The organism is Spirillospora sp. NPDC029432 (genome assembly GCF_040703975.1).
In the GTDB taxonomy this organism is placed as follows: Bacteria; Actinomycetota; Actinomycetes; order Streptosporangiales; family Streptosporangiaceae; genus Spirillospora.
In genome coordinates this window covers 1-48,845 of sequence record NZ_JBEZWH010000059.1, presented here as the reverse complement: position 1 = coordinate 48,845, position 48,845 = coordinate 1, and the positions used below count along the sequence as shown (strand labels likewise).

Sequence of the window (48,845 nt, the reverse complement as noted above, 5' to 3'; positions counted from 1 at the left end):
GGGCCGCCGCGGCGCCTGCCCCGCCGCGGCCCCGAGCCCGGGCGTGCCGGCCGGGGCCGGCGGCCGCACCCCGGCCGCCGGTGCCCCGCGGGGCACCGGCGGCCGTGCCCGTCCACCCGTGTACGGGCCGCATTCCGGGGCAGAACGGACGCGGCGGCGGCTCCCCCGGCCGCAACCGGATGTGGCCGACGCCTCACCGCACCCGCCGGACCCGCGGGTTTGAACAGGTTCAACTCTCCCGTAGAGTGGCACCCGTGAACCTGGCCGTGAGCGCACCCGACCGCCTGGTCGTCCGCACCGTCCACATCCCCGACCCCGGCGACCTCATCGACCGCCTGCCGCATCCGACCGCACTGGCCTGGATCCGGCACGGCGAAGGCATCGTCGGCTGGGGCGAGGCCGCCCGCCTCGACCTGCCCGGCGGAGAGGACCGCTTCGCCGCCGCCGACCGCTGGCTGCGCGAACTGTTCGCCACCGCCTCCATCGACGACCCCCTCCAGGCACCCGGCACCGGCCCCGTCGCCTTCGGCGGCTTCGGCTTCGACCCCAAGTCGCCCGACTCCGTCCTCATCGTCCCCCGCCACATCCTCGGCCGCCGCGACGGCCACGCCTGGCTCACCACCATCGGCGCCGAACCCGACAACCCCCTCGCCCTCGCCCAGCGGCCCGTACCCCCCGGCCGCCTCACCTGGAGCGACGGCGCCCTCACCGCCCCCGCCTGGCAGCAGGCCGTCGCCACCGCCGTCGACCGCATCCGCGCCGGCCACCTCGGCAAGGCCGTCCTGGCCCGCGACCTGTACGCGCACGCCACCGAACCCATCGACGCCCGCGTCCTGCTGCACCGCCTCGCCGCCCGCTTCCCCGCCTGCTACACCTTCTCCTGCGCCGGCCTCGTCGGCGCCACCCCCGAACTCCTCATCCGCCGCACCGGCGGCACCCTGGCCTCCCTCGTCCTGGCCGGCACCACCGCCCGCGGCACCGGCCCCGCCGACGACGCCGCCCGCGCCGCCCGCCTGTTCGCCTCCACCAAGGACCGCCAGGAACACGCCTACGCCGCCGAGATGGTCCGCGACGCCCTCGCACCCCTGTGCGCCGAACTCACCGTCCCCGACCGGCCCGAACTCCTCACCCTCCCCAACGTCATGCACCTGGCCTCCGCCGTCCACGGCCGCCTCGACGGCGACCGCTCCGTCCTGGACGTCCTCGCCGCCCTCCACCCCACCCCCGCCGTCGCCGGCACCCCCACCGACACCGCCCTCCAGCTCATCCGCGAACTCGAGGGCATGGACCGCGGCCGCTACGCCGGCCCCGTCGGCTGGGTCGACTCCCGCGGCGACGGCGAATGGGGCATCGCCCTGCGCTGCGCCCAGCTCGAAGGCACCCGCGCCCGCCTGTTCGCCGGCTGCGGCATCGTCGCCGACTCCGACCCCGCCGCCGAACTCGCCGAGGCCCAGAGCAAGTTCCGCGCCATGCAGTACGCCCTCGAAGGCTGACCAGAAAAGGCTGACCAGAACCCCACACGGCCCAGGGCACACTAGAACGATGCGCGCGTCCCGCCTGCTGAGCCTGCTCCTGCTCCTGCAGACCCGCGGACGCATGACCGCACCCCAGCTCGCCGCCGAACTCGGCGTCTCCGTCCGCACCGTCTACCGCGACGTCGAATCCCTCAGCACCGCCGGCGTCCCCGTCTACGCCGACCGCGGACCCGACGGCGGCTACCGGCTCCTGGACGGCTTCCGCACCCGCCTCAACGGCCTCACCACCACCGAAGCCGAGACCCTCTTCCTCGCCGGCATGCCCGGCCCCGCCACCCAGCTCGGCCTCGGCGACGTCCTCGCCGCCGCCGAACTCAAACTCATGGCCGCCCTCCCGCCACCGCTGCGCACCCGCGCCGGTCACATCCGCGAACGCTTCCACCTCGACGCCCCCGGCTGGTTCCGCGACCCCGACCCCGTCCCCCACCTGGCCGCCGTCGCCGACGCCGTCTGGAACCAGCACCCCGTCGAGATCCACTACCAGCGCTGGAAACACCCCCGCCAGGTCACCCGCACCCTCGACCCCCTCGGCGTCGTCCTCAAGGCCGGACTCTGGTACCTCATCGCCCGCACCCACACCCCCGACGCCACCGACCCCGACGGTGATGGCGGCGGTGAGGACGGTGACGGCGGCGACACCATCCGCACCTACCGCATCGCCCGCATCCACACCCTCCACACCCACCCCCACCACTTCACCCGCCCCACCGGCTTCGACCTCGCCACCTACTGGAACGACTGGGCCCACCGCTTCGAAACTGACAGCTACCCCGAACACGCCACCATCCGCCTGTCCCCCGAAGGCCGCCGCCGCGCCCCCCACCTGCTGTCCACCCCCGCCGCCCGCGCCGTCCACGACGCCGCCCCACCCGCCCCCGACGGCTGGACCACCGCCACCGTCCCCATCGAATCCATCCGCCACGCCCACGCCGACTTCCTCCGCCTCGGCACCGACATCGAAGTCCTCCACCCCGCCGAACTCCGCACCGCCATCGCCGCCACCGCACACGCCCTCGCCCGCCGCTACCCCGCCCCCGATTCCGAGACCACCCCCTGATCTGCGATCATGACTGACCGTTGACCAGGGCACCGCGGACGACGCAACGGCGGACAGCCACAGGGCGGCGCCGCCCCGGAGACCCACGGAACACACCACCGCACACGAAAGAGAGAGAACGCACGTGGACGTCGAACGGACCGCGCTGCCCGGAATCGGCCTGCAGCACGTCCTCACCACCGGACGCGGCCGCCAGATCGGCATCGTCTCCCACCGCACCGGCCGCAAAGACCTCGTCATCTACGACAAGCACGACCCCGACAGCTGCGTCGTCACCGTCAAACTCACCACCGAAGAGGCCAACGCCATCGCCGAACTCCTCGGCACCGGCCGCGTCGTCGAACGCCTCAACGACCTCCACCGCCAGGTCGAAGGCCTCAAAACCGAACAGATCCCCATCACCCCCGGCTCCCCCTACGCCGGCCGCCCCCTGTCCGACACCCAGGCCCGCACCCGCACCGGCGCCTCCATCGTCGCCGTCGTCCGCGACGGCCACGTCCTCGCCAGCCCCCGCCCCGACTTCCTCTTCACCGAGAACGACATCATCGTCGTCGTCGGCACCGACGAGGGCACCGCCGCGGTCGCCGCCATCCTCGCCCAGGGATAAGGGAGCCGATGCACGACACCGCACTCCAACTGATCGAACTCGGCGCGATCATCCTCGCCCTCGGCGTCCTCGGCGCGATCTCCAGCCGCTTCTCGATCTCCCCCATCCCCCTCTACCTCATCGCCGGCCTCGCCTTCGGCTCCGGCGGCATCCTCCCCCTCGGCGCCAGCGAGGACTTCGTCGCCATCGGCGCCGAAGTCGGCGTCATCCTCCTGCTGTTCACCCTCGGCCTCGAATACACCGCGAGCGAACTCGTCGGCAGCCTCCGCACCTCCGCCCCCGTCGGCCTCTTCGACCTCGTCCTCAACGCCGCCCCCGGCGCCATCGCCGCCCTCCTCCTCGGCTGGGGACCCGTCGCCGCCGTCGCCCTCGGCGGCATCACCTACGTCACCTCCTCCGGCATCACCGCCAAAGTCATCGGCGACCTCGGCTGGCTCGGCAACCGCGAAACCCCCGCCGTCCTGTCCATCCTGGTCTTCGAAGACCTCGCCATGGCCGCCTACCTGCCCATCCTCACCGCACTCCTCGCCGGAGCCGGACTCATCGGCGGCGCCACCACCCTCGGCATCGCCATCCTCACCATCGCGATCATCTTCTACATCGCGCTCCGCCACGGAAACCTCGTCGAACGCTTCGTCGCCAGCCCCAGCGAAGAGGTCCTCCTCCTCAAAGTCCTCGGCCTCACCCTCCTGGTCGCCGGAATCGCCCAGCAACTCCAGGTCTCCGCCGCCGTCGGCGCCTTCCTCGTCGGCATCGCCCTGTCCGGCCCCCTCGCCCACACCGCACAGAAGATCCTCACCCCCCTCCGCGACCTGTTCGCCGCCGTCTTCTTCGTCTTCTTCGGCCTCCACACCGACCCCGGCGACCTGCCCCCCGTACTCGGCATCGCCGCCCTCCTCGCCATCACCGGCATCGCCACCAAGATGGCCAGCGGCTGGCTCGCCGCCCGCCGCGCCGGAGTCGCCCTCACCGGACAACTCCGCGCCGGCGCCGCCCTCACCCCCCGCGGCGAATTCAACATCGTCATCGCCGGACTCGCCGTCTCCGCCGGCATCAACACCCAGCTCGGCCCCCTCGCCGCCGCCTACGTCCTCATCCTCGCCGTCGCCGGCCCCCTCCTCGCCCGCACCGCCGAACCCCTCGCCCACCGCCTCCGCGGCCGCGACCACCCACCACGACCCCAAGCCGACGAAGACCCCGACGAGATCCCCACACCCCTCACCACCGCCCGGGACACCCCCGAAACCGCCCACTGACCCCCACACGCACACGCGCCCCGTACGACCACCGGCCGTACGGGGCGCGCGCTTCTCTCACACCCGAATCACCCCACGGGCTCACCCCACCGCAGGCTGGCACCCCGGACACCAGAAAAGATTCCGCCCCGCCACCACCTCGGTACGCACCACACACCCGCACACCAGACACGGCAACCCCGCCCGCCGGTACACGTACACCTCACCACCATGATCATCCACCCGCGGCGGACGCCCCATCGCCTCCGGCATATGCTCCGCACGCACCGTGTCGATCCGCCCCGACCGCACCCCATCGGCCATCAGCACCCGCAGATCCGCCCAGATCGCCGACCACCGCTCCCGCCCCAGAGCACGCCCCGCCACCTCCGGATGCACCCCCTGCCGGAACAGCACCTCCGCCCGGTAGATGTTCCCCGGACCCGCCACCACCGACTGATCCATCAACAGCACCGCCACACTCGCCCGCGACCGCGAGATCCGCCGCCACGCCACATCCGGATCCGAATCCGCCCGCAACGGATCGGCCCCCAGCCGATCCCGCAGCACCTTCACCTCACCCGGATCCAGCACCTCGCACGCATTCGGCCCACGAAGATCCGCCCACGCCCCCGCCGCTCCCGGATCCCCCTCCGCCCCGCTCACCAACCGCAACCGCACCGCACCCACCGGATCCGGCGCCGCCCCCACCCCGAACGAGTACTTCCCATAAATCCCCAGATGCACATGCAGGACCCGGTCCTCACCGAACCCCAGCAGCAGATGCTTCCCATGAGCATCCGCCTCCCGCAGCACCAGCCCGTCCAGCAGACGAGCCCCCTCCGCGAAACGCCCCTGCGGACTCCCCGCACGAACACGCCGGCCGCCGAACATCCGCAGATGCTCAGCGGCCAGCCGATGAATCGTGTGACCTTCAGGCATGAACGCTCAGCATAAGCGCCTCAGCGCGCCGCCGCCCCGACCTCGCCCATATGCCGCAGCGCCTGCCGGTACGACTCCACCGCACCCTCCTCCGCGTACGGCAGCCCCACCGCCGCACAGTGCTCCCGCACCAGCGGCCGCAGCCGCCGCAGGTTCGGCCGCGGCACACTCGGGAACAGATGATGCTCGATCTGGTAGTTCAGCCCACCCAGCATCCAGTCCGTCACCACACCACCGCGCACGTTCCGCGACGTCAGCACCTGCCGCCGCAGATGATCCAGGCGCACGTCCCCCTCCGGCATCTCCATCCCCTTGTGGTTCGGCGCGAACGCACACCCCAGATGCACCCCGAACAGCCCCTGGTGAATCGCGATCAGCACCAGCGCCTTCCCCGGCGACAGCAGCGTGAACACCAGCCCCAGATACCCCACCACGTGCACCGCCAGAAGCACACCCTCCAGCGCCTTCTCCCGCGCCGGCAGCCGCCGCAGATCCAGCGCCGTCCCCAGCTTCAGGTTCAGCCCCTCCAGCAGCAGCAGCGGAAAGAACAACCGCGCCTGATTACGCGTGAACCACCGCGCGAACCGGCCCTCATGCCGCTCCGCCTGCTCCCGCGTCCACGCCAGGACGCCCTCCCCCACATCAGGGTCCTTCCCGACATGGTTCGGGTTCGCGTGATGCCGGTTGTGCTTGTCGTTCCACCACCCGTACCCCATGCCCAGCATCACGTTGCCCAGCAGCAGCCCCAGCCACCGGTTCGCCCGATGCGACGCCGCGATCTGCCGATGCCCCGCGTCATGCCCCAGGAACGCCGTACGCGCCGTCACCAGCGCCAGCGGAACCCCCAGCAGCACCACCCACCACGACGCCCCGAACCACCCGATCGCCGCCCAGATCCCCGCCGTGGCCGCCAGGTTCGCACCCACCGCCCACGCGTAGTACCCCCGCCGCCGCTCCAGCAGCCCGGCCGCCCGCACCTGCCGCGCCAGCGGGCCGAAATCACTGCCGCCGGTACGACTGCGCGGCGCATCGAGGGTCACGGTCATGCGGGGGCCTCCATTCGCAGGGGAAGGCACGGGAATCCCCGTGCCCCTCGCACGCTACGTACGCCAAGATCGACCGGTCACCCCGCACAAGAGCCATCTGCCATCTGGCTCACAGGTCTCATACGCCCGCCCGCCCTGGACCGCTCCACACCGCCCCCAGGCCGGATGAATCTTCCAACAGACCCGGCATATAAGGTCAGAAGTCATGAACGCGCGCTCACGGTGGATCGATCTCGACGGGGCGGTCAACGTCCGCGACCTCGGCGGACTCCCGACGTCAGACGGCCGGACCACACGGCGCGGCCGCGTGCTGCGCTCCGACAACCTGCAGGACCTCACCGTCACCGACATACGGACCCTGCTGGACGACTACGAACTCAAGAACGTCATCGACCTCCGCAGCGACGCCGAGGTCCGCCTCGAAGGCCCCGGACCCCTCACCCGCACCCCCTCGATCACCCTCCACCACCTGTCGCTGTTCTCCGAAGGCGGCCGCCACACCGACGTCGCAGCCGACACCGTCGACGTCGACAAGGTCCTCCCCTGGCAGAACCGGCCCGACGCCGAGACCGAGAACGACCGCTCCATCGGCCACTACCTCGGCTACCTGCGCGACCGCGCCGACTCCATCGTGGCGGCACTGCGCGTGATGACCCGTACCGACGGCTCCGCCCTCGTCCACTGCGCCGCCGGCAAGGACCGCACCGGCGTCGTCTGCGCCCTGGCCCTCGACGTCGCCGGCGTGACCCGCGAGGCGATCGTCGCCGACTACGCCCAGACCGGCGAACGCATCGAGGCCGTCCTGGGCCGGCTGCGCTCCAGCGACACCTACGCCGCCGACCTCGACTCCCGGCCCGCCGACAGCCACCTCCCGCACGCGGCGATCATGGAGAAGTTCCTGACCAGGATCGACGAGGAGCACGGCGGCGCACTCGCGTGGCTCACCGCCAACGGCTGGACCGAAGAGGACGCCGCGGCCCTGCGCGCCCGTCTCCTTGATTGAGGTTTGTTCTGCTGGGCTGGGGCTGGAGCAATCCAGCCCCAGCCCTTTACATTGTAATTTGAGAGTTGAACGATTATCCGGGTGCCCACCATATCCGGGTGCCCACAGCATGAGGGAGCCCGCGTCTCCCTCTCAGGTATTAGATCCCCATCCCCGCTAGCCCCGGCCCGCCTCCCCTGAGGGGGCGCTCCCCTCCCCTGCGGAAGGCAGATCAGGCGAGGAACTCGCGGACGGCGCGGTGGGCGGCGGTGCGCATCTCGGCGTGCAGGGTCGCGTTGGCGTCCCGGTCGGTGCGGGCCTCGATGATGCGCAGCCCCTCCCCCGCGATCGCCTTCGGCAGGTCGGCGGCCGAGTCCAGGGTCCGGTACGGGACGCCGTGCGCGGCGGCGATCGCGCCGATGTCGGCCTGGTGCGGGGTGCCGAAGACGCGCTCGAACGGGCCGCGGAGGGAGGCCTGGGGCAGCAGCGAGAAGATGCCGCCGCCCTGGTTGTTGATCACGATCAGGGCCAGGTCGGGGCGGCGGTCCCAGGGGCCGATGATCAGGCCGTTCTGGTCGTGCAGGAACGCCAGGTCGCCCAGCAGCGCGTACGAGCGGCCGCTGTGCGCCAGGGCGGCGCCGATCGCGGTGGAGACCAGCCCGTCGATGCCGCTGGCGCCCCGGCTGGCCATGATCCGCAGGCCCCGCCGCGGCCGCATCACCTGGTCCAGGTCGCGGATCGGCATGCTGGCGGCGCTGAACAGCAGGGAGCCGCCGGGCAGGCCGGCGACCAGGTCGCGGGCCAGGCGGGGCTCGGTGACCTCGGGGACGGCGTCCAGGACCGCGTCGACGGCCGCGGCGGCGGCCAGGTCCGCCGACCGCCACGACTTCAGCCACGAGTCGTCGCCCGACACCACGGGGATCTCCACGTCCTGCGCGACCTGCGTCGCCGAGCGGACGGGGTCGGGCCAGCGGGCCAGCCCCGGCGACAGCACGATGTGCTCCTCCGCGCGCCTGAGCAGCGACAGGAGCGGCCGGGACAGGCCGGGCTTGCCGAGGGTCACCACGACCTCGGGGCGGTGCCGCTCGACGAACTCCGGGACGCCCAGCAGGAAGTGGTGCGAGGACAGGGCGTGGTCGCCGTAGCGGGCGTTGCCGTTCGGCTCGGCCAGCACGGGCCAGCCGGCCATCGACGCGGCGGCCACGTACCGCTTGACGTTGGTGGCCCCGTCGCCGACGACCAGCACGCCGCGGCGGGTCGGGGGGACGTGCAGCACCGAGCCGGGCGTGGCGGCGCGGATCTTGGTCCAGGCGCCGGTGGCGTCGCCGTCCAGCGGCTCGCACCAGCTCTCGTCGCCGTCGGGGACGAGCGGTTCGCGGAACGCGGCGTTCAGGTGGACCGGGCCGGGCTCGGGGGCCTGCGCCAGCCCCCAGGCGCGGCTGACCAGGGACCGCCAGTACGCGACCATGCCCGGCCGGTTCTCCGGGACGCCGATCTCGCAGCTCCAGCGGGCCGCGGTGCCGTACAGCTTGACCTGGTCGATGGTCTGGTTGGCGCCGGTGTCGCGCAGCTCCGGCGGCCGGTCGGCGGTGAGCAGGATCAGCGGGACGCCCGACTCGTGCGCCTCGATCACCGCGGGGTGGAAGTTGGCCGCGGCGGTGCCGGACGTGCACACCAGCGCGACCGGGCGGCCCGACCGCTTGGCCAGGCCCAGGGCCAGGAACGACGCCGACCGCTCGTCGATCCGCACGTGCATCCGCACCCGGCCGGACTGCTCGGCCGAGTACAGCGCCAGCGCCAGCGGCGCCGACCGGGAGCCGGGTGCCAGCACGACCTCGGTCATGCCGCAGCGCAGCAGCTCGTCGACCAGCACGGTGGCCAGCGCGGTGGCGGGATTCATCGGCCTGCGGCTCCGATCACCGGCGGGGCGTCCATGTGCTCCTGGGCGGCCGCGACGCGGCGGCGCCAGCCGCCGTCGGGGGCCTCGACCCGGCCCAGCGCGGCCTCGTCCACCGCGGGCCGGCGGACCGGGATCGCGCCGTCCTCGGGGACGAGCGGGTCGCCGACGACGTCGTCCTCCAGCAGCGACAGCGTCGCCAGGCCGCAGGCGAACGGCAGGTCGGGCAGCGCGGCCGCCAGCGCGAGCCCGGCGGCCAGCCCGACCGACGTCTCCACCGCGCTGGAGACCACCACCGGCAGCCCGCAGGCCTCGGCGACCCGCAGGGCGGGCCGCACACCGCCCAGCGGCTGCACCTTGATCACCGCGACGTCGGCGGCCTCGGCGGCGCCGACCTTCAGCGGGTCCTCGGCGCGGCGGATCGACTCGTCGGCCGCGACCGGCACGTCCACCCGCCGCCGCACCCGCGCCAGCTCCTCCAGCGTCGCGCAGGGCTGCTCGACGTACTCCAGGTCGAAGCGGTCCAGGGCGCGGATCATCCGGGCGGCGGTGTCGACGTCCCAGCCGCCGTTGACGTCCACCCGGACCTTGCCGCCGGGGCCGAGCGCGTCGCGGACGGCCTCGACCCGGGCCATGTCGTCGCACTCGTCCTGGCCGCGCTCGGCGACCTTGACCTTGGCGGTGCGGCACCCGGACGCGGCCGCCAGCGCGTGCGCCCGCTCGGGGCCCACCGCCGGGACGGTCACGTTCACCGGGATCCGGTCGCGCCGCGGCGCGGGCCACTCCTCGTAGGCCGCCTCGCGCGCGGCGGCCAGCCACCGCGCGCACTCGGCCGGGCCGTACTCGGCGAACGGGGAGAACTCCCCCCAGCCGGCCGGCCCCTGGATGAGGACGCCCTCCCGCCGCGTGATGCCGCGGAACCGCGTCCGCATCGGGATGGAGAAGACCCGCACCCGGCAAACCCCCAGACCTGACGCTTCCAACGATTAAAGATTCATCAGTAGTACCACGGGAAACGCGACCAATCGGGGTCGCGCTTCTCCAGGAAGGAGTCGCGGCCTTCGGCCGCCTCGTCGGTACCGTACGCCAGCCGGGTCGCCTCGCCCGCGAAGACCTGCTGGCCGACGAGGCCGTCGTCGACGAGGTTGAAGGCGAACTTCAGCATCCGCTGCGCGGTCGGGCTCTTGCCGTTGATCTTGCGGCCCCACTCCAGGGCGGTGCGCTCCAGCTCGGCGTGCGGGACGACGGCGTTGACCATGCCCATGCGGTGCGCGTCCTCGGCGTCGTAGGTGTCGCCCAGGAAGAAGATCTCGCGGGCGAACTTCTGCCCGACCTGCCGCGCCAGGTACGCCGAGCCGAACCCGCCGTCGAAGCTGGCCACGTCGGCGTCGGTCTGCTTGAAGCGGGCGTGCTCGCGGCTGGCGAGGGTGAGGTCGCACACCACGTGCAGGCTGTGCCCGCCGCCGGCGGCCCAGCCGGGCACCACGCAGATCACGACCTTGCCCATGGTCCGGATGAGCCGCTGCACCTCCAGGATGTGCAGCCGCCCGGCGCGGGCCGGGTCGATGGTCTCCGAGGTCTCGCCCTCGGCGTACTTGTAGCCGTCCTTGCCGCGGATGCGCTGGTCGCCGCCCGAGCAGAAGGCCCAGCCGCCGTCGCGGGGCGAGGGGCCGTTGCCGGTCAGCAGCACGCACCCGATGTCGCTGGACATGCGCGCGTGGTCCAGCGCCCGGTACAGCTCGTCGACGGTGTGGGGCCGGAACGCGTTGCGCACCTCCGGCCGGTCGAAGGCGATCCGCACCGTTCCCCCCTCGACGGCGCGGTGGTAGGTGATGTCGGTGAACCCGAAACCCTCCACCTCCTTCCACGCGTCCGCGTCGAACAGCTCCGAGACCATGTCGCTCCCTTCCTCGTAGGCCGCCGGGGACATTCAACCGCGTTCCCGATTCGAACGCGTTCAGTGGGGTCGTCTACGCTGGTCGCGTCATGGACCGCCGCCTGCACGCCCTCGTCCTGCCGCCCGGCCCCCGCCTGTTCGCCGCGCTGGCCGCCGCGCTCGACGGCACCGGCCCCGCGATCTGCCCGATCGCGCCCGGCACCCCCGCGCCCGCGCTGGCGGCCCTGCTGGACGCGCTGGCGCCGCACGCGGTCGAGACCGAGGACGGCGTACGGCCCCACGACGGGCCCGCCGAGCCGGTCGCCGCCGGCACGGCCGTGCTGATCGCCACCTCCGGCTCCACCGGCACCCCGAAGATCGTCGAGCTGGGCGCCGCCGCGCTGCGGCACTCGGCCGCCGCCACCCTGGACCGGCTCGGCGCCGGTGCGGGCGAGCGGTGGCTGTGCTGCCTGCCCACCAGCCACATCGCCGGGATCCAGGTCCTCGTACGGGCACTGGAGGGCGGCACCGAGCCGATCATCCAGCCGCGCTTCGACGCCGGCGCGGTCGCCGCGGCCGGCGCCGCGCACGTCTCGCTCGTCCCCACCCAGCTGCGGCGGCTGCTGGAGGCCGGCGCGGACCTGGCGAAGTTCCGCTCCATCCTGCTCGGCGGCGCCGCCGCTCCCCCGGACCTGCTGGACGAGGCCCGCCGGCGCGGCGCCCGCGTCCTGACCACCTACGGCATGAGCGAGACCTGCGGCGGCTGCGTCTACGACGGCGTCCCGCTGGACGGCGTGCGCGCCGAGGTCGGCGGCGACGGCCGGATCCGGCTGTCGGGACCGGTGCTGTTCACCGGCTACCGGCGGCGGCCCGACCTGACCGCCGCCGCGCGCGACGGCGACCGGTTCGTCACCCAGGACCTCGGCGTCCTGGAGGGCGGGCGGCTGCGGGTGCGCGGCCGGGTCGACGACGTGATCAACACCGGTGGCGAGAAGGTCGTCGCCGGCGAGGTCGCCGCCGTGCTGGCGCGCCATCCCGGGGTCGCGGACGCGGTCGTGGTGGGCCGTCCCGATGCGGAGTGGGGCGAGCGCGTCACCGCCGTCGTCGTCCCCGCGGCCGGCGCGCCGGTCCCCGACCTGGACGGCCTGCGCGCCTGGGTCCGCGCGCGGATGCCCGCCGCCGCGGCGCCCCGCGAGCTGGAGCTGGTGGACGCCGTGCCGCTGCTGCCCTCCGGCAAGCCCGACCGCGAGCGCCTGCGCCACGCCCGCCGCTGACCCGTCCTCCCCCGCGGGCGCTCCGCGTGGCACCCTGGATGATCAGGGGGCCCGGATGGCTGAACAGGAGCAGGAGAGCACGCTGACGGTCGCGCTGGCGCTGGCCGCCAACCTCGGCATCGCGATCGCCAAGATCATCGCCGCGCTGGTGACCGGCTCGGCGTCGCTGGCCGCCGAGGCCGCGCACTCGGTCGCCGACACCTTCAACGAGGTGCTGCTCATGGTCGGGCTGCGGCGCAGCGGCCGCCCCGCCGACCGCCGGCACCCCCTCGGGTACGGCAAGGAACGCTACATCTGGACGCTGCTGGTCGCCGTCGCGATCTTCGGGATGGGCGCCCTGTTCGCCTTCTACCAGGGCGTGGAGACGCTCCTGGGGCATCCGCCCGGCGAGAGCGACTACACGGTCGGCTACATCGTGCTGGCCGTCTCGTTCGTCCTGGAGGCGATCTCCTGGCAGCAGGCCGTCCGGCAGGTGCGCGCCGACGCCCGCGACGAGGGCCTGCCGTTCCTGGCCTACATCCGCCGCACCGACGAGCCCACCTCGATCAGCGTGCTGCTGGAGGACTCGGCCGCCCTCACCGGCCTGCTGCTGGCCTTCGCCGGCCTCGGCTTGCACCAGCTGACCGGCGACGCCTTCTGGGACGGGGTCGGCTCGGTCCTGATCGGCGTGCTGCTGACCGCCGTCGCCCTGATCCTCGGCCGGATCAACCTCAACCTGCTGATCGGCAGCCAGGCCGACCCCCGGCTGGTGCGCGACGCCCGGGCCCGGCTCGGCGCGGCGCCCGAGGTCGAGTGGGTCGCCGACATCCTCACCGTCACCTTCGGCGCCGACCGCGTGCTGCTGTGCGCGCGGCTGGACTTCCGCGACTCGCTCACCGCCGGCGACGTCGAGCGCGCCTGCGTCCGGATGGCCCGCGAGCTGCGCGAGGCGCACGAGGAGATCGACGAGGTGTTCCTGGAGCCGGTCCCCCGCGACGATCCCGAGCTGCGCGCCCGCGTGATCGAGCGGTACGGGCGGCCCGCCCCGCCCCCCGGACCATCCTGACCTCACCGGCCTTATCCGGGCATTACAGCACCTTGTGGGACGCTATGGGACGCTTGGAACAGGCCGCTGGGAACAAGAACCCGCCCGCGCGGCGTTCCGAATAGTGCGCGCGAATGTACCGCACACCATCTCCGCGACGCACCACACCACCGAAGGGAGGGGGGTGTCCCCATGCCGCGAACCGCTGTCGAGACCCCGCTCACGGAGACGAGCCCGGCGCTCGGCGATCTCCTTGAGCGTGGCCGTGACCAAGGGCGCCTCTCGCTCGCCGAGGTGCGCCAGGCCTTCGAGGCCGCCGGGATCAGCCCGTCGCAGGGCCGTTCCATCCTGCGCGAGCTCTCCGAGGCGGGCATCAGCCTGGCCAGCGAGGACGAGAGCGGCCGCAAGCGCGCGGCCCGGACCCGCGACGACGCGGAGCGGGACGAGCCCGCCCCGGCCCGCCCCCGCCGCAGGCCCGCCCGCAAGACCACCGCGCGCGGCAAGGCCGCCGAGACCCCCGCCGACGCCCGCGCCCAGGCAGGCGCCCAGGCCGGCAAGGACAAGGCCGGGGAGACCGCCGCCGAGGACGACGCGTTCGAGGTCTCCGAGGTCGAGACCGAGCCCACCGCCGACCTGGACGACCAGTCCACCGCGATGGGCGACTCGGTCCACACCTACCTCAAGGCCATCGGCCGCCGCCAGCTGCTGACCGCCGAGCAGGAGGTCGACCTGGCCAAGCGGATCGAGGCCGGCCTCTACGCCGAGCACAAGCTGGAGACCGAGGACCTGTCCCCCGAGACCCGCCTGGACCTGGAGTGGGTCGCCGCCGACGGCCGCCGCGCCAAGTCCCACATGCTGGAGGCCAACCTCCGGCTGGTGGTGTCGGTCGCCAAGAAGTACTCCGACCGCGGCCTGTCGCTGCTGGACGTCGTCCAGGAGGGCAACCTCGGCCTGATCCGCGCGGTGGAGAAGTTCGACTACTCCAAGGGCTACAAGTTCTCCACCTACGCCATGTGGTGGATCCGGCAGGCCATCCAGCGCGGCTTCGCCGACTCGGCCCGCACGATCCGGCTGCCGGTGCACGTGCTGGAGATGCTGTCCAAGCTGAGCCGCGTGGAACGCGACATGCACCAGCGGCTGGGCCGCGAGCCCACGCCCGAGGAGCTGGCCGTCGAGCTGGACAAGAGCCCCGAGCAGGTTCGCGAGCTGCTGCGCACCAGCCGCCAGCCGATCAGCCTGGACTCCACCATCGGCGAGGACGGCGAGACCCGCATCGGCGACCTCATCGAGGACACCGACAGCCCCGAGGCCTCCGAGCTGGTGGACCGCCAGCTGATGGCCGACCAGCTGCGCCGCACGCTGGACATCCTGTCCCCGCGCGAGGCCAAGATCATGGCGATGCGGTTCGGGCTGTACGACGGCACGCCCCGCACCCTCGACGAGATCGGCAAGGCGCTGGGGCTGACCCGCGAGCGGATCCGCCAGCTGGAGAAGGAGTCGCTGTCCAAGCTGCGCCACCCCAGCAACGCCCGGCCGCTGCTGGACTTCGCGGTCTGAGACCGTCCCGCCCGGCCCGTCCCGAACGGGCCCGGCGCCCCCTTCGCAACGGCGCGGAGATCATGTGCGGAAGAACGGGCCCGTCCCTGCCCAGGGGCGGGCCTTCGCCATGCCCGCACCCGCCGCGCCCCCTGTGACGTTCCTCTCACCCCGCCCGGCGGAACTGCAGCACCGCCGCCCCCATCAGCGCCAGCCCCAGCGCCAGCACCAGCAGCAGTGACAACCAGACCGGCACCTCCCAGCCGCCCCAGCCGATCCCCGGATTGAACGTGCGCTCCACGTCGGCCGGCACGTCCAGCCGCGCGAACACCGCCTGCCGCAGCGGATCGACCGCGTAGGTCAGCGGGTTGAGCCGGGTGAGCACGCTCAGCCACGCCGGCAGGCCGCCCAGCGGGTACAGCGCCCCCGACAGGAAGATCATCGGCATCATCGTCATCTGCATGATCCCGAAGAACGCCTGCATGCTCGTGATCCGCGCCGCCAGCATCACCCCGAACGCCGTCAGCGCGAACGCGCCCAGGAACATCATCCCCAGCAGCGTCAGCAGCAGCACCGGGTCGTAGGGGACGCCCGCCACCCCCGCCAGCGCCAGGATCACCGCGCCCTGCACCGTCGCCACCAGCGCCCCGCTGAAGCACTTGCCCGCCACGATCGCCGCCCGGCTCACCGGCGCGACCAGCATCTCGCGCAGGAACCCGAACTCCCGGTCCCACACGATCGACCCGGCCGAGAACATCGCGGTCGTCATCACCGACATCGCGCACACGCCCGGGAAGATGAACGTCTTCAGGTCCACCCGCCCGCCCGACCCCGAACCGGCCGCCATCAGGTTGGACAGCCCGGTCCCCATCACCACCAGCCACAGCACCGGCTGCACCAGGCCCAGCACCATCCGCAGCCGGTCCCGCCAGAACCGGATCAGCTCCCGGTGCAGCACGATCCGCACCGCGCGCAAATCGTGCCGGACGCTGCGCGGCGGCACCGCCACCCGCACCACCCCCGGCCCGCCGGACCCCGCCGGCCCGCCGGCCGGCTCCGCCGACCGCACCACCTCCCCCACGTCCCCCGCCTCCCGCGCGTCCCCCGCCCCCACCGTCAGCCCCTCCCCCGCGCCGCCAGCCGCATCCAGTCCTTGGCCGACCCCTCCGCGTCCCGGATCGTCTTCCCCGTGAACGACATGAACACGTCGTCCAGCGACGGCCGCGAGACCGACACCGAACGGATCGGCACGCCCAGCTCCGCGAACAGCCGCGGCACGAACTCCTCCCCCGCCGCGACCGCGAACGCCACCGCCCCCTCCGACATCACCGCCTCCAGCCCCAACCGCTCCCCCAGCGCCGCGATCGCCGCCCGGTCGTCGGCGGTCTCGATCCGCACCCGGTCCCTGCCCACCCCCGCCTTCAGCGCCTCCGGCGTGTCCAGCGCCACGATCTCCCCCCGATCCATGATCGCGATCCGGCCGCAGTACTCGGCCTCGTCCATGTAGTGGGTCGTCATGAAGATCGTGATCTCCTCGGCCCGCTTCAGCTCCCGGATGTACTCCCAGATCGACGAGCGCGTCTGCGGATCCAGCCCCACCGTCGGCTCGTCCAGGAACAGCACCCGCGGCGAGTGCAGCAGCCCCCGCGCGATCTCCAGCCGCCGCTTCATCCCGCCCGAGTACTGCTCCACCCGGTCCCGGCGCCGCTCCCACAGCCCCACCATCTCCAGCACCTGCCGGATCCGGTCCCGCGTCACCGACCGCGGCACCCCGTACAGCTCGGCGTGGAAGCGCAGGTTCTGCTCGCCGGTCAGATAGCCGTCCAGCGTCGGGTCCTGGAACACCAGCCCGATGTTGCGGCGCACGTCGTCGCGCTCGCGGACCACGTCGTGCCCCGCCACCCGCGCCGACCCCGCGGTCGGCCGCAGCAGCGTGCACAGCATGTTGATCGTGGTGGACTTCCCGGCGCCGTTCGGGCCCAGGAACCCGAAGACCTCCCCCGGCTCCACCGCCAGCTCGATCCCCCGGACGGCCTCGACCTCACCGAACCGCTTCACCAGGCCGTCCACCAGGACGGCGGGTCCCCCGCTCGGCATGCGGGCCTCCTCCTGCCGGACGCACCGGCCCGTCCAACGGTAAGAAGGCCCAAATGACCGGTCAAGGGGATTCGTACGGCACGCCTGGGACGGTCAACCGGCCGCGGCCTCCGACGGCCGCACCACCGCGAACATCCCGCCCTGCGGATCGCGCAGCACCGCGAAGCGGCCCAGCGCCGCGTCCGCCGGCAGCACCGGCACCGTCCCGCCCAGCTCCAGCGCGTCCGCCGCCGCCCCGTCGCAGTCCTCCACCGCGAAGTACACCATCCAGTGCGGCGCCACCTCGAGCGGCCACCGATCGTCCGCCCGGATCATCCCGCCCACCGGCGGCCCGTCCGGAACGCTCCACTCGGCGTACCCCGAACCCGGCCCGCCGCGGCTCTCCGCCCGCCACCCGAACACCTCGCCGTAGAACGCCTCCGCCGCCGCGGCGTCCCGGCACGCCAGCTCGCTCCAGCAGAACGTGCCCGGCTCGCCCACCAGCCCCGCCCCCGCGAACCCGCCCGGCTCCCACGCCCCCAGCACCGCGCCCAGCGGATCGGCGAAGATCGTCGCCCGGCCGCGGCCCTCGATGTCCATCGGCTCCATCAGCACCCGGCCGCCCGCCCGGCCGACCGCCGCCACCACCGCGTCCACGTCCTCGACGCTCACGTACGTGCCCCACGACACCGGCTGCCGCCCGACCACCTGCGGCATCAGCGCCGCCACCGGGCAGGACGCCCCCGGCGCCAGCATCGGGTACCCGCCGGTCGCCGGATCGGGCGAGCCCGCCCCGCGCCAGCCGAACAGGCGGCCGTAGAACTCCCGCGACGCCGCCACGTCCGGCGTGCCCAAATCGATCCAGCACGGCGTGCCCGGCGGGTACGAGGTTCTCTCCGGCATCGCCGACTCCGTCTCACAGGCGCGCGTACGGGCACGTGAACCGCATGATCAGCGGCCCACCAGCAGCCTAGGACGGCCCCGGCAAAGACCCGGTCCAGAACCGGTCAGGCCACCGGAACGGCCGCCGCCCGGCGGCTCGGCGCCTCGTCGAACCGCCGCAGCACCAGCCGCGCCAGCGCGTCGTGCGCCCCGATCGGCGCGCTCACCGCGTCCGCGCCCGCCGCACGCATCCGCCCATGGAAGAACCCCGGCGCCAGCAGGTACGACGCCACCAGCACCCGCCCGGCCCCGCGCCGCCGCCGCTCCGCCACCACATCGGCCAGGACCGGCCCGCCCGCCGCCACGAACCCGTACGGCACCGGCCGCCGCAGCCGCCGCGCCAGCAGCCGCGCCGCCACCCGCACATCATCGAGCCCCGCCGGATCGGAGGAGCCCGCCGCGCCCAGGACCACGGCGTCCGCACCGCGCGGCGGGCCACCCCCCGGCGGCGCGTCCCCGCCGCCCGGCCACGGCCCACCGGCCGCACCCAAGCGGGCCGCCAGCGCCGCCGCCAGCAGCGCGTGCGGCCCCAGCGGCGCCGCCACCACCGCCCCCGGCCGCACCCGCTCGATCCGCCCCGGAACGTCCACCAGCGCGTGGTACCCCCGGCCCAGCATCAGCGGCACCGCCACCACCGGCCCCTCGACCGCCCGCACCGCCTCCTCCAGCGACGGCGCCGCCAGCTCCGCGTACGCCTCCCGCACCGGCAGCCACGGCCGCAGCACCCGCACCCGCTCCAGCAGCGCCCGCACCACCGCCGGACCCGCCGGATCCCGCGTCCCGTGCGCCACCGCCACCAGCGTCGGAACGCCGTCAACCCCCGCCATTCACCCTCCGGTCTCCACCGCGGCGGCCTCCGCCACCCGCGGATCGCACGCCAGCCGGTAGCCGCGCTTGACGACCGTCTCCACGATCCCCGACCGGCCCAGCCCGCGCCGCAGCCGCGCCACCGCCATCTCCACCGCGTGCTCGTCCGCCTGCGGCCGCCCCTCCCGCGCCCACGGCGCGGCACCCCCGATCAGCCGGCTCGGCAGCACCCCGCACAGCTCCGCCCGCGACACCACGTGCCCGGGCCGCCGCGCCAGCGCCCGCAGGATCGCCATCGGCGCCGGCGCGATCGGCCGCAGCTGCCCGTCCAGCACCACCGCGTGCCCGCGCAGCTCCAGCGACACCCCACGCACCCGCAGCAGCCGCGACCGCCGGCTCGGCAGGTCCGACACCAGCGCCCGCACCAGCGCCCCGATCCGCGCCCGCTCCGGCTGGATCGTCGGCACGCCCCGCTCCACCAGCGGCTGTGCCGTCACCGGACCCACGCACGCCGCCACCACGTTCACGCGCAGCGCCTCCAGCAGCGCCTCCTCCAGCCCGTCCTCGGCCGCCACCGCCAGCGTCGCCGCCACCGCCGGCGACGACGTGAACGCGATCGCGTCCACCGTCCCCGCCACCGCCTGCCCCACCAGCCGCCGCAGCGGCGTGGAGTCCTCGGTCCGCGACCACCGGTACACCGGGATCTCGATCACCTCTGCCCCCGCGGCGCGCAGCGCCCCGGTGAACTCCGGAAGCTCCTCCCCGTACAGCTGCACCGCCACGCGCCTGCCCGACAGGTCCTTCTCCAGCAGGTACTTCAGCACCTCCGCGCAGCTCTCCGACGCCGGCGACCACAACTCCTGCAGGCCCGCCTGCCGGATCGCGCCGCGCGCCTTCGGCCCGCGCGCCAGGATGCCCACCCCGCCCAGCTTGGCGATCAGGGCGTCCCGCAGCCCCCACCCGTCGGCCGTCTCCAGCCACGCCCGGAACCCGATCCCGGTCGTGACCACCGCGTGGTCCAGCGGCCGGTCGATGCACTCCGCCGTCGCCGCCAGCAGCTCGGCGTCGTCGGACAGCGGAACGAGCCGGATCGCGGGAGCGTTCACGACCCGGGCACCGCGGCGCTCCAGCAGCGTCGCCAGCTCCTCGTGCCGGCGCGCGGCCGTCACCCCGATGGCGAAACCGGCGAGGGGCTCACTCTCGGTGTTCATCGGGCAGCGCCACCTCCACGCGGTCTCCCGCCGGGTTCCGCCGCACCGCGAAAGTGGGCAGCGCCACCCCCGGCTCGTCCAGGCAGGACCCGGTACGCAGGTCGAAGACCTGCTTCAACATGGGCGAGGCGACGGTCGGAGCGCCGCCGCGGGTACCGAGGATCCCGCGCGAGATCACCTGCGCCCCGCTGAACGGGTCCAGGTTCGCGGTGGCGTACAGCTCCCCCTCGAACGTCCGGAAGATCGCCACCTGGACGCCCTCGACCATGGCGCACACGCCGTGCTCGGGGGCGAGATCCGCGTAGGCGCAGATGTCGTACCAGCGCGCCGCGCCGGCGGAACCGGCGGGTTCCCGGACGAGGGTCAGGTCGTGGGTCGTGGTCATGGGGCGGCCACCTCCAGCCGTGGGCCGGCCACCAGGACCGGCCTGATCTGATCGCGCTCGGATTCGAAGACGATGCTCGGGTCGGGGACGTCGGGCGCGTTGACGAACGAGACGAAGCGGCTCAGCTTGGCCGGATCCTCCAGCGTGTCGCGCCACTCGTCGGAGTAGGAGCCCACGTGCCGGTCCATCGCGGCGTCCAGCTCGGCGCAGATGCCCAGCGAGTCCTCCACGACCACCTCCCGCAGGTAGTCCAGGCCGCCCTCCAGGCCCTCCAGCCACGACGCCGTGCGCTGCAGCCGGTCGGCGGTGCGGATGTAGAACATCAGGAACCGGTCGATGTAGCGGACCAGCGTCTCGTCGTCCAGGTCCGAGGCGAACAGGTCCGCGTGCCGCGGCCGCATCCCGCCGTTGCCGGCGACGTAGAGGTTCCAGCCCTTCTCGGTCGCGATGATCCCGAAGTCCTTGCTCTGCGCCTCCGCGCACTCCCGGGCGCAGCCCGACACCGCCGACTTCAGCTTGTGCGGGGCGCGCAGCCCCCGGTACCGCAGCTCCAGCTTGATCGCCATGCCGACCGAGTCCTGCACGCCGTACCGGCACCAGGTCGACCCCACGCACGACTTCACCGTCCGCAGCGCCTTGCCGTAGGCGTGCCCCGACTCGAACCCGGCGTCCACCAGCCGCTTCCAGATCATCGGAAGCTGCTCGACCCGGGCCCCGAACAGGTCGATCCGCTGCGCCCCGGTGATCTTGGTGTAGAGGCCGAACTCGCGCGCCACCTCCCCGATCACGATCAGCCGGTCCGGGGTGATCTCCCCGCCGGGGACCCGCGGCACCACCGAGTAGGTGCCGTTCTTCTGCATGTTGGCCAGGTACCGGTCGTTGGTGTCCTGCAGCGCTGCCTGCTCGCCCTCCAGGATGTGGCCGTTGCCCAGGCTCGCCAGAATCGACGCGACCGCCGGCTTGCAGATGTCGCAGCCCCGGCCCCGCCCGTGCCCCTCGATCAGCGCGGTGAACGTCGTGATGCCACGCACCCGCACGATGTCGAACAGCTCCGCCCGGCTGTGGTCGAAGTGCTCGCACAGCGCCTTGCTGACCTCGATCCCCGCCGCCGTCAGCTCGGCGTCCAGGATCTTCTTCGCCAGCGGCACGCAGCTGCCGCACGTCGTCCCCGCACGGGTGCAGCCCTTCACACCCGGCAGGTCGGTCAGCCCGTGGTCGCGGATCGCGCACCGGATCGCGTCGGCGCTGACGTTGTTGCAGCTGCAGATCACCGTCGCGCCCGGCAGGTCGCCGCCCGCGGCCTCCGTCCCGCCGAACAGCGCCTGCTCCGGCGAGCCCGGCAGCTCCCCGCCGACGTAGGCCCGCAGCGTCGGGTACGACTCGGCGTCGCCGACCAGCACGCCGCCCAGGAGCGTGCGGGCGTCGTCGCTGACCACCAGCCTCTTGTAGACCCCGGCCACCGGATCGGTGTAGGTGACGTCCAGCGCGCCCTGCTCCGGCCCCGCGAACGGGTCACCGAAGCTGGCCACGTCCACGCCCATCAGCTTGAGCTTGGTCGACAGGTCGGCGCCCTCGAACCGGGCCGCGCTCTCCTTGCCCGCCGCCATGGCCAGCAGCCGGTCGGCGACCACCTCGGCCATGCTGAAGCAGGGCGCGACCAGGCCGTACACCTGGCCGCCGATCAGCGCGCACTCGCCGATCGCGTACACCGCCGGGTCCTCGGTGCGGCACGCGTCGTCCACGACGACGCCGCCCCGCTCCCCCACCGGCAGCCCGCTCGCGCGGGCCAGCTCGTCGCGGGGCCGGATGCCCGCCGAGAAGACGACCACGCCCGCGTCGATGGACGCGCCGCCGGCCAGCGCGACCCGCGCCACGCCGCCGTCCGCGCCCGCGTGCAGGCCCTCCATGGGCGTCCCGGCGTGCACCTTCATGTCCAGCGCCTCGATGTGGCGCCGCAGCATCGCGCCGCCGCCCTCGTCGAGCTGGCGCGGCATCAGCCAGGGCGCCACCTCGACCACGTGGGTGTCCATGCCGAGGCCCTGAAGGGCGCGGGCGGCTTCGAGGCCGAGGAGGCCGCCGCCGACGACGACACCTGCAGTCGAGGCGGAACCAATCGCCGCCCTTGACGTTGTAAGGTTCGTGCAGTGGGCGCGGAGCGCGTCCAGGTCGTCGATCGTCCGGTAGACGAACACGCCCGGCAGCTCCCGGCCCGGCACCGGCGGCACGAACGGCGCCGAGCCCGTCGCGAGCACCAGCGCGTCGTAGCCGATCTCCCGCCCGGCCGCGGTCCGCACCGTGCGGGCGGCCCGGTCGATCGCGGCCGCCGGGTCGCCGGTCAGCAGTTCGACGGCGCCGTCGTGCGGCGGGCAGGCCAGATCGGCGTCCTCGGTCAGGTACGAGGTCAGCGCGACCCGGTCGTACGCCGGCCGGGTCTCCTCCCCGATCACCGTGACGCGCCACGCGCCGGCCGTGTCGCGCTCGCGCAGCGCCTCGACCAGCCGGTGCCCGGCCGGGCCGTGCCCGATGACGACCAGCCGCAGGGGCGGGATGGACTCGTCTCCTCCGTCGTTCATGAGCCCGATCCTCAGCAGAGGCCGTTTCACGGTTGCGTCCCCTTTGTCACCGGCGTGTTAAAAGACGCTCACGCCGACATCGAATCGTGGTCATCCCGCAATCCCCGCGCGAGAAATTCCGGGCCCCTTTCCGGAAATGCGAAAATCCCGCGGCGATTCCCGGTCCTTTAGGAACGGGTCCGAACGGGTCCGGAACGGAGATCGCCGCGGGTTCCGCGCTGGAGGGGCCGCTACCCCGCCGCCACCGAGTCCTGCTCCCCAAGCCAGGCGACGATGCCCTCGACGGCGTCCCGGCAGCCGCCGCAGCCGGTCCCGGCCCGGGTCCGCGCGCACACCTCGTCGGCCGTGCGGGCGCCGTCCTCCCAGCACGCCCGGATCCTGCCCTTGGACACGTTGTTGCAGTTGCAGACCGTCGCCGCGTCCGGCATCCGCACCGGCGAGTCGGCCGGCTGCGCGCCGCCCATCCCGGGGAAGAACAGGCTCAGCCGGTCGGCCGGCAGCGGCGCGGCCCGGTCGTACAGCTGCGTCAGCGTCCCCGCGGTGCTCGTCTCGCCGAGCAGGATCGCGCCGATCACCCGGTCTGCCCGGATCGCGACCTTCTTGTACGTCCCGCGGCTGGCGTCGGCGAACCGGATGACCTCCACCTCCGGATCGTCGTCGCCGTGGTGGGTCTCCCCCATCGCGACCAGGTCCACGCTGGCCGCCTTCAGCCGGGTGATCTCCCTTGCGCCGGTGAACCGCGCCGCGGCGTCCGCGCCGGTCAGCAGGTCGGCCAGCACGGTCGCCTGCTCCCACGCCGGCGCCACCAGCCCGTACACCGTGCCGCCGTACTGCGAGCACTCCCCGATCGCCCGGACCGCCGGGTCGGTCACCGACCGCAGCGTCTCGTCGACCACCACACCACGGTCGACCTCCAGCCCGGCCGCCCGCGCCAGCCCCACCTCGGGCCGCACGCCGCAGGCGACCACGACCAGGTCCGCGCCGATCGACTCGCGCCCGCCGTCCGCGCCGGCCAGCTCCACGCCGGTCACCCGGCCCGCCTCGATGCCCAGGCCCGTGACGTTGGCGTCCAGCCGCGAGCACACCCCCAGCCGGTGCAGGGTGCGGGCCAGCACCTTCCCGGCGCCCGGGTCGAGCTGGCGCTCCATCAGGTGGCCCGCCAGGTGCACGACCGTCACCTCCAGGCCGCGCCCGGCCAGGCCGCGCGCCGCCTCGATGCCCAGCAGCCCGCCGCCGATCACCACCGCCCGGCGGGCGCCCTCGGCCGCGTCGATGATCTCCCGGCAGTCGTCGAGCGTGCGGAACGCGACCGCGCCCGCCGGCAGGCCGTCCTCGGTCCCCGGGAACGGCGGCACGAACGAGTTGCTCCCGGTCGCCAGCACCAGCGTCCCGTACGGGACCGCGCTGCCGTCCGAGCCGTGCACGACCCGCGCCTCCCGGTCGATCCGCACGACCTCCACGCCCAGCCGGGCGTCGACGCCGTTCGCCTCGTACCAGGAGGGGTCGACCAGCCCGATCTGGTCCGGCCGCGACACCCCCGCCAGGACGTTCGACAGCAGCACGCGGTTGTAGGGCTGCCGCGGCTCGGCGCCGTAGACCGTCAGCGGCACGTGCGGGTCGCGGGCGCGGATCTCGGTCACCAGCCGGGAGCCGGCCATGCCGTTGCCGACGATGACGGTCCCCCTCGGCCGGGACTCCGGATCTATGTCGTTCACGCGATGGCTCCTTCGTCGACGGGGGCGGATCCCGCGGGCACCGGTTCCAGCCGCACGGCGCAGACCTTGAACTCCGGCATCCGCGACATCGGATCGAGCGCCGGGTTGGTGAGGAGGTTGGCCCTCCCCTCCCCGGCCCAGTGGAACGGGATGAAGACGGTGTCGCTGCGGATCGCGTCGGTCAGCCGGGCCCGCACGGTGGCGGTGCCGCGCCGGCTCGCCACCCGGACGCCGTCGCCGTCGGCGATGCCCAGCCGCCCGGCCAGATCGGGGTGCACCTCCACGAACGGCTCGGGCGCCGCGTCCACCAGCGGCCCGACCCGGCGGGTCTGGGCGCCGCTCTGGTACTGCGCCAGAACCCGACCCGTGGTCAGGTAGACGGGGTAGTCGGCGTCGACGTCCTCGGCCGCGCCGGTGTGCTCCACCGCGGTGAAGCGGGCCCGGCCGTCGGGCGTGGCGAAGCGCTCCAGGAACGGGCGGGGCGTGCCGGGGTGCTCCTCGGACGGGCAGGGCCAGAACACGCCGCCCTCCTTCTCGATGCGCGCGTAGGTGATCCCCGCGTAGTCGGCCAGGCCGCCCGCGCTCGCCTCGCGCAGCTCCTCGAACACCTCGGCCGGCTCGTCGCTCCAGGTCCCGGGCGCGTGCAGCCGGTCGGCGAGCACGGCCAGGATCTCCAGATCGGTCCGCACCCCCGGCGGCGGCGGCACCGCCCGGTTGCGGCGCAGCACCCGCCCCTCCAGGTTCGTCATCGTGCCCGACTCCTCGGCCCACTGCGCCGTGGGCAGCACGACGTCGGCGCGGAGCGCGGTCTCGGACGGGACGAAGTCGGCGACGGCCAGGAAGTCCAGCGCGCCGAGCCGCTCCTCCACGACGGACGCGCGCGGCGCCGACACCACGGGGTTGGACCCGAACAGCAGCATCGCCTTCGGCCCCTCGGGCGTGCCGAGCGCCGAGAGCAGCTCGTACGCCGACCGCCCCGGCCCAGGCAGGTCCTCGGGGCGCACGCCCCAGACGGCCGCGACGTGCGCGCGCGCCACCGGGTCGTCGATCCTCCGGTAGCCGGGCAGCTGGTCGGCCTTCTGGCCGTGCTCGCGGCCGCCCTGGCCGTTGCCCTGGCCGGTCAGGCAGCCGTACCCGGAACCGGGCCGGCCCGGCAGCCCGAGCGCCAGCGCCAGGTTGATGAACGCGGTCACCATGTCGGTGCCGCGCGCGTGCTGCTCGGCACCGCGCGCGGTGAGCACGTACGCCCGCTCGCCCGCGGCCAGCAGCCGGACGGCCTCGCGCATGTACGGCACCGGCACCCCGGTGAGGCGCTCGACGCGGTCGGGCCAGTAGCCGTTCACGACCGTGCGGACCGCCTCGAACCCGCCGGTGCGGGCCGCCAGGTACTCCTCGTCCAGCAGCCCCTCCTGGATCGCCACGTGCAGCAGGCCGTTGGCGAGGGCCAGGTCGGTGCCGGGCGTCGGCTGGAGGTGCAGGTTGGCCTGGCGGGCGGTGGCCGTCCGGCGCGGGTCCACGACGATCAGCGCCCCGCCGGCCTTCTGCGCGTCGGTGAGGTGCCGCATGAACGGCGGCATCGTCTCGGCGACGTTCCCGCCCACCAGCAGGATCGCGTCCGCGCGGCCCAGGTCGGTGACCGGGCCCGGCAGCCCGCGGTCCATCCCGAACGCCCGCCCCGACGCCGCCGCGGCCGACGACATGCAGAACCGGCCGTTGTAGTCGATCTGCGAGGTGCGCAGCGCGATCCGGGCGAACTTGCCGAGCTGGTACGCCTTCTCGTTGGTCAGCCCGCCGCCGCCGAACACCGCGACCGCGTCCGGGCCGTGCGCGCCCCGCAGCCGGGTGATCTCCGACGCGACGCGGTCCAGGGCCGCGTCCCACGTGCAGGGCTCCAGCGGCGCGTCCCGGGAGGCGCGCATCAGCGGGGCGGTCAGCCGGTCCGGGACGGTGAGCACCTCGGCGGCCGTCCAGCCCTTCTGGCACAGCCCCCCGCGGTTGGCCGGGACGTCCTCGCGGGGCGTGACCCGCAGCGGGCCGCCGTCGCCGTCGCCGCCCAGGGACATGCCGCACTGCAGCGCGCAGTACGGGCAGTGCGTCTGGACATCGGGCGCCGCGGTATCGGTCATGCCATCGAGCGTGTGCGGGGGCCGTTTCGCGGTTGGGTCCCGCGTGTGACCCGGGTGTTAAAAGCGGCTCACGCGGGACCGTTCACGGAGGTCAAGAGCGGTGGGAAGAGAGCCGAGAAGAGAGCCCGGAAGAAAAGGGAGGGCGCGGCCCCGGACGGCGCCGGCCGTTCTGACGATCACATGTCAAGCGTTGTCGACTCCAGTCAATGCCCTTTCGTCACCGCCGCCCCGGTTCCCGAACGGATCGGCGGCCCGCCGCCGCACCGGCGCGCGAACCGGCCCCGGCCCTTCCCGAACGCCCGTGGGAACGTGCCCGCGCGGCCTAATCTCGGAGCATGCCGGACCTTGCCTACTACGCCTCGCTGCCGCGCACCCGCGGCGCCGCCGCGGCCCTGCTCCTGGACGACCTCGGCCGCGTCCTGCTGGTGAAGCCCACCTACAAGGAGGGCTGGTTCCTGCCCGGCGGCGTCATCGAGGAGGGCGAGTCCCCGCTGGCCGCCTGCCGCCGCGAGTGCGAGGAGGAGCTCGGCCTGGTCCCCCGGCTGGACGGCCTGGTGTGCGTCGACTGGGGGCCGCCCCGCGACGGCATCGACGCCGTCAACGTCTTCGTCTTCGCCGGCCCGATCACCGCCGCGCAGATCGAGGCGATCCGGCTGCCGCCCGACGAGCTGTCCGACCACATCCTGGTCGCCCCCGAGAAGGTGCCCGAACTGGCCCCGCCGCACGTCGCCCGGCGGATGCCGCCCAGCCTGCGCGGCATCGACGAGGGCCGCGCCGTCTACCTGGAGGACGGCCGCGAGCCGTCCTTCGGCCACCCCTCCGCCCGCCGGTAGCTTCGCGTCACAGCGGGTAAGGCGCCCCCGTAAGCACGACAGGAAACGATCGAGCGCGGCACGGGCCGGCGGCGGCCCCCGCGCGAAGGGGGAACGTCCGATGGCGACCTGCGAGGTCTGCGGCAACGACTACGACATGAGCTTCGAGGTGCACGCGCAGGGGGCGGTGCACACCTTCGACTCGTTCGAATGCGCGATCACCCGGATGGCGCCCGTCTGCGAGCACTGCCAGTGCCGGATCGTCGGGCACGGCGTCGAGGTCGACGGCCACTTCTACTGCTGCGCCCACTGCGCCCGCGCCGTGGACCCGCGCGCCGCCGAACTGGTCACCGACCGCGCCTGACCGGCCCCGGCGCGTCCTCACACCGGGACCGCGGCGCGGTGCAGGGGAATTATCACCGCCGCATCACCTGAAACACACCGGCGAAATCCGGGACTCCTAGCTTCCGTGGCGTACCGACCACGAGGAGTCCCCGATGACCGTCACCACCGACGTCGAACGGAAAGGCCGCGGGTATCCGCTCGGCCGTCTCAGCCGTCTCCGCCCTCTCCGAGGCCGCTGGATCGACGACTGGCGCCCCGAGGACCCGGAGTTCTGGCGGGCCGGCGGCGCGCGGACCGCCCGCCGCAACCTGATCTTCTCGATCTTCTCCGAGCACATCGGCTTCTCGGTGTGGACGCTGTGGTCCGTGCTGGTGCTGTTCCTCGGGCCCGCCTACGGCATCGACCCGGCGGGCAAGTTCACGCTGACCGCGGTCCCGGCCCTCATCGGGTCGGTACTGCGGGTGCCCTACACCTTCGCCGTCGCCCGGTTCGGCGGCCGCAACTGGACCGTCTTCAGCGCCGCGCTGCTGCTGGTCCCCTCGGTCCTGGCCGCGTTCCTCGTCCAGCCGGGCGTGTCGTACACCACGCTGCTGCTCCTGGCCGCCGTGGCCGGCGTCGGCGGCGGCAACTTCGCGTCCTCGATGGCCAACATCAACGCGTTCTACCCCCAGCACCTCAAGGGCTGGGCGCTCGGCCTCAACGCCGGCGGCGGCAACCTCGGCGTCGCGGTCCTCCAGCTGGTCGGCCTCGCGGTGCTGGCCACCGCCGGCAACGGCAGCCCCGGGCTGGTCGCCGGGATCTACATCCCGCTGATCGTGCTGGCCGCGCTCGGCTCGGCGCTGTACATGGACAACCTGTCGCAGGCCCGCAACGACAAGCGGGCGATGCGCGACGTCTGCCGCGACCCGCACACCTGGATCGTCTCGGTGCTGTACATCGGCACGTTCGGGTCGTTCATCGGCTTCGGGTTCGCGTTCGGGCAGGTGCTCCAGGTCCAGTTCAAGGCCGACTTCGACACCCCGATCAAGGCCGCGTACCTGACCTTCCTCGGCCCGCTGCTCGGCTCCCTGATCAGGCCCGTCGGCGGCTGGATGGCCGACCGGCTGGGCGGCGCGAAGGTCACGTTCTGCAACTTCGTGGCGATGGCCGCCGCGGCGGGCCTGGTGCTCGCCGCCTCCGGGCTGGAGTCGCTGCCGCTGTTCCTGACCGGGTTCATCCTGCTGTTCGTCTTCAGCGGGCTCGGCAACGGATCCACGTACAAGATGATCCCCGCGATCTTCCGCGCCAAGGCCGAGCTGGGCGTGGCCAACGGCGGCGACCCGGTCGCGGCCGAGCACCAGGCGCGTCGGCTGGCCGGGGCGCTGATCGGGATCGCGGGCGCGGTCGGCGCGTTCGGCGGCGTGCTGGTGAACGTCGCCTTCCGCCAGTCGTTCCTGACCTCCGGGACCGGCGAGGCCGCCTACATGGCCTTCATCGCCTTCTACGGGCTCTGCTTCGCGCTGACCTGGCTGGTCTACCTGCGCACCCACCCGAGGAAGCTGGCCGGCGTCTGAGCCCCTCCGGACGCGGCCGGACGGCCGGGGCGCCCCTCCGAGCGAGGACGGGTGCCCCGGCCGCGCCGTCCGTCCCCGGGGACTCCGGTCCGTCAGAGGTCCGTCAGAGGCCCCGGCCGCGGCCCGCCCGCACCGGCCGGCGCGAGCCGGCCCGCCCGGTGTCGCGCGGCCAGGACGGCGAGCGGCCCGACGAGCGCAGCACGGCCTCCCACGCGTCGCCCGGCGCCAGCGGCAGATGCGGCACGCCCCAGTGCCACGCCGACACCAGCAGCTCCGGATCGTCCGGCCGGTAGTCGGCGCCGATGGCGCGCGCCAGGTCCCAGGCGTGCAGGTGCCACTCCACGCACGCGGCGCCCGCATGGTCGCCGACGGTGTACTTGGTGCCCCGGTAGATCAGGTGCGTGCGGTCCCACATGTCCGGCATCAGATCGGCGTACGCGCCCGCCGACACGGTGAACGCCAGGATCCGCTCGGCCCCCGGCTCCGGCGGCAGCACGGCCAGCTCGGCGGCGTTCTGCCGGGCCTGCTGGCGGATCAGCACCGCGCTCGCGGCCTCCCGGGCGAACAGCTTGGCCAGCCGGCTGTCGGGCGCGTCCTGCAGGTACTCCAGGTAGTTCTCGGCCACGCAGCGCAGATGGCCGGCCAGGTCGATCGCCAGCCACTCGGCGCACGGGGTCGGCACGGTCCAGTCCCGCACGCGGGCCGCCAGCCCACGGATCGCCCGCACCCCGTCCTGGTAGGACTCGAGGACGCGATGCCGTTCAGGCGGCGTGCGCTCCACTTGTCTCCCCCCGCGATCGAACCACCGTGCGCCCCGGCCCCGGCGCCACCCCCGGGCAGGTAGATTCTCAGAGATCGGCGGCCGGTGCCACCCGGTGACGGGGTGTCACCCCCTCCAGGTGGACCGGCCGGCCGTCCCCGCGTTCCCTCCGGCTCCCGCCGTCCGCCGGCTCAGCGCGCCACGGCGGGAGCGGTCCGGAAGCTCAGCCGGTGCGCCTCGCGGGCGGTGCGCAGCCGGTCGACCTCGGCGGTCCACGGCCGCACGGCGGGGCGCGCCTTGGCCTTGCGCAGCGCGATCTCGGCGGCGCGCCGGGTGCCGGCGTCGGCACCGGGCGCGGCGTAGGCCTTGCGGCCCGCGGCGACCCGCTCGGCCGCCTCGGCGGCCAGCAGCGCGGCGGTCAGCGCCTCGTCGAAGGCGACCGCCTCGGCGCGCGGCCCCGCGTCGGAGGGGTCGGCCTCCTGCGCGGCGCGCAGCGCCCCCTCGGCCTCGGTGGCCTCCGCCAGCCGGTCGCGGTAGGTGCCGGCGAGCACCTGGTCGGCCTCGATCAGTTCCGCGACGTCCTTGCTCATCCGGCGGCCCAGCGGCATATCGGTGCTCCTCGTGATCCCGGGCGTTCCACAATCGATCGGTGCCAGCGTACGCTCGGGTCCGGCGCCTTGTGACGGGGGACACCCGGCCCACGGTCTTTACGTAGTAAGGTTTCGTCTCATGGTCCGGCAACCGGCGATCAACGCGAAAGACCGCACGCCCCTGTCCACCGAGCGCATCATCGAGGCCGCGCTCCAGATCGTCGACGGCCAGGGACTGAGCCGGCTGACGATGCGCCGCCTCGGCGACGCGCTCGAGGTCGAGGCGATGGCGATCTACCACCACCTCCCCCGCGGCAAGGAGCAGCTCCTGGACGGCCTGGTCGCGCACGTGGCCGCCGCCCCGGCCGACGCGGCCGGCACCGCCGGCTGGCGGGACGCCCTGCGGAGCTGGGCCCGGTCGTACCGGGAGCGCCTGCTCGGCCACGCCGGCGTCCTGCCGCTGCTGGTCACCCGGCGCAACCCGGCCGCGCTGGCCACCACCACCGCCTCGCTGCGCGAGATCCTGCGGACTGGCCGCATCCCCGAGGCCACCGCCGCCGTCGCCGCGCACACGCTGCTGTCGTACGTCATCGGCCACGCCGCCATGGAGGTGCGCGGCCGGGCGGGCGAGGGCACCGGCGCGCAGGCCGTGGCCGAGCCCGACGGGCCGGTGGACTGGGACGCCCGGTTCCTGGCCGGGCTCGACCTCGTCCTGGCCGGCCTCAACCCCTGAACCGGGCACCGCCGCCGGCCGGCCGCTACCCGTCTACTCGTCTACTCGTCGACCACGAACACGTCCAAGGCGCGCGGCCCGTGCGGGCCCGGCACCCGCTCCAGCCCGACGTCCTCGGTCATGGACGGCCCGCTGATCCAGGTCAGCGGGCGCGCCGGATCGAGCCGGGCGACGGCCTCCGGCACGGTGCCCACGATCTGGTCGGCGTGCACCACGCACAGGTGGTAGTCCGGGACGAGGGTGAGCGCGCGGCGGCCCTGCGCGCGGCCGCCGTCCAGCACGATCGTGCCGGTCCGCGCGACCGCCACCGCGCAGCCGGTCACGACGCCGTCCAGGCCGTCCAGCGCGGCCGGGTCCAGCAGCGGCGAGTCGGCCTGCGCGTGCACCTCCTCCAGCCCCGCCAGCCAGCCGAACGGCAGGTCCGCCGGCGCGATGATCCGCTTGGCCTCGCGCGCCCACAGCGCCGCGGCGATCGCCGTCGCGAGCCCGTCGGCGCCGACGTGCCGGACGGTGGCGCCGTTCTCGGCGACCCGCTCGGTGAACAGCGCGACCACGTCCGCGCGCGTCGGGGCCTCCTCCCCCGTCAGCCGCACCCGGTAGTCGCGCGGGACCGGGACCCGCGTGCCGCGCGCCGCGCCGAGCGCCTCCCGCACCCGCGCCAGGACGGTGTCGCGGGCGCTCACCGGCGGCCGCCCGCGCCGGTCCGGCCGCGCCACCAGGCGCGGAAGCTCTCGGCGGGCGGGGCGGGGACGTCCCGCGCCTCCGTCCACTTGCCCAGCAGGCCCGGCAGCCGCCGGATCCGGCCGCCGCGCGCCAGCAGCCGCGCCCACCGGGTGCCGCGCCGCAGCGCCGCCTCGTACCGCCGCCGGTCCCCCAGCGTCCACGCCAGCGCGCGCATCATCGCCAGCTCCGGCGTCGGCACCGGCCGCCGGCGGCGCGACTCGATCACCTTGCCGCGCAGGTGGACGAGCAGGTCCGGCAGGTCGATCCGGACCGGGCACACGTCCGCGCAGGCCCCGCACAGCGTGGACGCGTACGGCAGGGACGCGTCGGCGGCGCCCTCCACGCCCCGCATCAGCGGCGTCAGGACGGCCCCGATCGGCCCCGGGTGGACGGGACCGTACGGGTCGCCGCCGGTGCGCTCGTACACCGGGCACACGTCCAGGCAGGCCGTGCAGCGGACGCAGCGCAGCGCCGCCCGGCCCGCCTCGTCCGCCAGCACCGAGGTCCGGCCGTTGTCGAGCAGCACGAGATGGAACGCGGCGGGCCCGTCGTCCGGGGTCACGCCGGTCCAGGTGGAGACGGCGGCGCCCATCCGCCGCCCGGCGGCCGAGCGCGGCAGCAGCTGCAGGAAGACCTCCAGGTCCTCCCAGGTCGGCACGATCTCCTCGATGCCCGCGACGGTGATCAGCGTCTCCGGGAGCACGGGGCACACCCGCCCGTCCCCGCCGGAATCGAACAGGACGGCCGTGCCGGTCTCGGCGACCAGCAGGCCGGCGCCGCACACCGCGGCGCGGGCGGCGAGCGCGCCGCCGCGCAGGTGGATCCGGGCGGCCTCCGCCAGCGCCCCGGCATCGTCCGGCAGGTCGGCGGGCGCGCCGGGCAGACGGCGCGCGAACAGCTCCCTGATCTGCGCGGGATCGCGGTGCATGGCCGGGAACAGCGGGTGCGCGGGCCGGTCGTCCGCGTCCAGGCCCACGACCAGGTCGGCGACGCCGGCCGGGCGGGCGGCGATCCCGGCCCGCGCCAGCGCCTCGTCCAGCCGGATCTCCCGCAGGACCGGCGACCGCATCGTGAGCACCTCGGTCTCCCCGGTGCCGCGGAGCAGCCGGGTGACGACGCGGCGGGCCGCGGCCGCGTCGACGGCCCAGTGGACGGTGCCGCCCGCCGCGGTGACGGCCCGTTCCAGCTCCAGCAGGTGGGCGTCCAGGTTCAGCAGCGTGCCGTCCTTGATCGCTTGGCCTGCGGCGCGCAGCTCCTCCCAGTCGCCGGCCTCGGCCGCGGCGGCGGCGCGGCGCTCGCGCAGCGCGGCGGTGGCGGCCGCGAGGTTGCGGCGCAGCCGGGTGTCGGCCAGCGCGGTACGGGCGGCGGCCGCGAACTTCCGGGGCGGGACCCGCGGCATGGGCAGCGGCACCGGCCCCGAGCCGGGACCTGAGACGGGACCGGGACCGGAGGAGGACGAGGGGCTCGTCCCGGCGGAGGAGTCTCCGGAGGGCAGGGTCACATGTCCTCCGATCCCGCGAGTATCTCCGCCAGATGCATGACCCGCACGCCCGCGCGCAGCCGCGACAGGGCGCCGCCGATCTGGGCCAGGCAGGAGGTGTCCGCGGCGCAGACCACGTCGGCGGAGGTGGCGCGGATGTGCGCGACCTTGTCGGCCACCATCGCCACCGAGACGTCGGCGTTCTTCATCGCGAACGCCCCGCCGAACCCGCAGCACTCCGCCGCCGCGGGCAGTTCCACCAGGTCCAGCCCCTTGACCGCGCGCAGCAGCCGCAGCGGCCGGTCGCCCAGCCCCAGCGCGCGCAGCGAGTGGCAGGTCGGGTGGTAGGTCACCCGGTGCGGGAAGACCGCGCCCACGTCGGTGACGCCGAGCACGTCGGTCAGGAACTCCGACAGCTCGTACACCGCCAGCTCACCGGCGGCGCGGGCCAGTCCCGGGTCGCCGGCGGCCCGCGCGATCCGCGGGTAGGCGTGCCGGACGGTCGCCGCGCACGACGCGGACGGGGTCACCACCACGTCCCCTCCCCCGAACGCCGCGGCGAACCCGCGGGCCAGGTCGGCGGCCTCCCGGTGGTAGCCGGTGCTCCAGTGCATCTGGCCGCAGCACGTCTGCCCCTCCGGGAACACCACCTCGTGCCCCAGCCGTTCGAGTAACAGCGCCGCGGCGCGCGCGGTGCCGGGGAACATCGCGTCGTTGAAGCAGGCGGCGAACAGCGCAACACGCATAAACGGTCCTCTTCCCCTGGGTCCCCCTGGCCCGTTCCCCCTGGGCCATCGTAGAGGCGGAACGGCCGCGGCCCAGGCGGAACGATCGCTTGCCCCGGACCGGGCGGCGGCGGCGCGGAACGGCCCGCCACCCCGAATCGGGGGAAACTTTCTTGATCGTTCGGCGTGTCGTCCTTCGCCGGTTATCGCGCGCGGGGCACGCTATGCCTGGCACCCCAGGGTGAGACGGGTCACACCCGGACGGTACTCCGGTACCACCGGACAACCGTCCCATCGGGCTATGGCAGCCCGGAGACGAACCGTTCCACACTGAGGTGCGTCAGAAATTACGACCGTGACCAATGAATTGATCGAGACCGGAGGCACGCCGATGTGCCCGCACCAGCCGCCCTGTCCGTCGGCCGACGGCCCCAACCGCGAAGCCGCCCGCACGCTGGCCACGCACCCCGAGCAGGGGTGGAGCCTGCTGTGCAACGGCGTCGTGCTCTTCGAGGACACCGGCGAGCTGCTGCCCGACGGGGGAGTCATCGCACCGCACCGGCCGACGGATCTTCCCGAGCCGTCCGCCGCCTGACCGCACGGGACTAGCCGGGCTAGTCCCACTGGGTGATCTTTCCTCGGGGGCCTGCCAGCCCGCCCGTCCCACTCCCTCCGGGCTGTGATCCCGCAGCCCGGGCCCGGGCACCCGCCCGGCGCTTCGCACCATGACCGACTCGGGGACCGACTCGGGCGCGAGCGCGGCACCGCTTCGCGCCCGCCCGGTGGACCCGGTGAGACCCGCCTCCCGCACCGCCTCACCGGCCGCGCGACGCGCTCGCGCGATCGGCCGCCCAGCGGCGCAGCCACGGCTCCGCCGCCGCGCCCGCCGCCACCGGGTCCCGCGACAGATCGTGCCGCTCCCCCGGCAGCACCGCGACCTCCGCCGCGTCCGCCGCGTCCGGGATCCCGAACGGGTCCCGCTCCCCGCTCACCACCAGCACCTCGACGCCCGCGCCGCGCAGCTCGTCCACCCGCGACTTCTCCGGCTTTCCCGGCGGATGCAGCGGGAACGCCAGCGCCACCACGCCCGCCGCCCCGGCCGCGGCCGCCGTCCGGCAGGCCACCCGGGCGCCGTTGCTCCGCCCGCCCTGCACCAGCGGCACCGGGCCGAAGCGCTCCCGCAGCGCCGCGACCACCTCCAGCCACGCCGCGTCCTGCTTGGCGGGCGCGCCCGGCGCCCGCCGGCCCGCCGCCCGGAACGGCTGCAGCACCCGCGCGACCGCGCCGCCCAGCCCGAGCGCCACCGCCCGCACGGCCAGCAGGTCGGGCGCGTCCACGCCGCCGTTCGAGCCGTGCGTCAGGACCAGCAGGAACTCCGGGTCCACCGGCTCGTCCAGCGTCACCTCGGCCGGGCCCAGCGCCGTCACGATCTCCACCCGGCCACGCTATCCGGCGGCTCCCCCGGCCCGGCGACCGGCCCACGGCGATCATGTACGGCAGACTGTGGCCATGACAGCGATGACCGACGGCGAGTGGCGCGCGTTCGTCTCCGAGGGCACCCGGACCGGCAAGATCGGCGTGACCCGCGGGGACGGCGCCCCGCACGTGACCCCGATCTGGTTCGTGCTGGACGGCGACGACCTGCTGTTCAACACCGCCGCGTCGGGCCTCAAGGGCCGGGCGCTGCGCCGCGAGCCGCGGGTGTCGATCTGCGTGGACGACCAGGCCCCGCCGTTCTCGTTCGTGATGATCCAGGGCGAGGCGAGCGTCTCCGAGGACCTCGACGAGGTGCGCCGGTGGGCCACCGTCATCGGCACCCGCTACATGGGCGCCGAGCGCGGCGAGGAGTTCGGCGCCCGCAACGGCGTCCCCGGCGAGTACCTGGTCCGGGTGCGGATCACCAAGGTGGTCGCCGAGCGGAACGTGGCCGGCTGACCGGCCGCGGCCGCCGTCAGTCCCCGGCCGGCTCGCCGTCCGGCCAGCCCGGCGGCAGCGCCGAGGCGGGCGCGCCCATCGCCACCCGCAGCCGCTCGGCGAAGCTCTCGTGCAGCAGCGGCCCCCAGGCGTAGTCGCTGGGAACCCGGACCGCCTGGCCCATCACCTCGCGGGACTCGCCGTCCGGGCCGCCGTCGTAGCCCGCGTACCGCACCGCGAGCAGCGCGTACATGTGGTCGAGCGCGCCGAACGCCTCGCCCGCCAGCGCGGGCAGGCTGCCGTCGGACACCGCCTGCTCGACCACCGGCTCCCACCACAGGTCCGCGGGGTCGCCGCCGGGCGCGTCGTCCTCGTCGGCGGCGAAGTCGCGCCGCAGCCGGGCCCGGACCTGGGCGGCGACGCCCGGGTCGGCCAGCCCGCGCCGCCACACCTCGCGCGCCTCGGCGCCCCGGCCGCGCAGCGGCAGCGTGCGCGCCAGCAGCTCGGTCGCCAGCGGACCGACCTCGCCGTCGGCCGCCGCGCCGGCGTCGTTCAGCGCCGCCCCGAACGCGCCGATCGCCTGGTCGAGGTAGGCGATGCCCAGCGCCACGGCCAGCCGGGCGTGGGCGTACGGCGCCTTCTCCCGGTCGATGAGCTTCAGGCCCGCGTTCAGGATCCGCAGCGCTCGGGCCGCCTCGCCGCGCTCCAGCAGCCGCTGGGCGAGGTCGTGCGCGGCGACCGGGCCGTACTCGGCGTCGCCGGTCGCGACCGCCTCCTCCCAGTGGCCGCGGGCGGCCTCGAAGTCGCCGCCGTCGTCGGCCAGCCGGGCCAGCGCCAGCAGCGCCGGCGGCAGGTACGCCGGGGTGCCGAAGTCGACGACGACCCGCCACGCGGGCTCGGCCTCCGCGGGCTCGCCGGCCCGCTCGTGGGTGAGGGCGAGGTGGTACGCGGCGCGCGCGCCGTACTCGGGGTCGCCGGTCGCGATGGCGAGCCGGTCGGCCTCCCGGGCCGCCTCGACGTCGCCGCCGTCGTCGAGGACGACGGCCAGCCCGAGGGCGGCCTGGGCCCGGCAGGGGGTGTCGCCGAGGGCGAGCACCTCCCGGAAGAGCCCGGCGGCCCGGCCGGGGTCGCCCTCCTCGGCCAGCAGCCTGGCCTCCTCGCACAGCCGGGACGGATCGGCCGCCGCGCCGCCCGCCGCACCGGCCTTGTCCGGGGTCTCGCTCATGCTCCGCCTCTGGGGGTCGGGTCGGTGCCCCGAGCCTAAGCCTGTTCGAAGTGACGTCGGCCACCGCACGAGCGCGTCACCCGCCCGGTGAGGCGACGCCGGAGGCGGTCCTCACCGGGCGGGATCGCGAAGCGATGCGGCACTCGCACAGGCACGGTCACGGCGGCGAGCCGCCGTGGGCCGGGACTGCGGGGAACACAGCCTATCGGCGGCCGGCGCGCGCGTCCCGCGCCGACACCCGGAAAGGGGCGGCATGATCATTTCTGTTCGGTCACGCCGCCCCCGCGCGGGCGGATCAGTCCTCGAACGCCTCCGGCGGCGGGCAGGAGCAGACGAGGTTGCGGTCGCCGTGCGCCTGGTCGATCCGGCGCACCGGCGGCCAGTACTTGCCCTCCCGCAGGGCGGGCAGCGGGTAGGCCGCCTCCTCGCGGGTGTACGGGTGCTTCCAGTCCTCGGCGACCAGGCACGCGGCGGTGTGCGGGGCGTGCTTGAGCGGGTTGTCGTCGCGGTCGTACCCGCCGTCGGCGACCCGCTGGATCTCCCGGCGGATCTCGATCATCGCGTCGCAGAACCGGTCCAGCTCGGCCAGGTCCTCGCTCTCGGTCGGCTCGATCATCAGCGTGCCGGCCACCGGGAACGACAGCGTCGGCGCGTGGAAGCCGTAGTCGATCAGCCGCTTGGCGACGTCCTCGGCGGTGATCCCGGTCTCCTTGGTGATCTTCCGCAGGTCGGCGATGCACTCGTGCGCGACCAGGCCGTTGCGGCCGGTGTAGAGGATCGGGTAGTGCGGGCCGAGCCGGGCCGCCAGGTAGTTGGCGCCGATGATCGCGCCCTCGGTGGCGGCGCGCAGCCCGTCCGGGCCCATCATCGCGATGTACGCCCAGGAGATCGGCAGGATCCCGGCCGAGCCCCACGGCGCCGCCGAGATCGGCCCGACGCCGGTCTCCCCCGGACCGGCCTCCTCGCGCAGCGGGTGGCTGGGCAGGAACGGCGCCAGGTGCTCGCGCACGCCGATCGGGCCCACGCCGGGGCCGCCGCCGCCGTGCGGGATGCAGAACGTCTTGTGCAGGTTGAGGTGCGAGACGTCGGAGCCGAACTCGCCGGGCCGGGCCAGGCCGACCAGCGCGTTGAGGTTGGCGCCGTCCACGTACACCTGGCCGCCCGCCGCGTGCACGGACGCGCACACGTCCACGATCGTCTCCTCGAAGACGCCGTGCGTGGACGGGTACGTCACCATGATCGCCGACAGTGCGCCGCCGTGCTTCTCGATCTTGGCGTGCAGGTCGTCCAGGTCGATGTTGCCGCCGTCGTCGCACTTGACCACGACGACCTTCATCCCGGCCATCACGGCGCTGGCGGCGTTGGTCCCGTGCGCCGACGACGGGATCAGGCAGATGTTCCGGTGCCCCTCGCCGCGCGACTCGTGGTAGCCGCGGATGGCCAGCAGCCCGGCCAGCTCGCCCTGCGAGCCGGCGTTGGGCTGCACCGACACCTTCGCGTACCCGGTGATCTCGGCCAGCCGGTCCTCCAGCTCGCCGATCAGCTCCAGGTAGCCGGCGGCCTGCTCGACCGGCGCGAACGGGTGCACGTTCGCGAACTCCGGCCAGGTGATCGGCTCCATCTCGGCGGTGGCGTTCAGCTTCATCGTGCAGGACCCGAGCGGGATCATCGACCGGTCCAGCGCGATGTCCTTGTCCTGCAGCCGGCGCAGGTAGCGCAGCATCGCGGTCTCGCTGCGGTGCGCGTGGAAGACCGGGTGGGTCAGGTACGGGCTCTCGCGCCGCAGCGCGTCCGGGAAGCCCTGGGGGAGCTCGCCGGCCTCGGCGGGGGCGGCGCCGAACGACTCCAGGACGGCCGCGACGTGCTCGGGCAGCGTGGTCTCGTCGCAGGCGATCGCGACATGGTCGGCGTCGACCGGGCGCAGGTTGATCCCGCGCTCCCGGGCGGCCCGCACGATCCCGTCCGCGCGGCCGGGCACCCGGGCCAGCACGGTGTCGAAGAACGACCCGTGCACGACCTCGATCCCGGCGCCGCGCAGCCCGGCGGCGATCTCGGCGGCCCGGCGGTGCGCGCGCTGGGCGATCGCGGCCAGCCCCTCGGGGCCGTGGTAGACGGCGTACATGGCGGCCATCACCGCCAGCAGGACCTGGGCGGTGCAGATGTTGCTGGTGGCCTTCTCGCGGCGGATGTGCTGCTCGCGGGTCTGCAGCGCCAGCCGGTACGCGGCGGCGCCGTCGGCGTCGACCGAGACGCCCACGAGCCGGCCGGGCAGCTGCCGCTGGAGGCCCTCGCGGACCGCGATGTAGCCGGCGTGCGGGCCGCCGAAGCCGTACGGGACGCCGAACCGCTGCGCCGAGCCCACCACGATGTCGGCGCCGGACTCGCCGGGCGGCCGCAGCAGGGTGAGGGCCAGCAGGTCGGCCGCGACGACCACCTGGGCGCCGCGCTCGTGCGCCTGGGCGCTGACGGGCGCCAGGTCGCGCACCGCGCCGGAGGCACCGGGGTACTGGAGCAGGACGCCGAAGAAGTCGCCCTCGGGCAGCCCGCCGGACAGGTCGGCGGTCACGACCTCGATGCCCAGCGGCACCGCGCGGGTCCTGATCACCTCGATGGTCTGCGGCAGCGCGTCGGCGTCCACCAGGAAGGTGCCCGGGTCCTTCCGCTTGGACGCCCGGTGCGCCAGCGTCATCGCCTCGGCGGCGGCCGTGCCCTCGTCCAGCATCGAGGCGTTCGCGACCGGCAGCCCCGTCAGGTCGCTCACCACGGTCTGGAAGTTCAGCAGCGCCTCGAGCCGGCCCTGGGAGATCTCCGGCTGGTACGGGGTGTACGCGGTGTACCAGCCCGGGTTCTCCAGCACGTTGCGCATGATCACCCCCGGCGTGATCGTGCCGTGGTAGCCCAACCCGATCATCGAGGTCAGCACGGTGTTGCGGGACGCCAGCTCGCGCAGCCGGTCCAGCGCGGCGGTCTCGCTCAGCGCGGGCGGCAGGTCCAGCGGCCGGGCGGTGCGGATCGCGGCCGGGACCGCGTCGTCGAGCAGGGCCTCGGCGCCGGAGTAGCCGATGGCCGCCAGCATCCGGGCATGGTCGTCGGGCGCCGGGCCGATGTGCCGGTCGGCGAACGCGGACCGGGGATGCTGCGGCGACGCCACGGGGGCGAAGTACTGGGCGGTCATCTGGGGAGCCTCCTGGGCTGCTGAGGTCGCTCAGGGCCACCGGCGGCCCGTGCGGGGCCGACGGCCGGTCTCCCCCTCTGTCATCGGCACCTGAGAGATTCGCCCGCGGTACGGGGTTTCCCCTTCGGTGAGGCCCGCACCCCTCATCGAGGGAGCCCGCGCCTGCTTTCCAGAGGTGCCTCGCCCGAGCGGTCCTTTTGCCTGAGAGGTTCCGGGGAGGGTTGCCCCTTCGGCGCCCCGCGCTGGTTTGCGCGGGAACTCTCCCGCCCAGGGTCGACGGCGTTCCTTCTGGAACTGTATCCAATCCACCGCGGAAACGATCGCCGCGGGGCCGCCGGAGGAGCGCGCACGCCGATCACCCGCGCGCCGACCAGTGATCGCGCGGGCGTGCCCGGCCAGTACGATACCCAAAGCCCGCGGGAATACCGGGGGGCATGGGGGCCGACGGGGGCCGGAAGGGTACAGATGTCCGTGAACGTGCGATTCTCCGTGAACGTGCGATCGGACCGGCCGGGCGCCGCACCCGGTGACGCGCCGGCGGCCCAGGGACGCTGATCGAAGTGACGGATCCGGACGGTGGCGAGGGCGTGACGCAGACTCGCGACGAGCGGGTGCGGCCCAGCACGGCCGCGGTGACCACCGTGCCCGTCGACGAGCCCGACCGGCCCGACCGGATCCGGCGCCCCTCCGACGCGATCCGGTTCGCCGCCTCGGTCGCCGGGCTCGCGGCGGTGATGCTGCTCGTCTCGTTCGCCCAGCAGACCACGCACGGGCTGCAGAACGACGTGTTCGAGGTCACCGCGCACGCCCCGCACTTCCTGCTGACGCTGGCCACGCTGGTCTCCAGCTTCGGGGTGCTGGCCGTCCCGGTCGCGTTCGCCGTCGAGCGGCTGTTCCGCAAGGACGGGACGCGCGTGGCGATCGCGCTGCTGGCCGCCGTGATCGCGTTCGTGATCACCGTGCTGCTGGACGACCTGCGGGTGGCCACCGCGCCCGGCGGGGTGCTGGACTCGCTGATCTGGGGCGGCACCGACACCGCCCCGGTGCACACCGACATCGCGCCGGTGATCGCGTTCGTCAGCGCGGTCGGGATGGCCGGCCGGACCCGCTGGCAGGCCGCCACCTGGACGATGATCGGGCTGGTCGCGCTGACCGGCCTCGCCGCCGCGTACGCGTCGGTGTCGGCGCTGGCGGCCACCTACTTCCTAGGACGCGCGATCGGCCACGGCACGCTCTACGCGGTCGGCACGCCCAACCCGCGGCCGCCCGGGCCGGCCGTGATGGCCGCGCTGGAACGGCTAGGGCTGCGGCCCGTGCGGGCCCGGCAGCTGCCCGGCGAGGCCGACGAGGTCCGCCGGTACGGCGTCGAGATCGCCCGCTCCCCCGGCGCCGTCCCCACCGACGGCACCGGGACGGCGCTGCCGGACGGCGGCTGGCAGCTGGAGGTCGGGGTCCTGGACCGCGACCTGCAGACCGCCGGGCTGCTGTACCGGGTGTGGCGGCTGGTCCGGCTGCGCGAGGCCTCGCCCCGCCGCCCCGTCCGCTCGCTGCGCCGCTCGCTGGAGCAGGAGTCGCTGATGGCGTACGCCGTGGACGCGGCGGGCGTGCGCACGCCCCGGCTGGTGGGAACGTGCGAGGTGGGCACCGAGGCCGCGCTGATGGCCTACGAGCACGTCCCCGGGACCCGGCTGGACGACCTGCCCGACGAGGAGCTCACCGACGGGCTCCTCGCCGCCGTCTGGGAGCAGCTGAAGCGGCTCCAGTCGGGCCGGCTGGCGCACCGCAGGCTGGAGGGCAAGGCGATCCTGGTCTCGTCCGGGGGGCGGCCGTACCTGACCGGGCTGAACTCGGGCGAGATCGCGGTCGGCGACCTGGCGCTGCGCCTGGACCTGGCCCAGCTGCTCACCACGCTGGCGCTGCGGGTCGGCCCCGAGCGCGCGGTCCGCACCGCCGCCGAGGTCCTCGGCGAGCAGGCGCTGGCGAGCGCGGTGCCGCTGCTGCAGCGGGTCGCGCTCTCCCGCGACACCCGGGCGATGCTGCGCCACGACCGCGACCTGCTCACCCGCATCCGGGAGCAGATCGTCGGGCTGGAGCCGGAGAGCGAGGCGCCGCCGCCGGTGCGGCTGGAGCGGTTCCGGCCCCGGACGATCTTCAGCATCGTCGCGCTGTCCGTGGCCGCCTACATCGTCGTCCCGCAGCTGAGCAGCGTCGACCCGATCCAGCTGGTGGCCGGGGCCGAGTGGTGGTGGGTCGGGCTCGCGCTGGCGGCGGCCGCGCTCACGTACCTGGCCGCCGCGTTCATGCTGATGGGCTTCGTCCCGGAACGGCTGCCGCTGGGCCGCACCGTGCTCGTGCAGGTCGCCGCCTCGTTCGTGAAGCTGGTGGCGCCCGCGGCGGTCAGCGGGGTCGCGCTCAACACCCGCTACCTGCAGCGCTCGGGCGTGCGGCCGGGGCCCGCGGTGGCGAGCGTGGGCGCGTCGCAGCTGATGGGCATGGTCATGCACATCCTGCTGCTGATCGTCTTCGGGTTCGTCACCGGGTCGACCGGCAACGCCACCCGCGACCTGGCGCCGTCGCGGACCGTGGTGATCGTGCTGCTGGCGCTGGCGGTGCTGGCCGGGGTCGCGCTGACGATCCCGCGGGTCCGCCGGATCGTCACCGGCCGGCTCAAGAGCATGTTCTCCGGGGTCGTCCCGCGGCTGGTGGACGTGCTGCAGTCGCCCCGCAAGATCCTCACCGGGCTGGGCGGGACGCTGCTGCTCACCGTGGGCTTCGTGGTCTGCCTGGACGCCTCGATCCGGGCGTTCGGCGGCTCGCTGCCGTGGACGGCGGTCGTGGTCGTCTTCCTGACCGCGAACGCGGTCGGCTCGGCCGCGCCCACCCCCGGCGGACTGGGCGCCGTCGAGACGGCCCTGACGGTGGCGCTGACGATCTCCGGCCTGACCGCCGAGACCGCGACCTCGGCGGTGCTGCTGTTCCGGCTGCTGACGCTGTGGCTGCCGGTGCTGCCGGGCTGGGGGGCGTTCGCCTACCTCCAGCGCAAGGAGGCGATCTAGCGCCTAGGCGCGCTCTCCGCGCTCCGGGCCTTCCGGGCCGGGGGGCGGGTCAGCCCGTCCTGCGGGCGCGGCGCCGGTGCGCGAGCTCGTCGTGCGGGTGCTCACCGGCCTCGTCCTCGTCGTCGGTGGCCGCGCGTTCAGCGGGGAGCTCGGCGAGGCTCCCCTCCACCTCCTGCCAGACACGGCCCAGCGCGATGCCGAAGACACCCTGGCCGCCCTGCAGCAGATCCACGACCTCGTCGGCCGAGGTGCACTCGTACACGCTCACGCCGTCGCTCATCAGCGTGATCTGCGCGAGGTCCCGGACGCCGCGGTCGCGCAGGTGGCTGACCGCGGTGCGGATCTGCTGGAGGGAGACACCGGTGTCGAGTAGGCGCTTGACGACCTTGAGGACGAGGATGTCGCGGAAGCTGTAGAGGCGCTGGCTGCCCGAGCCGTGCGCGGCGCGGACGCTGGGCTCCACCAGGCCGGTGCGGGCCCAGTAGTCCAGCTGGCGGTAGGTGATCCCCGCGGCGGCGCAGGCCGTGGGCCCGCGGTAGCCGACGTTCTCGGGCGGTGCGGACACCTCGGTGTCGAAGAGCAGGCCCTGCTCCCCGGCACGCCGAGACGCCACCTGCCTCTCGGGGGTCGCCTTGCCCTCGCCGCTGCTCACCGCCACGCGGACCTCCGGCTTCTATCAGCCCGCGGGGCTTCGTCAAGGGGGTTTGACGAATTACACCACGGGTGTTCCACCAGCACGGTAGGTGCCGGTCAGGGTGTGGTCAACGTTCACCGTCGGCGCGTCGCATGCCCGGATGAACCGGCTTCACGTGGGCAAACTGCGCACCGGGCGCCCACTTGGACTCCTTTCCCCCGGGGACGCGCCGGAAACGGCCGCGCCGCGGGTGCCGTGAAGCCGCCCGCGGACCTGCGCCGACCCGTGCGGCGATCGGCCGGAGCCCGCCCGCCGCCGGCTCAGCCGGCCCGGCCGAAGTCCTCGGGCGAGATCGTGTCGAGGAACTCGCGGAACTTCTCGACCTCGTCCTCCTGCTCGTCGGGGATCGCGACCCCGGCCTCCTCCAGCACGTCCTCGCTGGCGAAGATGGTGGCGCCGGTGCGCAGCGCCAGCGCGATCGAGTCCGACGGCCGGGCGCTCACCTCCACGCCGTTGGAGAACACCAGATCGGCGAAGAAGATCCCCTCGCGCAGCGCGGTGATGTTGACCGTGCGCAGCTGCACCCCGAGGGCGTCCAGCACGTCGCGGAACAGATCGTGGGTGAGCGGGCGGGCCGGCAGCACCCCCTGCTGGGCGAAGGCGATCGCGGTGGCCTCCACCGCCCCGATCCAGATCGGGAGATAGCGGTCGCCCTCCGTCTCCTTCAACAGGACGATCGGCTGATTGGAGGGCATCTCGACCCGTACGCCGACGACCTCCATCTGCTTCACTGCGGCTCCCTGCTGCTGGTCCTCGCTCGTCTGGTCACCCGTGCCCGGATCGATCCCCGACCGAACCCTCTAGCCAAACTACACCCAGGCTCGGACGCCGCGTCGAGGCGGGAGCGCGCCGATTTCTCCGCCGGCGGCCCGGCGGGGCGCCGGATCAGGGGCCGAGGCTGTCGCGCAGACCTGCGGAGACGAGGGTCGCGTGCAGCCGGATCGCCAGCGCCGCGATCTCCCGCGCCGTCTCGGCGGCCCGCTCGTGGGCGCCGGGGTCGCGGCGGCGCAGCTGCGGCGCCACCACCTGGTCGATCAGCCCGACCTGGCGCTCGGCCGCGGCCTTGACGGCGCGCAGGTGCCGGACCTCGAAACCGAACGCGCCCAGGGCGGCGGCGGTGCGCGCCACCGTCAGGTCCTCGCCGGTGTAGTAGCCGCTGGTACGGCGCACCAGGCCGTACTCCTCCAGGCGGGTGAGCATCTCCTCGTCGATCCCGGCGCCGTCGATCAGCTGGCGCCGGGTGAGCCGCACCGCGGCCGTCTCGCCGGCGGTGCCGTCGGCCGCGACGAGCGTGCGGGGCCGCCGCGCGGCCGGCTCGGCGCGCGGGACCGGCACCGGGGCCGGGACGGGGGCCGCGGCGGACGCCGGGGCCGGCTCGCCGCGGTCGCGCGCCTCCAGCTGCTGCCTGATCACCCGCAGCGGCAGGTAGTGGTCGCGCTGCGAGGTCAGGATGAAGCGCAGCCGCTCGACGTCGGCGTCGCAGAACTTGCGGTAGCCCGCGGGGCTGCGCTGGGGCTCGATCAGCCCCTCCGCCTCCAGGAAACGGATCTTGGAGATGGTGATGTCGGGGAAGTCGGGGCGCAGCAGCCCCAGCACGTCCCCGATCGTCATGGGGGCCGGTGCCGCCTGTGCGCTCATGGCCCCTCCCCTCGCCGCGCTCCCGCGGTGCTCCCCGTCTGCCGCACGCTCGCGCCCTCCGGACGGATCCGGTCAGCCGTGCTGCGGGTTGGTCAGGAACACCAGCCGGAACTTGCCGATCTGGACCTCGTCCCCGCCCGACAGCCCGGCCTGGTCGATCCGCTGCCGGTTGACGTAGGTGCCGTTCAGGCTGCCGACGTCCCGGACGGAGAACACGCCGCCCTCGCGGGCGAACTCGGCGTGGTGCCGGGAGACGGTGATGTCGTCGAGGAAGATGTGGCTCTCGGGGTGGCGGCCCGCCGAGGTGCGGTCGCGGTCGAGCAGGAAGCGGCTGCCGGCGTTCGGCCCGCGCTTGACCACCAGCAGGGCGGTGCCCGGCGGCAGCGCCTCCACGGCCACCTGGTCGGCGCCGACCGGCTCCTCACCGCCTTGGTCGACGTCCAGCGCCTCGATCCCGCCGATGGAGATGGTGGAGGTCGACTCGCCGGGAGACTCCCTGTACGGCGTGGGCGCGGGGGCGCTCCGCGTCAGCGGAGTGCCGCAGTTCGAGCAGAAGCGGGCATCATCCGGGTTGGCGTGACCGCACTGCGTGCAGTAGACGCTCGGCATCGATCGGCTCGGCCTCCTACCATCGGCGCGGCGCCCGCGCCCTCCGCTGCTGCGGAGACCGCCTGCGCCACGCGCATCCTGTACCAACCCACGCCGGGGACCCGTCCCCCGACCACGGTCCAACTCGCCGCCCACCAACACGACGGTTGCCGCAACTTACGCGGGTAGTGCCCGAGGGGTCAACCGGAACGGTGAGCCGGCTGCCCCTCAAGCTACCTCCGTCAATGATCGCAGGTCTACGGCGCCGCGCGGACCACGGCCGATCACCGGGCCCGGCCCCGGCCGGGCGCCGGGCCCCCGACCTGCGGGATCATGATCTCGTCCGGCCGGAGCGGCTCCGTTCAGCCGGGCCGGGTCGCCCGGATCTCGACCTTCGGCCGGGCCGAGACGCCGACCCTGGCCCCGGCCCCCTCCAGGGTCTTGATCACACCCCCCGGTATGTCGAGGGCGGTGGTCATGGTGTGCGCGTCGCCGATGACCAGGAACCGGTACGGGGCGCGCAGGAACCGGCCGTCCGCCACCACGCCGCCCGCGGCGTCCACGAAGTACGTGCCCGTCCCGGCGCGGACGTCGTTGACCTGGACGACCTCGGCGCCCGCGTCCCGCAGCTCCTGGAGGGCGTCGAGCAGGTGCACGGCCCGGACCCGGCCGGCCGGGTCCTCGACGGTGAGCTCGATGCCCGGCCCCTCGGCCGGGAGCGTGCCCGCCAGCAGCCCGTACGCGGTGGCCCGCTCGCGGGCGTCCTCCAGCGCCGTCGTGCCCTGCCCGTCGCGTTCCAGCCTCGCCCTGGTGTCCTCCAGCTCGCGCAGGTCGCCGCGCAGCCGCTCGGAGCGCTGCGACAGGTCCGACAGGACGCCGACCAGCTCGTCCTCGCGGGCGGCGGCGAAGGTGGTGTCCCGCCTGGTGGTCTCGACCTGCGCCACCACCGCGAAGCCGAGCAGCAGGCACAGCAGGCCGCCCGCGAGCTGGCCGCGGCTCAGCCGGGGCCGCAGCAGTTCCCGCAGCCCCGCCCGGTCCTCCCGGTCCTCCTGGCTCGCCTGGTCCCCGCTCACGCGCCGAACAGCTTCCTGCGGATGGCGGCGGCGTTGGAGAAGATGCGGATGCCCAGGACGACCACGACGCCGGTGGACAGCTGGGAGCCCACCCCGAGCTGGTCGCCGACGAAGACGATCAGCGCGGCGATGACGGCGTTGCCGACGAACGACACGACGAACACCTTGTCGTCGAAGACCCCCTCGAGCCGGGCCCGGACGCCGCCGAACATCGCGTCCAGCGCGGCGACGATCGCGATCGGCAGGTACGGCTGGAGCCACAGCGGCACGTCGGGCTCGAGCAGCAGGCCGAGCCCGATGCCGGCCAGCAGCCCCAGCAGGGCGATCACGGCCGCTCCCCCTCTCGCGCGTACCTGGGCCGCAGCGCGCCGCCCCCGGGCAGCTCGGCGCGGTCCGGGGCGCGGACGCCGTACCGGATCCCGTAGCGGTCGTGCAGGAGCCGCGCGCGGCGGCCCGCCTCCGAGCCCTCGAACGCCGCGCGCAGGCGGGCCCGCGCGTCCCGGCCGGCGGCCAGGGCGGTGATCTCGTACGGGGCGCTCAGCGGCCGGTAGTCCACCAGGATCGCCTCTCCGGCGGTGCGGATCGCCGTGGTCGGGGTGAGCCGCCGCCCGTTGACGCCGATGGCGGTGGCACCGGCCGCCCAGAGCCCGTTGACCAGGATCTGGAGGTCCTGATCATAGACCCGGCCCTCGTCCGGGCGCGGCTCGCGGGCGTCTTCGCGCGGCGCGTCGTCCAAGGTCAGGACCAGGGCGGGGCCGGACACCCCCGTGGCGGCCGCCGCGTCGGCGGCGGCGGCCAGGCCCTGCCGCGCCCGCTCTCCGTGCCCCCCGGAGGGCGGGCCCCCACCCCCCGGGGGATGCCGCCGCGGCCGCTCAGCCGCGTTCGCGGAGGTATTCGAGCTGGGACTCGACGGAC

Annotated in this window: 44 protein-coding genes and 1 riboswitch; of the genes, 15 read left to right on the top strand and 29 right to left on the bottom strand. The window is 74.4% G+C overall.

The features are described 5' to 3' along the window. Nucleotides 1-254 precede the first annotated feature (254 nt). The 4 genes from AB0881_RS32535 (at nt 255) to AB0881_RS32520 (ending at nt 4,455) form a co-directional block, all read left to right on the top strand. On the top strand, nt 255-1,493 hold the full coding sequence (locus AB0881_RS32535; RefSeq protein WP_366623153.1) for an isochorismate synthase: 1,239 nt from the start codon (nt 255-257) through the stop codon (nt 1,491-1,493). Between the two features lie 49 nt (nt 1,494-1,542). Then, complete coding sequence (locus AB0881_RS32530; protein WP_366623151.1) at nt 1,543-2,592, top strand: WYL domain-containing protein; 1,050 nt, start codon at nt 1,543-1,545, stop codon at nt 2,590-2,592. A gap of 124 nt (nt 2,593-2,716) precedes the next feature. After that, nucleotides 2,717-3,199, top strand: a complete 483-nt coding sequence (locus AB0881_RS32525) for a cation:proton antiporter regulatory subunit (protein WP_366623149.1) — start codon at nt 2,717-2,719, stop codon at nt 3,197-3,199. 8 nt (nt 3,200-3,207) lie between these two features. Then, nucleotides 3,208-4,455, top strand: coding sequence for a cation:proton antiporter (locus tag AB0881_RS32520; protein WP_366623147.1), 1,248 nt, complete (start codon nt 3,208-3,210; stop codon nt 4,453-4,455). Nucleotides 4,456-4,536: 81 nt separating this feature from the next. Here AB0881_RS32520 and AB0881_RS32515 read toward each other — a convergent pair whose 3' ends face one another. Further along, on the bottom strand, nt 4,537-5,376 hold the full coding sequence (locus AB0881_RS32515) for a DNA-formamidopyrimidine glycosylase family protein (protein ID WP_366623145.1): 840 nt from the start codon (nt 5,374-5,376) through the stop codon (nt 4,537-4,539). A gap of 20 nt (nt 5,377-5,396) precedes the next feature. Beyond that, nucleotides 5,397-6,422, bottom strand: a complete 1,026-nt coding sequence (locus AB0881_RS32510) for an acyl-CoA desaturase (RefSeq protein ID WP_366623143.1) — start codon at nt 6,420-6,422, stop codon at nt 5,397-5,399. Between the two features lie 205 nt (nt 6,423-6,627). On the opposite strand from AB0881_RS32510, the gene AB0881_RS32505 reads away from it, so the two are divergent. Next, nucleotides 6,628-7,425, top strand: coding sequence for a tyrosine-protein phosphatase (locus tag AB0881_RS32505; RefSeq protein WP_366623141.1), 798 nt, complete (start codon nt 6,628-6,630; stop codon nt 7,423-7,425). 211 nt (nt 7,426-7,636) lie between these two features. On the opposite strand, the gene menD is transcribed toward AB0881_RS32505, so the two are convergent. From menD to AB0881_RS32490, 3 genes are read right to left on the bottom strand one after another with little or no spacing between them, the layout of a single operon-like run. Continuing rightward, nucleotides 7,637-9,304, bottom strand: coding sequence for a 2-succinyl-5-enolpyruvyl-6-hydroxy-3-cyclohexene-1-carboxylic-acid synthase (gene menD, locus AB0881_RS32500; protein ID WP_366623139.1), 1,668 nt, complete (start codon nt 9,302-9,304; stop codon nt 7,637-7,639). Then, nucleotides 9,301-10,254, bottom strand: coding sequence for an o-succinylbenzoate synthase (locus tag AB0881_RS32495; RefSeq protein WP_366623138.1), 954 nt, complete (start codon nt 10,252-10,254; stop codon nt 9,301-9,303). The genes menD and AB0881_RS32495 overlap by 4 nt, the downstream gene beginning before the upstream one ends. A 44-nt stretch (nt 10,255-10,298) precedes the next feature. Next, nucleotides 10,299-11,198, bottom strand: a complete 900-nt coding sequence (locus tag AB0881_RS32490) for a 1,4-dihydroxy-2-naphthoyl-CoA synthase (protein ID WP_366623136.1) — start codon at nt 11,196-11,198, stop codon at nt 10,299-10,301. An 89-nt stretch (nt 11,199-11,287) separates the two neighbouring features. Between AB0881_RS32490 and AB0881_RS32485 the strand changes: the two genes are divergently transcribed. The 3 genes from AB0881_RS32485 (at nt 11,288) to AB0881_RS32475 (ending at nt 15,032) form a co-directional block, all read left to right on the top strand. Beyond that, complete coding sequence (locus AB0881_RS32485; protein ID WP_366623134.1) at nt 11,288-12,451, top strand: AMP-binding protein; 1,164 nt, start codon at nt 11,288-11,290, stop codon at nt 12,449-12,451. Between the two features lie 55 nt (nt 12,452-12,506). Then, nucleotides 12,507-13,496 (top strand): cation diffusion facilitator family transporter, encoded by a 990-nt coding sequence (locus tag AB0881_RS32480; RefSeq protein WP_366623132.1) that lies wholly within the window; start codon nt 12,507-12,509, stop codon nt 13,494-13,496. Nucleotides 13,497-13,667: 171 nt separating this feature from the next. Next, nucleotides 13,668-15,032 (top strand): RNA polymerase sigma factor, encoded by a 1,365-nt coding sequence (locus AB0881_RS32475; RefSeq protein ID WP_366623130.1) that lies wholly within the window; start codon nt 13,668-13,670, stop codon nt 15,030-15,032. Between the two features lie 145 nt (nt 15,033-15,177). Here the strand turns inward: AB0881_RS32475 and AB0881_RS32470 are convergent, their stop codons facing one another. The 9 genes from AB0881_RS32470 to AB0881_RS32430 all read right to left on the bottom strand — a co-directional run bounded on the left by AB0881_RS32470 (nt 15,178) and on the right by AB0881_RS32430 (nt 26,846). Further along, a complete protein-coding gene (locus AB0881_RS32470; RefSeq protein WP_366623128.1) occupies nt 15,178-16,125 on the bottom strand; it encodes an ABC transporter permease in 948 nt (315 codons plus the stop codon). A gap of 2 nt (nt 16,126-16,127) precedes the next feature. Then, on the bottom strand, nt 16,128-17,108 hold the full coding sequence (locus AB0881_RS32465; protein ID WP_366623126.1) for an ATP-binding cassette domain-containing protein: 981 nt from the start codon (nt 17,106-17,108) through the stop codon (nt 16,128-16,130). A 93-nt stretch (nt 17,109-17,201) separates the two neighbouring features. Next, nucleotides 17,202-17,990 (bottom strand): VOC family protein, encoded by a 789-nt coding sequence (locus AB0881_RS32460; RefSeq protein WP_366623124.1) that lies wholly within the window; start codon nt 17,988-17,990, stop codon nt 17,202-17,204. A gap of 104 nt (nt 17,991-18,094) precedes the next feature. Beyond that, a complete protein-coding gene (locus AB0881_RS32455) occupies nt 18,095-18,856 on the bottom strand; it encodes a CbiX/SirB N-terminal domain-containing protein (protein WP_366623122.1) in 762 nt (253 codons plus the stop codon). Then, entirely contained in the window at nt 18,857-20,047 is a 1,191-nt protein-coding gene (locus tag AB0881_RS32450; protein ID WP_366623120.1) for a uroporphyrinogen-III synthase, read from the bottom strand. Then, nucleotides 20,031-20,432, bottom strand: coding sequence for a nitrite reductase small subunit NirD (gene nirD, locus AB0881_RS32445; protein WP_366623118.1), 402 nt, complete (start codon nt 20,430-20,432; stop codon nt 20,031-20,033). The genes AB0881_RS32450 and nirD overlap by 17 nt, the downstream gene beginning before the upstream one ends. Beyond that, nucleotides 20,429-23,005, bottom strand: a complete 2,577-nt coding sequence (gene nirB / locus AB0881_RS32440; RefSeq protein ID WP_366623116.1) for a nitrite reductase large subunit NirB — start codon at nt 23,003-23,005, stop codon at nt 20,429-20,431. The genes nirD and nirB overlap by 4 nt, the downstream gene beginning before the upstream one ends. Before the next feature lie 230 nt (nt 23,006-23,235). After that, nucleotides 23,236-24,720: an FAD-dependent oxidoreductase gene (locus tag AB0881_RS32435; RefSeq protein ID WP_366623114.1), complete on the bottom strand. Its 1,485-nt coding sequence runs from the start codon at nt 24,718-24,720 to the stop codon at nt 23,236-23,238. After that, complete coding sequence (locus AB0881_RS32430) at nt 24,717-26,846, bottom strand: molybdopterin-dependent oxidoreductase (RefSeq protein WP_366623112.1); 2,130 nt, start codon at nt 26,844-26,846, stop codon at nt 24,717-24,719. The genes AB0881_RS32435 and AB0881_RS32430 overlap by 4 nt, the downstream gene beginning before the upstream one ends. Before the next feature lie 335 nt (nt 26,847-27,181). On the opposite strand from AB0881_RS32430, the gene AB0881_RS32425 reads away from it, so the two are divergent. The 3 genes from AB0881_RS32425 (at nt 27,182) to AB0881_RS32415 (ending at nt 29,556) form a co-directional block, all read left to right on the top strand. After that, a complete protein-coding gene (locus AB0881_RS32425; RefSeq protein WP_366623111.1) occupies nt 27,182-27,679 on the top strand; it encodes an NUDIX hydrolase in 498 nt (165 codons plus the stop codon). A gap of 100 nt (nt 27,680-27,779) precedes the next feature. Next, on the top strand, nt 27,780-28,022 hold the full coding sequence (locus tag AB0881_RS32420; RefSeq protein ID WP_366623109.1) for a hypothetical protein: 243 nt from the start codon (nt 27,780-27,782) through the stop codon (nt 28,020-28,022). 133 nt (nt 28,023-28,155) lie between these two features. Further along, nucleotides 28,156-29,556 carry a nitrate/nitrite transporter gene (locus AB0881_RS32415; protein ID WP_366623107.1) on the top strand — a complete coding sequence of 467 codons (1,401 nt, stop codon included), beginning with the start codon at nt 28,156-28,158 and terminating at the stop codon, nt 29,554-29,556. A 103-nt stretch (nt 29,557-29,659) separates the two neighbouring features. Here AB0881_RS32415 and AB0881_RS32410 read toward each other — a convergent pair whose 3' ends face one another. Then, nucleotides 29,660-30,337, bottom strand: coding sequence for a maleylpyruvate isomerase N-terminal domain-containing protein (locus tag AB0881_RS32410; protein WP_366623105.1), 678 nt, complete (start codon nt 30,335-30,337; stop codon nt 29,660-29,662). A 170-nt stretch (nt 30,338-30,507) separates the two neighbouring features. Continuing rightward, nucleotides 30,508-30,924 (bottom strand): plectin, encoded by a 417-nt coding sequence (locus AB0881_RS32405; RefSeq protein ID WP_366623103.1) that lies wholly within the window; start codon nt 30,922-30,924, stop codon nt 30,508-30,510. A 121-nt stretch (nt 30,925-31,045) separates the two neighbouring features. Between AB0881_RS32405 and AB0881_RS32400 the strand changes: the two genes are divergently transcribed. Next, complete coding sequence (locus tag AB0881_RS32400) at nt 31,046-31,639, top strand: TetR/AcrR family transcriptional regulator C-terminal domain-containing protein (RefSeq protein WP_366623101.1); 594 nt, start codon at nt 31,046-31,048, stop codon at nt 31,637-31,639. 41 nt (nt 31,640-31,680) lie between these two features. On the opposite strand, the gene AB0881_RS32395 is transcribed toward AB0881_RS32400, so the two are convergent. The 3 genes from AB0881_RS32395 to AB0881_RS32385 form a co-directional block, all read right to left on the bottom strand. Further along, nucleotides 31,681-32,322 carry an LUD domain-containing protein gene (locus AB0881_RS32395; RefSeq protein WP_366623099.1) on the bottom strand — a complete coding sequence of 214 codons (642 nt, stop codon included), beginning with the start codon at nt 32,320-32,322 and terminating at the stop codon, nt 31,681-31,683. Then, nucleotides 32,319-33,761, bottom strand: a complete 1,443-nt coding sequence (locus tag AB0881_RS32390) for an LUD domain-containing protein (RefSeq protein ID WP_366623156.1) — start codon at nt 33,759-33,761, stop codon at nt 32,319-32,321. The genes AB0881_RS32395 and AB0881_RS32390 overlap by 4 nt, the downstream gene beginning before the upstream one ends. A gap of 98 nt (nt 33,762-33,859) precedes the next feature. Continuing rightward, nucleotides 33,860-34,588: a (Fe-S)-binding protein gene (locus tag AB0881_RS32385; RefSeq protein WP_366623097.1), complete on the bottom strand. Its 729-nt coding sequence runs from the start codon at nt 34,586-34,588 to the stop codon at nt 33,860-33,862. A 370-nt stretch (nt 34,589-34,958) separates the two neighbouring features. Between AB0881_RS32385 and AB0881_RS32380 the strand changes: the two genes are divergently transcribed. Then, the gene (locus AB0881_RS32380) at nt 34,959-35,162 is read left to right on the top strand and encodes a DUF5999 family protein (RefSeq protein ID WP_366623155.1); all 204 of its coding nucleotides are present in this window, start codon (nt 34,959-34,961) and stop codon (nt 35,160-35,162) included. A gap of 220 nt (nt 35,163-35,382) precedes the next feature. Here AB0881_RS32380 and AB0881_RS32375 read toward each other — a convergent pair whose 3' ends face one another. Beyond that, a complete protein-coding gene (locus tag AB0881_RS32375) occupies nt 35,383-36,003 on the bottom strand; it encodes an alpha/beta family hydrolase (protein WP_366623095.1) in 621 nt (206 codons plus the stop codon). 73 nt (nt 36,004-36,076) lie between these two features. Between AB0881_RS32375 and AB0881_RS32370 the strand changes: the two genes are divergently transcribed. Next, on the top strand, nt 36,077-36,502 hold the full coding sequence (locus AB0881_RS32370; protein WP_366623093.1) for a PPOX class F420-dependent oxidoreductase: 426 nt from the start codon (nt 36,077-36,079) through the stop codon (nt 36,500-36,502). A gap of 16 nt (nt 36,503-36,518) precedes the next feature. Here AB0881_RS32370 and AB0881_RS32365 read toward each other — a convergent pair whose 3' ends face one another. Then, a complete protein-coding gene (locus AB0881_RS32365) occupies nt 36,519-37,706 on the bottom strand; it encodes a tetratricopeptide repeat protein (RefSeq protein WP_366623091.1) in 1,188 nt (395 codons plus the stop codon). 295 nt (nt 37,707-38,001) lie between these two features. Continuing rightward, nucleotides 38,002-40,881, bottom strand: coding sequence for an aminomethyl-transferring glycine dehydrogenase (gene gcvP / locus AB0881_RS32360; RefSeq protein WP_366623089.1), 2,880 nt, complete (start codon nt 40,879-40,881; stop codon nt 38,002-38,004). 179 nt (nt 40,882-41,060) lie between these two features. Continuing rightward, nucleotides 41,061-41,157: riboswitch (glycine riboswitch) on the bottom strand. A gap of 311 nt (nt 41,158-41,468) precedes the next feature. On the opposite strand from gcvP, the gene AB0881_RS32355 reads away from it, so the two are divergent. Next, nucleotides 41,469-43,937, top strand: coding sequence for a flippase-like domain-containing protein (locus AB0881_RS32355; RefSeq protein ID WP_366623087.1), 2,469 nt, complete (start codon nt 41,469-41,471; stop codon nt 43,935-43,937). A 49-nt stretch (nt 43,938-43,986) separates the two neighbouring features. Here the strand turns inward: AB0881_RS32355 and AB0881_RS32350 are convergent, their stop codons facing one another. The 7 genes from AB0881_RS32350 to AB0881_RS32320 all read right to left on the bottom strand — a co-directional run. Beyond that, nucleotides 43,987-44,595 carry a MerR family transcriptional regulator gene (locus tag AB0881_RS32350; RefSeq protein ID WP_366623085.1) on the bottom strand — a complete coding sequence of 203 codons (609 nt, stop codon included), beginning with the start codon at nt 44,593-44,595 and terminating at the stop codon, nt 43,987-43,989. A gap of 296 nt (nt 44,596-44,891) precedes the next feature. Then, on the bottom strand, nt 44,892-45,362 hold the full coding sequence (locus AB0881_RS32345; protein ID WP_121436088.1) for a bifunctional nuclease family protein: 471 nt from the start codon (nt 45,360-45,362) through the stop codon (nt 44,892-44,894). A 154-nt stretch (nt 45,363-45,516) separates the two neighbouring features. Further along, nucleotides 45,517-46,269 carry a MerR family transcriptional regulator gene (locus AB0881_RS32340; RefSeq protein ID WP_366623083.1) on the bottom strand — a complete coding sequence of 251 codons (753 nt, stop codon included), beginning with the start codon at nt 46,267-46,269 and terminating at the stop codon, nt 45,517-45,519. A gap of 72 nt (nt 46,270-46,341) precedes the next feature. Continuing rightward, nucleotides 46,342-46,878 (bottom strand): FHA domain-containing protein, encoded by a 537-nt coding sequence (locus AB0881_RS32335; protein ID WP_366623081.1) that lies wholly within the window; start codon nt 46,876-46,878, stop codon nt 46,342-46,344. Nucleotides 46,879-47,219: 341 nt separating this feature from the next. Continuing rightward, complete coding sequence (locus AB0881_RS32330; RefSeq protein ID WP_366623080.1) at nt 47,220-47,930, bottom strand: DUF881 domain-containing protein; 711 nt, start codon at nt 47,928-47,930, stop codon at nt 47,220-47,222. Further along, nucleotides 47,927-48,259, bottom strand: coding sequence for a small basic family protein (locus AB0881_RS32325; protein ID WP_366623078.1), 333 nt, complete (start codon nt 48,257-48,259; stop codon nt 47,927-47,929). Before AB0881_RS32325 ends, AB0881_RS32330 begins: the two co-directional genes overlap by 4 nt. Then, a partial coding sequence (locus AB0881_RS32320; RefSeq protein ID WP_366623076.1) for a DUF881 domain-containing protein occupies nt 48,256-48,845 on the bottom strand: 590 nt, incomplete at its 5' end. The genes AB0881_RS32320 and AB0881_RS32325, both read right to left, overlap by 4 nt.

Bases quoted from the DNA above. Each gene is read 5' to 3' on its own strand.
- AB0881_RS32370 (WP_366623093.1), top strand. From the start codon at position 36,077: ATGACAGCGATGACCGACGGCGAGTGGCGCGCGTTCGTCTCCGAGGGC.
- AB0881_RS32465 (WP_366623126.1), bottom strand. From the start codon at position 17,108: ATGCCGAGCGGGGGACCCGCCGTCCTGGTGGACGGCCTGGTGAAGCGG.
- AB0881_RS32505 (WP_366623141.1), top strand. From the start codon at position 6,628: ATGAACGCGCGCTCACGGTGGATCGATCTCGACGGGGCGGTCAACGTC.
- AB0881_RS32380 (WP_366623155.1), top strand. From the start codon at position 34,959: ATGTGCCCGCACCAGCCGCCCTGTCCGTCGGCCGACGGCCCCAACCGC.
- nirB (WP_366623116.1), bottom strand. From the start codon at position 23,005: ATGAACGACGGAGGAGACGAGTCCATCCCGCCCCTGCGGCTGGTCGTC.
- AB0881_RS32450 (WP_366623120.1), bottom strand. From the start codon at position 20,047: ATGAACACCGAGAGTGAGCCCCTCGCCGGTTTCGCCATCGGGGTGACG.
- AB0881_RS32520 (WP_366623147.1), top strand. From the start codon at position 3,208: ATGCACGACACCGCACTCCAACTGATCGAACTCGGCGCGATCATCCTC.
- AB0881_RS32390 (WP_366623156.1), bottom strand. From the start codon at position 33,761: ATGCCGCGGGTCCCGCCCCGGAAGTTCGCGGCCGCCGCCCGTACCGCG.
- AB0881_RS32515 (WP_366623145.1), bottom strand. From the start codon at position 5,376: ATGCCTGAAGGTCACACGATTCATCGGCTGGCCGCTGAGCATCTGCGG.
- AB0881_RS32365 (WP_366623091.1), bottom strand. From the start codon at position 37,706: ATGAGCGAGACCCCGGACAAGGCCGGTGCGGCGGGCGGCGCGGCGGCC.
- AB0881_RS32510 (WP_366623143.1), bottom strand. From the start codon at position 6,422: ATGACCGTGACCCTCGATGCGCCGCGCAGTCGTACCGGCGGCAGTGAT.
- AB0881_RS32405 (WP_366623103.1), bottom strand. From the start codon at position 30,924: ATGCCGCTGGGCCGCCGGATGAGCAAGGACGTCGCGGAACTGATCGAG.
- AB0881_RS32455 (WP_366623122.1), bottom strand. From the start codon at position 18,856: ATGGCGGGGGTTGACGGCGTTCCGACGCTGGTGGCGGTGGCGCACGGG.
- nirD (WP_366623118.1), bottom strand. From the start codon at position 20,432: ATGACCACGACCCACGACCTGACCCTCGTCCGGGAACCCGCCGGTTCC.
- gcvP (WP_366623089.1), bottom strand. From the start codon at position 40,881: ATGACCGCCCAGTACTTCGCCCCCGTGGCGTCGCCGCAGCATCCCCGG.
- AB0881_RS32425 (WP_366623111.1), top strand. From the start codon at position 27,182: ATGCCGGACCTTGCCTACTACGCCTCGCTGCCGCGCACCCGCGGCGCC.
- AB0881_RS32460 (WP_366623124.1), bottom strand. From the start codon at position 17,990: ATGCCGGAGAGAACCTCGTACCCGCCGGGCACGCCGTGCTGGATCGAT.
- AB0881_RS32400 (WP_366623101.1), top strand. From the start codon at position 31,046: ATGGTCCGGCAACCGGCGATCAACGCGAAAGACCGCACGCCCCTGTCC.
- menD (WP_366623139.1), bottom strand. From the start codon at position 9,304: ATGAATCCCGCCACCGCGCTGGCCACCGTGCTGGTCGACGAGCTGCTG.
- AB0881_RS32385 (WP_366623097.1), bottom strand. From the start codon at position 34,588: ATGCGTGTTGCGCTGTTCGCCGCCTGCTTCAACGACGCGATGTTCCCC.
- AB0881_RS32530 (WP_366623151.1), top strand. From the start codon at position 1,543: ATGCGCGCGTCCCGCCTGCTGAGCCTGCTCCTGCTCCTGCAGACCCGC.
- AB0881_RS32490 (WP_366623136.1), bottom strand. From the start codon at position 11,198: ATGGTCTCGGAGCTGTTCGACGCGGACGCGTGGAAGGAGGTGGAGGGT.
- AB0881_RS32430 (WP_366623112.1), bottom strand. From the start codon at position 26,846: ATGACCGATACCGCGGCGCCCGATGTCCAGACGCACTGCCCGTACTGC.
- AB0881_RS32420 (WP_366623109.1), top strand. From the start codon at position 27,780: ATGGCGACCTGCGAGGTCTGCGGCAACGACTACGACATGAGCTTCGAG.
- AB0881_RS32480 (WP_366623132.1), top strand. From the start codon at position 12,507: ATGGCTGAACAGGAGCAGGAGAGCACGCTGACGGTCGCGCTGGCGCTG.
- AB0881_RS32415 (WP_366623107.1), top strand. From the start codon at position 28,156: ATGACCGTCACCACCGACGTCGAACGGAAAGGCCGCGGGTATCCGCTC.
- AB0881_RS32340 (WP_366623083.1), bottom strand. From the start codon at position 46,269: ATGAGCGCACAGGCGGCACCGGCCCCCATGACGATCGGGGACGTGCTG.
- AB0881_RS32485 (WP_366623134.1), top strand. From the start codon at position 11,288: ATGGACCGCCGCCTGCACGCCCTCGTCCTGCCGCCCGGCCCCCGCCTG.
- AB0881_RS32475 (WP_366623130.1), top strand. From the start codon at position 13,668: ATGCCGCGAACCGCTGTCGAGACCCCGCTCACGGAGACGAGCCCGGCG.
- AB0881_RS32335 (WP_366623081.1), bottom strand. From the start codon at position 46,878: ATGCCGAGCGTCTACTGCACGCAGTGCGGTCACGCCAACCCGGATGAT.